Raw genomic sequence first — 57,671 nt, 5'->3', positions numbered from 1 at the left:
TCACGATGAATTCGGCAATGCGCTTAGCCCACCGTTCTTCCCCATAATCTTTGATGATACGGTACAAGTCGGCTTCACTGTAACCGTTTACGACGTCGTAAGCGCTGCGCCCCTGGCTGCGGTCCATGCGCATGTCGAGGGGCCCGTCCTGCATATAAGAAAATCCCCGGTCCGGTGTATCCAGTTGATAGCTCGATACGCCGAGATCAAACATGATGCCGTCGACGGCATCGATGTGAAGTTCGTCGAGGACTTCCGATATATACCTGAAATTGCGCTGCACGAGAATATGTCGGCACGGCGTATCAGAGAGGCGTTCCGTTGCCGCTGCAATGGCGTCCCGGTCCTGGTCGAGACCGATAATCGTCGCCTCACCCGTCAGCTGATCGGCTAAGGCCCTGGAATGGCCGCCGCCGCCGAGGGTACAGTCGACGTAAACGCCGCTGGTGTCGGTTATTAAATTGGCTATGGTTTCCTTACGAAGAACACTGACGTGGTGAAAATCCATAATTCCTCCTAAAAGTCCAGGTTCAGGAAATCGTCGAGGCTTTCGGCGATTTCTTCCATGGCCGGAACAGTCTTGGCAACATAGGCTTCGTATGCGTCTTTACTCCAAATTTCGACCTTGTCTCCTGTCCCCAGAACGGTCACATCCTTAACCAGTTTCGCATAGGCCCGCAAAGTAGCCGGAATAAGGATACGACCTTGCTTATCGAATTCGACTTCAGCAGCACTGCCAAAGACGAATCGCTGGAAGGCACGGACGTTTTCCTTCGATGCCTTCAGTTGTTTTAAACTTCCGGCAAACCGCATCCATGCTTCCATCGTGTAAACGGAAAGGCAGCCTTCCAAACCTCGGGTAACGATGAAGGTTGGACCGAGTTCATCCCGAAATTTGACAGGCAAAATGACGCGACCTTTAGCGTCGATTGTATGTTCGTATTCTCCCATAAACATTAGGCGCGTCACTCCTTTCACTCTCCACCACATTCTACCACATTTACACACTCTGTGACAATAATGTTGACAAGAAATGGGAAAAAAAATAAGCTGCCGCTTTGGCGACAGCCTACTTTTTTAAATATATTGGTTAGTAAACCGATTTACTTCATCGTTCCGGTAATAACAATCGGACCTGTATGCATTTTTTTGAAATCACAAAGGGCCACTAATTCAGCCCGGCTGTAGCGGCGCCGTTCCGGAACCAAGCCGCCGGCATAGGCCAGGTGGGATAAAATCGTCTCGGCATCGACGCCGTCGTCCCGCAGGGCGCGGACGGTAATGCCTTTTTGTCGTTTCGACAGGCGATTCCCATCGCCGTCGATGAGCATCGGCACGTGGGTATAGTGGGGCGCGTCGTAGCCTAAAATCTTCATGAGCCAAATCTGCTGCGCCGTCGATGACAGCAAGTCTTCACCGCGCAGGACATGGGTTATGGCCATGCTGCCATCATCGACGGAAACAGCCAACTGGTAGGCATACATGTCATCGGCCCGGCGGACGACGAAGTCACCGCAGCAGTCGGGCAGATAGTCTTCCTGCCGGCCGTAAACGGAGTCGGTAAAGTAAACGGTTTCGTCCGGTACATGGATGCGCCACGACGGTTTCTTGGTCATGCGGCGGCGTTCGGCTTCACTTAGGCCGTAACAATGGCCGTCGTACACGGTATGTTCGCCGGCATGAGGGGCCCCAATGGCCTGAAGCCGCGTCCGGCTGCAGTAGCAGGGATAAAGGAGTCCCTTTTCCCGCAGGACGTCCAAGGCCTCGTCATAACGGTCGTAACGTTCCTGCTGGACGTAAGGACCGTAAGGGCCTCCCACATCGGGGCCTTCGTCCCAGGCAAGGCCCAGCCAGGAAAGGTCTTCCATAAGTGCCTTAGTATACACAGCCTTGGAACGCTGCTCATCAATATCTTCAATCCGCAGGACCAAGGTGCCTCCGGCCTGACGCACTTGGAGCCAGGCCAAAAAGGCCGACCAAACGTTTCCCAGGTGGATATATCCTGTCGGGCTCGGAGCAAATCGCCCTCGCATGGAAGCCCCCCTTAGTCGGGAAGGGAAACGAGGTTCGTAAACAGGTCTTTTTCCTGGCGAATCGTCGCTTCACTGCCCATGACGCACAGGTTATCATCCTTCATGACCGCTTCGATGAGCGGAGAAAGGGCCTTAATATCGGCTGCCGTCGTCGCCAAGAGCTGATCGCGGCGAGCCTGGGCGACTTCGTCCGTCGTCCCCGTAAAGTAACGGGTCATGGCTTTTTCACCGCGAAGGGACGGCGTCAAAGGCACATCGATGCGGCTCAGCGTACCGATGACGTATTTCGTCATTTCCCGGTCCGATACGTCAAAGGTCTTTAAGTAGTCCGCCAAGCCGTCATAGGCTTCGACGCTGGAACGCAGATTCGGGTCCCGGTAAGAGCAAAATACCATGTCGCCGTTGTCATAGAAACGAGTGAAAGCACCGTAGGCCCCTCCCTGAACGCGAACCTTGGTCCATAAATAGCCGTACTGGAGAATCGTATCGAGGACCATCAGCGCCCCGGTATAGTCGTAGCCGTGGCCGCGGAAGTTGCCGCCTTTGGCGACGTACTGAACGGTGCCGCTGGTCATGATGCCTTCGTTCTTCGCCGTAAGGCCGAAGTCGCAAAGACCGGTCCGCTTTTCTCCCTGCGGCAGGGCTTCTGTCCAGCGAGCCGCACTGGCCTTAGCACCATTCCAATCGCTGTCACTGGCCGTCATTTCTAAGGTCAGGGCCGAGCGGCTGAAGATTTTTTTCATGAGGGCTGCCAATTTCCCGCCGATTTCATCGGCATCGGTCTTGATGCGTTTGGCAATGTCCGTGATAAATTCATAGTACGAGAATTCTCCGGCATCGCAGAACGCTTCGACCGGCGATACGTAGGACAAGACGCGGTGCATGACGATCGTATGGCCGCGGCGGAAGGTATCCATATCCCAGCCGGCCTTGATTTCATCGACCAGTTCGATCAATCGTTCCTGGTTGGTAAAGACCGTTTCCAAGGAGATTTCCCGCAAGAGGTCGATTAATTTGTCGAAGTTAAGGGCCAAGCCCTTGGCTTTAATCCGGAATACGGGCGTATAATCGCTGTTGTCCAAACGATTGGAATAGGCCGACACACTGTAGCCGATGCCGCCGGTGTAGAGATCGATAAGGGACGCCAGTTCGCCGTACGTATGGGACTTGGTGTCGATGTCACCGAGGATGTCGCTCAAAAGATAGGCGTAAGAAATTTCTTCCCGCGTCAGGCCGTGAAGGTCGAAGTAGGCATTGACATAGGTAATGCCGTTCGTGTTGTCCGGTACATGGCACAAGGTCACGTCGCCGAGCTGTTCCTCATGCATGACCACCGTATCGACTTTCTTTTCAAGATCATCACGGGATAAGGTTGGAATCGATTCCAGGGCTTCCGGCGAATCGGGCGTCGCCTGACGGAGTTTCAACGCTTCCGACTCGGCGACGATGGCATCGATTTCTTCTTTCGTAAGGGACGCTTTATAGGCTGCCAGTTTTTCGGCTAAGGCTTTATCGTGTTTTTCCGTCAGGCCCGGTTCCGGTACCAGCGATACCAATGCGTAGTAGGCATTATCGAGGATGTAACGCTGGATCAAGTCTTCAAAGTAACCAGTGTCAATGCCCTTACGGAGGACATCGAGGGATTTTTCATAAGACAAGGCGTCTAAGGGATCGAGGTCATAGAGCCAGGTATCCATGCAGCGGATGGCATAGATAAGGCCCTTAGGACGGCCGGCAAAATCGGCTTCACGGAGGGTGAATTCCGTCCGGTTCAAAGCCCCGGTCAAAAGCGTCTTGTCGAGACCGTCTTTGACCATGCGGCACAAAACGTCGGTGACGATAGGCATGATTTTATTCTGCTTATCCGGGTCAGAGCCGTTGACAGAGATGCTCCACAAGGGCTGGAGGATGCCATCCTGGAAGTCCCCGGAAATGTCCTTCCCAAGACCGGCGTCGACGAGAGCCTTCTTAAGAGGCGCAGCCGGCGACTGGAGAAGGACATAAGTCAGGACTTTAAAAGCCAGGGCCACCGTCGGGTCGAGGGCCTGGTCGATGACGTAGGTCAGGCTGTGCAGGGTCTTGTGTTCCGTCTTTTCCCCGGAGGCAATGCCATAGGGATAGGACTTTACGGCGCTGCCCGGGAAGACCTGACGGCCAATGGTCGAATCGACGTCCTGGAGGCGGAATTTGCTCAAGTATTCCCCATCAATGAAGGCCAGTGTCTGGTCGATGTCCATGTCGCCGTAGAGGAAGATATAGCTGTTGGCCGGATGGTAGTACGTGCCGTGGAATTTGACGAAGTCTTCCTGGGTCAGGTTGGGGATATCGTCAGGATCGCCGCCCGATTCAACGCCATAGGTCGTATCGGGGAAGAGGTTTTCCATGACGTGCCGTTCGAGCTGAGAGTCTGGAGACGAAAAGACGCCTTTCATTTCATTATAGACGACGCCGCGGTAAATGAGGTCGCTGTCGGCCGAATCGAGGTGGTAATGCCAGCCTTCCTGCATCAAGACCTGTTTGTCCTTCAGCATATTCGGGAAAAAGACGGCATCCAGGTAGACATCCATCAGATTTTTGAAGTCGGCCGCATTGCGGCTGGCGACGGGATACATGGTCTTATCGGGGAAGGTCATGGCGTTGAGGAAGGTGTTGAGCGAGCCTTTGACCAGTTCGACGAAGGGTTCCTTCAAAGGGAATTTCCGGGAGCCGCAAAGAACAGAGTGCTCGCAGATATGGGGCACACCGGTGCTGTCCGACGGCGTCGTACGGAAGGAGATGGAAAAGACCTTATTGTCGTCGTCATTTTCGATATAGAGCAGGCGAGCACCGGACTGGTCGTGGTGCAGTTCATAAGCCTGGCTGTGGAGTTCCGGAACGTACTGCGAACGCTCAACGGTAAAGCCGTGAATCTTCTGTTTTTCTTGTAACTTCATAAAAACGCTCCTTATCATCATAATGTTTTAAATAATATAACGTATATATAATCAGTATATATTTATAAGGCACTGCCACTAAGGCCATCACCGTGGATCATTCAGTCAGCGAGCAGTATCCGGCCCAATTCTTCTACGGTATCGGCAATATAGTCGGGGCCGTACTCTTTTCGTTCGGCAGCATTACCGTAGCCGTATCCGGCATAGATGACGGGAAGGCCCAGTTCATGGGCGCCGATGATGTCGAATTTACGGTCGCCTACCATGACGGCTTCCCCTTTTTCAACGGGGCCGATGCCCTTTAAAATCCGGGCCATGATGTCGGCCTTGGAATCAGTGCCGCCAACGGCAGGACCGGCAATGGCTTCTAAGTACGGAGCCAGTCCGAACTTTTCACAAATCGCTTCGGCGTGGACCTGGGGCTTCGACGTCGCCACAAAAGAACGGATGCCCTTCTCCTTTAATGTCTTTAATAAAGGGACGATGCCTTCAAAGGCACGGTTTTCAAACTTGCCGATCGTGCTGTATCGTTCCTGAAAGAAGGAATAAGCCTGACGGGCCTTTTCCGGCTCAAAACCGTAGTAGCCTTCAAAGGTGTCCAAGAGCGGCGGACCGACGATGACGTGGGGATCGAGGCGCCCTTCGGAAGAAATGCCCATCTTTTCTAAGGCATAGGCCACCGAATTAATGATACCTTCTTTGGAATCAGTCAAGGTTCCGTCGAGGTCAAATAAAACGTATTTATACATTGACAATACTCCTGAAATCTATACTTTTTGTGTACGCTATCTATTTTAGCGTGCTTTCTCGATATTTGCAAATACAAACCATTTTGTACTAAGTTCCTTTCGGTACAATATTGACCATTTTCGTACACTTATGCTATAATGCATTTATCAATAACAAAGAACAATTTTTATTTAAATTAAGAAATTATACGAAAAGGGAGTGTTAATTCATGGAAAATGCTATTCGCTCATCTTACGACCTCTATATTAACGGCAAATGGGTTCCCGCCAGCGACGGCGCAACCTTCAAAGCCTTCAATCCTTCTAACGGTGAACAATTATCGGTCTGCGCCGAAGCTACGAAAGAAGACGTCGACGCTGCCGTCCGCGCCGCCGAAGCTGCTTTCCCGGCTTGGAAAAAAGTATCCCCCATCGACCGTCAGAATATCCTCTTGAAAATCGCTGATGTTATCGACCAGAACGCCGATAAATTAGCTCTCATCGAATCCCTCGACAACGGCAAACCGATTCGTGAAACGAGAAACATCGACATTCCTTACAGTGCCGACCACTTCCGTTACTTCGCCGCCGTCCTCCGCGACGAAGAAGGCCGCGTTTCGAGCCTCGATGAAAACATGATGAGTATCGTCATCCATGAACCGATTGGTGTCGTCGGCCAGGTCATCCCTTGGAACTTCCCCTTCCTCATGGGTGCTTGGAAACTGGCTCCGGCCTTAGCTGCCGGCTGCACGATCGTCCTCAAACCGTCGAGCTCGACATCTCTCAGCCTCCTCGAATTGATGCACCTCTTAGAAGGCGTCCTGCCTGCCGGTGTCGTCAACATCATTACCGGTAAGGGATCTCGCTCCGGCCAGTACCTCCTCGACCATCCGGACATCCAGAAACTGGCCTTTACGGGTTCGACGGAAATCGGCCGCGACGTCTACAAAGCAGCTCAGGAAAAATTGATTCCGGCTACCCTTGAACTGGGCGGCAAATCGGCCAACATCTTCTTTGAAGACTGCAAATGGGACATGGCTATGGAAGGCGCCGAATTCGGCATCCTCTTCAACCAGGGCCAGGTCTGCAGCGCCGGTTCCCGTATCTTCGTACAGCGCAGCATTTACGACAAATTCGTAAACGAACTGGCTGAACGCTTCAACCGCGTCAAAGTCGGCCTGCCTTGGCTGAAAGAAACGCAGATGGGCGCTCAGGTTGACGAACGTCAGCTCGAAAAGATCTTAAGCTACATCGAAATCGGCAAAAAAGAAGGCGCTCGCCTGGTATGCGGCGGTGAAAAGATCACCACTGACGGCCTCGAAAAGGGCAACTTCATCCGTCCGACCATCTTCGCTGACGCCAAGAACGACATGCGCATCGCCCAGGAAGAAATCTTCGGGCCCGTCGTCGTCATCATCCCCTTCGATACGGAAGAAGAAGTCATCGATATGGCCAATGACAGCATCTACGGTCTCGGCGGCGCCGTATGGACCCGCGACATCAACCGTGCCCTGCGCGTAGCCAAAGGCGTACAGACGGGCCGTATGTGGGTCAACACCTACAATGCCCTGCCGGCCGGCGCTCCTTTCGGCGGCTACAAACTCTCCGGTATCGGCCGTGAAACGGATAGATCGACGATGTACCACTACATGCAGACCAAGAACATCCTCATCAACTTCTCGGAAAAACCGAACGGCTATTACGAATAATACTCCGCCCGCTCATTTCCTATCATAAATTGACAAAAACCTCCTTTCTTCATATAATACAGTATTGTGAAGAAAGGAGGTTTTTCCATGAAAAAGATGCTGTCCAAAAAAGAAAAGGCCCGTCGCCAAAGCATCCGCCTGTCGCCGGCCATCAAAAAAACGATCCGGACGCTCGACCCGGCCCGTATCCTGACCCTCGACTTAGAGACGACAGGACTTACGGCAGACGCCGAAATCATTCAGCTTTCCATCATGAACGGTTTCGGTCAGGTTCTCTTGAACCGCTATTTCAGGCCCATCCATACGGAGCGATGGGACGAAGCGATGGAAGTCAATCACATTACGCCGGAACAAGTGGCCCACGAAGATCCCTTCATCCTCTGGGCCGATGAAGTCAGCCGTCTTTTCATGGACGCAGACCTCATCGTCGGCTACGGTACCTTTAACGATATCGAGCGCCTCTATGAATCGGGCGTCGTCCTGCCCGACCGCGATATCTACCTCGATCTGGCCGAAGCCTTTTCCCTCATCCATTATAAGGAAACGAAGACCATTACCTATACCAAGCTTCGAAACTGTGCCGCCTATTACGGCTATGACAGCCGCCGCAGCTGGCACGACAGCCTGACCGATACGGACGCTACCTTGTTTTGTTTCCAGCACATGCTGGAAGATGACCGGGCCATCTTTAAAAAACGCCGTTACCCGCAGCTCTGCGGATAACGGCGTTTCGTCGTTTTGCAATTATACTCCTCGCAATTGAGGATCCCAAATGATTTTGTGGAGCTGAATCTGAAGGTGCCAGTCAGTCAGCTCGTGTTTCTTCATAAAGTCGACAATCTGCGCCGGCTCAATTTCTCCGAAGACGGCACCGACGTAGACGGCACACTTCGGCTGATAGCGTTCATAGACGGCCAGGGCCTGGTTGAGGTCGGCTTCATCGCCGACGACGAACTTCAGGACGTCCTGAGGACGGAGCTTTTCAAAATTCTCTTCCAGCATCCGGCCGGCCATGTCCGACGAGAGGCTCTTATAGTCGACGGTAAACCAGACATGGTCGTATTTGAAGTAAGGCTCGATGTCGACGCTGCCATTCGTTTCGATATTGACGCTGTGCCCTTTTAGGGCCGCCAACAGAGCATGGACGTCCTGACAGAGCGGTTCCCCACCGGTCAGGGTGACGTTGGGGTACGAGACCTGCCTTACAATGTCGTCGACGTCCATGTCCTTCCCTTCCGAAAAGGCATAGGTCGTATCGCAGTAAGAACAACGCAGGTTACAGCCACAGAGGCGGATGAAGGTGGCCAGCTGACCGGCCTTCTTCCCTTCCCCGTCGATGCTGTCGAAAATCTCATTGACGCAGAGACTATACTTCATAGACAGCCACGTTCCCTTCGCTTTCCTGGACCTCGGCCCGGACGCAATGCGGTACAGTGTCACAAATCCACTTGGCAATGTTTTCTGCCGTCGGATTGAAATCAAAGACGTCGTTTAAATTATGATGATCCATCTTGGAGTGGACCAGTTCTTTAATCTTTTTGAAGTCGACGACCATACCGTTGTGATCGAGTTCTTCAGCCTGACAGGTCACATGGATGATCCAGTTGTGGCCATGGAGATTTTCACATTTACTGGCGTAGTCGAGGACTAAATGGTGAGATGCGGAGACTTCCAGCCGCTTGGTTACAGTATACAAACAATTTCCTCCCTTATCGTGCATCAAAAGGCTTATAAGCCCAGCTTGTAGATGCGGTTGGCGTTATTAAAGAATACGTCATCCCAGTAAGCTTCAGGGATGAAACCTTTTACAAATGAAATGTAGTCGTTAACATTGGCCAAGGGCCAGTCCGTCCCATACATGACCCGGTCATAGGCGCCGAGATACTTGAGCCAATCCCGGAGCATGGAGATATAACCCCGCTTACTGCGCAGGAAGGCCATCATATCGGGCACCTTGCCTTCGAGGAGTCCCGACAGATCGACGGCGACGTTGTGGTTCTTTTCCAAGACGGCAATGGCATCCTGCAAAAAGGGATTGCCGAAGTGGCACATGACCAACTGGACGTTGGGATGGCGCACGGCCGCTTCGTCTAGGGTCAGGGGATGGCTGTATTTCAACAGGGCGTTGGCCGTTGCCGTCAGCCCGGTGTGGATGGCGACGGGCTTATCATACTTTTCGGCCAATTCATAAATCGGGTCATACCATTCGTCGTAAACGTAGATATGGCTGTAGCCCGGATAGAGCTTGATGCCGCAGCACTGACTTTTCTTTAAATTCTCTTCGACATTGGCGGCAATGCTGTCCATGTCATCTTTTCCGGTCAGGCTGTCGATGCCGATGCAGTAGCTCATATAATCGGGATAGTTATGTTTTTTAGCATCCAGGGTCCGATTACTCATGACGACGCCGTGGACGACGTTATTTTCGATAAAAGCTTGGTGCAGTGATTCTTCCGTATTGGTATAGCCGGCAGCCAGGGCGACCTGGTCGAAGCCGGGGAAATCGCAAAAATGGAAATGACTGTCAATCACTCGTAATTCTTTTACTTTCATTTATAGGTCCCTCATTCCAAAATCGCCGTTTCTAATGCAATCTGGATCATATCATCAAAAGACGTCTGCCGTTCTTCCGGCGTGCAGGCGTCTCCGGTCAATAAGTGGTCGCTGACGGTAAACAACCCCAGTGCCTTGGCGCCAAACTTGGCCGCTGCCGTATAGAGACCGGCCGTTTCCATTTCGACGGCCATGATGCCGTACTGGGTCAGTTTTTCGTTATCGATTTCTTCATCGTAAAAACGGTCGACAGAGACGACGTTGCCGACCCGGGCCGGGACGCCAAGAGCCGCTGCCTGACCATAAGCCTGGCACAAAAGGGTAAAGTCGGCTAAAGGCGCATAGTTAATCGAGCCGCCGAAAATATTGCGAATGATCGACGAATCGGTCGTCGCCCCTTGGGCCATGATGACGTCGCGAAGTTTGATATCACGGCGCATAGCACCGCAGGTACCGACGCGGATCAGCTTTTTCACACCGTAGTCCCGCATCAATTCCGTAGCATAAATGGAAATAGAAGGAATCCCCATGCCTGTCCCTTGGACCGACAGGCGGACGCCCTTATAGGTTCCGGTATAGCCGAGGATATTGCGGATTCGGGTATAGCAGAAGGTGTCATCTAAAAAATTTTCAGCAATATATTTCGCACGCAGCGGATCGCCTGGAAGCAAGATGCGATCGGCGATTTCACCGTCGCGGGCGGCAATATGAAGACTCATGTACAGTTCCCCCTTTACACATCATCTATTGAATTCCTTTCATAACATGCCTGAAAGGGCGGTTATGGAGTGAAAAACATGGAAGTCCATGCTTGATTTTATCAATCCTCAAGTCTATATGATACCACATTACTCTAGTTTTAGTCACATCATTTTCGCTATTTTTCATATTTTTTTCAGACAAAGCCTATTTGACAAGACCTAGGGAATTTCATATAATAAAGTAATTAAGGATGCCCCATTTTGACTGCCCTTATTGCGGTACTTGGCGGGCATCCTTTTGTCGTATTGCAGTTTGAAATTGCCTCTCGCTATGCTACAATGTATAAGAAGCATTAAAAGGAGCGGTCGTATGTACGAAAATCCCTTATCTCACATTTTAGAATATAATTTAGACTTGGGTAAGACGAAGCCCGATACGGTCCATCGCGACGAAAGGTATTGCCCCTTCTGTGACGTCGCTCATTTGAAGAATGTCATGGAAAAGCGGGGCCACATGATCTGGCTTGAAAATGCCTTTCCGGTCCTCAAGGACTCATGGCAGACACTCATCATCGAAACCGATGACTGTGACGGCGAGTTCTCCGACTATACCCCGGAATACGCCCAAAAGCTCATCGAATTCGGCCTTGAAAAGTGGCAGCAAGTCAAGGAAATGGGCAAATTCAAATCGGTCGTCTTTTACCGCAACCACGGCTATATGTCCGGCGGCACGATTCACCATCCCCATTCGCAAATCGTCGGCTTCAAAGACTATGACTATCACGAAGATATCAAACCCTTCCACTTCGTCGGTCCGACCATCTTTGAAGAAGACGGCCTTACGATCACCCTGTCCAAACGGCCCATCATCGGCTTTTACGAAGTAAATCTTATCTTAAAGGACCGGGCAAAACTCGAAAAATTCGTGCGCTGCATGCAGACGACAGCCCACTATTTCATGCACTCCTTCATCCGCTTTAACGACAGTTACAACATCTTTTTCTATGATTTTCCCGATGACGATGCCTTATACGTCAAAATCATCCCGCGCTTTCTTACCAACCCTCTCTTTGTCGGTTACATGATTCCACAAATCGCAAATGGAGGCCATTCGGCGCATTTTATCCAGGAATTGCAGACCAGGCTGCATGACCTATAGAAAGGACGGTCCTCATACATTTATGCGTTTATTTGCAATAGGTGACTTACATTTATCGGGCAATCCGCCAAAAAAGCCGATGGAAGTCTTCGGCCCCCGCTGGAAAAATCACTGGCAGCGCATTGCCGAAGACTGGAAAGAAAGAGTCACCGATGACGATACAGTCCTCATTGCCGGCGATACGTCGTGGGCCATGCGCCTCGACGAAGCCCAGGAGGACCTCGATCAAATCCGCGCCCTTCCGGGCAAAAAAATCATTATCCGCGGCAACCACGACTACTGGTGGGCCAGTGCCGGAAAACTGAACCGCATGGATGCCGAAAATAATATGCACTACCTCTACGGCTCGACAGCCATCCTCGACGATGGCACGATCATCTGCGGCACCCACGGCTGGATCTGCCCGGGCGACATCCATTACCAGGAAGAAAGGGATGCCAAACCGTACCGCCGTGAACTGCTTCGCGTCGAACGGACGCTCCAGGAAGCGGAAAAAATAGGCAGTGGCCATACCATTCTCATGCTCCACTATCCGCCGGTCTGCGACTTGACGAAACCCAGCGGTTTTACAGAACTCTTAGAAAAATACAAGGTGCCCCTCTGTATCTTCGGCCACCTTCACGGTATGCAGCCCGGAACGATGTTCCCCCGCCGTTATAACGGTACCCTGCTGCACCTGGTGTCGGCCGACTATCGGGACTGCAAGCTCCTTGAAATCAAATTTGACGGTGAGGAGGCACTGCCATGAGTCAAATAGCCCAAAAACATCTCTTAGCCGGCATCATCTTCGGCGACGCCGAAACGGGCGAATACATCTACCTTCCCGGTGGCGAAGTCGGTACCGACCGACCGCTCTGCGTCTTTGAACACGACGGTCAAAAAGAGGATGTCGACCTCGAACAAGCCGGCTACCTCGTCGATCACCTGACGCTGAAAAAATGCAGCCATCCCACCCTCGGGAACCGCTCTTTTTAACATAACAAAAAAGAACCTCTCTGCCCTCCTGCCGAACTCATTCGTTAGGATCTAACGAATGAGCTGCACAGAATCAGAGGGGTTCTTTTATTATGCGTTATCCGGCGTTTGATCGGCATCTTTTCGGAGGGTAAACCAGAAAGTGACGCCGCCGTTTTCGTTCTTCACGCCATAAGATTCACCGTGGAGCTTCACCAGGGCCGCCACCGTGCCCAAGCCTAAGCCGTGGCCGCCGAAGATGCGTTTCGGACTGCGGGCCCGCGACGAGTCGATCTTATAGAAGGGCTCCCAAATACGCTGCTGATACTCTTCATCAATGTGACTGCCTTCATTGTAGACGCAGATTCGGTACCGCTCACCGAGATCTTCGGCCCAAAGGCGGATATGTTGATTGGCATCGGTATAATCGATAGCATTGCTTAAGAAATTCGTTAAAATCGTATCGATTCGTTCCGGATCGCCATAGACGGTCATGGTCTCAGGCAAATCAATCTTGGCAAGGATTCCCTTGTCTTCCATGACTTTGGAGAACCGTTCCCGACTTTCCTCGGCCAGAGCACTGAAATCGAAGACGGTCTGTTCCAGATGGAAGGAACCCGTTTCCAAACGTGATAAGCTGAGCAGATCACGAACCAGTTTATCCATCTTCTGGGTCTCACTATGTATAACCGAGCAATACCGACGCTGTGTTTCTTCATCGATGTCGAGGGTATCGAGACCTTCTGCGTACCCTTGGATAATGGCCAAGGGCGTTTTCAGCTCATGGGACACGGCCGATAGGAAGGCCTTCCGCATGTGCTCGACCTCTTTGGCTACGTCCAATTGTTTTTTCAGCTCTTCATTCGATTGGCGAAGAGCCGTCAAGGCGACATTGAGCTGGTTGGACAGGATATTCAGGCTCTCACCGAGTTCGCCGATTTCATCGCTAAGGTTCCCTTTCCACTTATTGGAAAAATCAAGGTGAGCCATGGCGAAGGCCAGGTTCTTCAATTCGATGAGGGGTTTAGTCATGCGCTGAGTCAGGTACAACGTACTGACGCAGGCCACGATCAGCCAGACGATGCCGCAGACGATGATGAAATGCTGGACAATATAGATATTTTCCTGCATGGGCGCGACGGACTGGTTGATGATGACGTACGTACCATCCTGAATGCGGTCGACGAGGTTAAAATACTCAAAATCAGGCATATCCTTATAAAGATGAACGGCTCCCAACAGGCTTTCATCAGGTGCCTTGCCGTCGAGAAGTTCCATGAGTTCCTTGATGTGTACCGGCGGCTTGCCCTCCGGACGATCGGCAGGAACTTCATTTTCCTTGCCAAGGGCGATGATTTCCTGATCTTCGGGAACGGTTTCCGGCGGCAGATGGACTCGCCGTCCCGGCTGCGAGGAATAGACCAGCTTATTGTTGTCGACGATGAGGATATCGACGCCGTAGCGCTGACTCAGTGAGTCCAGCGAATGTTCGTCAGGGCCGTTTTTCTTTTGATAGGTAGCACTGATTTTCTGACTGGCTTCGATCATGGCTTCTTTTTTCATGGAGTAGTAGTAGCGGTCAAAGCCAAGGCCGACAGCCATCATCAGCCCGATGATAAAGAAGATAGAAAAACAGCCGACATAGACACCGGTCTTAACCTTTAAGGACAATAAGCCTTTCCGTCTCATTTGGAATCGTAGCGGTATCCATAGCCGCGGACAGTACGAATGTAGCGGCCTTTGTCGCCGAGTTTAATGCGCAGGCGGTTGATGTGCGTATCGACGGTGCGCAGATCACCGTAGTAATCGTAATTCCATACCTGATTGAGGATCTGGCGGCGGCTCAAAGCCTTGCCGGTATTGCTCATCAGATAGTTGAGAAGCTTGTATTCTGTCGGGCTGAGATCGACATTCTTCCCGTCGAGGACGACCTGGCGGGCATCGCGGTCGATGGCGACACCGGCTTCGGTTTCCTGCGTTTCCGAGTCGTTCTGAGAACGGCGCAAGAGAGCCTTGATCTTAGCTACTAAAATTTTCGGGCTGAAAGGCTTGGTAATGTATTCGTCAGCTCCGAGATCGTAGGCAAAGAGTTGGTCAATTTCTTCACCTTTTGCCGTCAGCATCATGATGGGAACCGTCGATTCGCGGCGGATTTCACGGCATACGGTCCAGCCGTCGTAACCGGGCATCATGACGTCGAGAAGGACCAAATCCGGATGTTCCTTGTCGTAGATATCCAGGGCTTCTTTGCCGTCAACAGCTTCTAAAATTTCGTAGCCTTCAGGCTTTAAAAAATCAATGACCAATTGGCGCATAAGTTGTTCGTCATCTGCAATAAGTATCTTTTCCATAGTTAATCCTTCCTTCTGATAGCGTCTGTATCTGGCAGCTGAGCGAGCCAGTCATCAATCGGCCGGCCAAAGAGGATGAGGTCCGGCACCAGATCCCGCAAGGGGACCAATACGAAAGCCCGTTGTGTTAGATAAGGATGGGGCAAGGTCAGCTCCGGCGTCCGGCAGACCTCGTCCGGGCTGTAAACGAGGTCGATATCGATGGTTCGGGCACCCCATTTTTCATGGCGCACCCGCCCCAGCTGCCGTTCAATGGCAAGACAGCGTTCGAGGAGCTTCTGGCCCGTAAGACTCGTCTCCACGGAAACGGCACCGTTGATAAAGGGCGGCTGATCTTCCTTCCCCCACGGCGGCGTTTCATAAAAAGGAGACACCGTCTTAACGGTTACTTCAGGCGTGGCATCGAGGAGGGCCACAGCCCGTTTCAGCGTCTCTTCCCGATTACCCAGATTGGCGCCGATGCTAAGGTAAAATTTAGCCATGTCGTCGCCTTTCAAGGACTACGGCCGCATCGTCAAAGAGACCGCCAATCGGAGCCTGGGGCTTATGGACGGTTACCGTCACGACCTCGACAGGAGGAAAGGCGCCGAGAATCTCTTCGGCAATGACCGTACCCAGCCGCTCGATAAGCTGATAGCGGCGGTTCTCGACGATGTCCTTAACCCGAGCATAGACGACACTGTAGTCGACGGTCTGGTGAAGGTCATCAGAGGCGCCGGCCTGTGACAGATCCGCTTCAAGGCATATATCGATATGAAACGGCTGACCAAGCTCCGCTTCCGATGCTAAGCAGCCGTGGTGCCCCCAAAAGTGAAGTCCTTTGAGCATGATTTTATCCATCTTGTTTTTCCTCCATGACGAGCTTCCAAGCTTCTTTATAGGCATCGGTTCCTTCTTTCAGGCACCCGGACGCTGCCGTCGTCATAATATTCGAATCGATGGCCAGCTGATCGCGCATAGTAAGGCATAAGTGAGTTGCTTTGACGACGATCAGAACGCCTTCCGGATCGAGGCCGCGGACGATGGACTGACACAATTCTTCCGTCATCCGTTCCTGGAGCTGGGGCCGGCGGGCCAAGATATCGACAGCTCGGACGAAGTGACCGAACCCGGCGATACGATTAGCTTTAGGGTAGTATACGATGTGAACGGTACCGAAAAAGGGTAGCAAATGATGTTCACAGAGCGAGTGAAAGCGGATATTGCGGACACTGACCAGTCCATTGGACCGGGTTACGATAGGACTGTTCCATTCGTCATCTGGATTTTCCTGAAGGCCTGAAAAAAATCGGGCAAAGGTCTCGGCCACGCGGTGCGGCGTCTTTTCCATTCCCAGCGCCGTCAAGTCGAGCCCTAGGGCTTCTAAAAATTGCCGCATGGCGGCGACAGCTTTTTCATTTTCTACCAATGTGGCGACTCCTCCTTTTCCGTATGATTATAAAAGAAAGTAATAGGACAGCATAAAGATGGCGCCCCCTAGAATGATGAACACCGGGCTGGCATACTGCTGCCACAGGCTTTGGACGCGGTGGAGATAGATGTCCTCAGGATCGTCCGGATTATAGCGCAGGGGCAGTTCATCGCCGGCTACGTAATTCCATTCGGCATTACCAAAGGCATAGCGAGCCTGATGGGTCTTTCCGTCTTGGGACGTAAAACGAACGACAGGATAATAAAGGGTCCCACTTTTCATCTTCTTTTCTTCAAATCCCAAGAGAATGCCTGTCCCTTCCTGTGTGCAGCGTCGGGTAAGGCTATAAAATTTAGAGCCGTGATACAGGCCGACAGCAATGAACAACGTGCCAAGGATGGCAGGGATAAAATAAAAGATTTGCAGCAGCATGGCAAAATTCCTTTCTATTCATGGCGGTGACTTAGAAAGCGGCTGAGGGTTAGACCCAGCAGCGCTCCGATAACACCGGTGATGATTTGAGGCCAACTCATGGCCGTCAACAGCAGATGGCGCATAGCCGGAGGGAATTCGATACCGGCAAAGAGTAAATAAAATAAGGCGTAGAGGGTACCTGCCTTAGCCAGGGCTCCGACCAACAGTGCCGGCAGGCCGTAGTGCTGCCATCGCCAGGCGAAGTAAACGTAGACGCCATTTCCAATGGCGACGGGAAAGACGAAGAGGACGAAGGGCAGCATACCTTCGAGCCAGGCAAAAACAGGCGTGCAGGCGGCGACGACAAAACCGGCCCGCCGATCAATGGTAAGGACGGCCGTAATCAGGCAGGCATTGACTAAAGACCCGATGAGGAACAGACTGATCTGAGGCGGTATAGGGATGATGAGCCTGAGCCCTTGTAAAATCAAGGTCGCTGCCAGTATCAGTCCCGTTCGGGTTACCTTTTGTGTGTCGTCGGTCATACAGCCTCCCTGTCCATTTTGCGAAAATTTGTTATAATAGAATATAGCTTTAGTATCTATATTGTATCTTCCGAGGTGTCAGATGTCAAAACGATTTATTCATTCTATCAATTATATGCGCGGACTTTGCATGCTCGGCGTCATCGCCATCCATGTCGGCTCAGTAGCCATCGTCAATCCGTCGCCAAATTTAGCGCTCGTCGCCATTTTAGAAATCTTATCCCGATTCTCCGTGCCGGCCTTTTTCTTTCTATCGGCCTTTGGCATGTTTTACAGTCAGGGACTCCACGAGCCCTTTGACTATAAAGACTATTTGCGGCGCCGGCTGCGGACAGTTTTTGTCCCCTACCTGGCCTGGTCGTTTTTCTACATGGCCTTCGTATCGGCTATCAGCCATAATCTCAATCTCTTTCATCCCTATGCCATCTTTCGCACCTTGTGGTATGGCCTGGCCATGTATCATATCTACTTCCTGGTCATCCTCTTATGGTTCTACCTCTTCATGCCTCTGTGGCGGCCTTTACTGCACCTCATGGACCGCAAACCGGTCCTTTCCTTTACAGCCCTGTTTCTCGTCAACATGATCTTTAATTTTTACTCGAGTTACAGTTGGAATCTCCATTCGGACAATCCCTTCCTCGAAGATGCCTCGAATCTGCGCCTGAACTACATGGTCCTGCACTATTTATTCATCTTCATGTTCGGCGCCTTTACGGCGGAACACTTTTCGTCGGTCACCGCCTGGCTCAAACGGCACGGCACGGTGATCAATCTCCTTCAAATCGCTTCAACGGCGGGCATGCTGGCCGCCTACTACGGCGTCATGCATTACCTCGGCTATGACCCCTTATCGGCAGTCTTCACCATTCACCAGCTCAGCCCTATCGGCATGGTTTATACCCTGTCGACGATGCTATTTCTCCTCTACTGGTGGGAATGCCGGCCTGTACCGCACGCCGTCCATCAGTTCTTCTCCCGGTTAGGAGACTATTCCTACCCCATCTATCTGGTCCATCCTGTTTTTCTCAGCCTCTGCACGGGCCTTGCGGCCCACCTGCATATTTACCTGCGAGCCATTCACATCATCGCCATTTACATCATTGTCGTCGCCTGTGCGTCGGCCTATTCCTGGGTCGTCGTCGAGCACAAGCTTCCGAAATGGCTCAGCATCTGCGTCAAAGGGAAATAACAAAAGAGGGACTGCTGCATGAAGAAAACCGCTCCATGCAGCAGTCCCTTTTTGATTGCGCTCCCTTGCCGACAGCACCGGAAACCCAGCTCTTCCGACTATACGCGGAAAGAACGTAAGGCAGATGAGGCACACTTCGGCAGCCCGTTCGCCGCCAAGGGCTTACTTTTTAGCATTCTGCTTTTCCATGACCTTTTCCAACACGTCCGTGGCCATACGGGCTCTGGCTTTGATAACAGCGTTACCGTCTTTGATCGCTTCGGGATAGAAACTGCTCTTATACTTATGCTTCTTAGTCTGAGTAATCATCTTCTTCAGCTGAATCGTCTGATCATCGATGTTGTATACATAGGTACAGTAATCCGTCGTATCGCCGGATTTTTCCACAGTATTGAAGGACAGAACCTGGCGGCCCATATCGTAGTAGAGTTTCGCCGAATTCATGTCAATCGATGTATACTGATTATACTGCCACATATTGTCGGCCGCAAAGACCGAGGCCGACAAGGCCAGGGAAAAACCGAGGGCCAAAAGCACTTTTTTCAATTTCACAGATAACACTCCTCACTCCTATGATTTATACTTTATTATACCATGGATTATCTGTAAAAGGTAAGAAGTTTCACCGATTATCCACTTTTTCGGGATATATGTCATGTTGGGACAGACGCTGCCAGGCAACGTCTTCCCAAGGCGTACCGGGACGGCCATAATTGCAGTAGGGATCAATGCTGATGCCGCCGCGGGGCAGGAATTTCCCCCAGACTTCGATATACTTCGGATCCATGGCATCGATGAGGTCGTCCATGATGATGTTGACGCAGTCTTCGTGGAAGTCTCCGTGGTTGCGGAAGCTGAACAGGTAGAGTTTCAAAGCCTTGCTTTCGACCATCCGTTCATCGGGGACGTAGGAAATGTAAATCGTCGCATAATCCGGCTGACCGGTCATGGGACAGAGGCTGGTGAATTCCGGGCAGTTAAACTTGACGAAGTAGTCCCGGTCGGGATGTTTGTTGATGAAGGTTTCCAAAAGGTCCGGATTGTAGTCTGTCGGATAGGTCGTGTGCTGATTGCCAAGAAAGGTAATGCCCTGAAGGTCTTCATGATCTCGACTCATATTATAACCCCTTTTCTAAGACGTAGTGATGACGAAGCGCCTGAATGAGCAGGACGCCGCAAATAGCCGGCGGCAGCTGACCGACAGCCAAACTGCTGACCAGTACCGTATAAGGCAGGTTCAATAAGTACGACAGCCACAGGCTGACCAAAAGAGCCGGCACCCACCAGATAGGAAGGGCTGCCAGCCAGAGATGGCCCTGACGCTGCCGAATCTGAACGATGAGCCAGGTCGTTATCATGCCGACGGCACAACCGCCGACCATATCGATAAGGCCCAGTCCGCCAAAGAGAAAGTTGGCGATAAAATTAGCAATGCCCAAAGGCACGACTAAAAAAGGATAGAGAAACGCCAGTCCGTAGAGAGCCGTTGCGATCCGGATTTGGTAAGGACCGAAGGAAATGCCCTGGGTTACATACAAGACGGCGATATAAATGGCGATGACCAAAGCAGAAAAGGTCATCCGCCGGGTATTGAGAACAAAGTTATACATTGTATATTACACCTTTCTAACAAATAAAAAAAGACGGGGCTGTCGAAACAATCCCGTCTGCACTGCACCAATGATGGTAATGCGTCCTAGTTTTGTTTAACGACAGGATGGATTGCGAACTGTCGTATAGAGTTGTCGTAAAGACCGGTTACCAAATAACGCGGCCCAACACGTGATCGATAGGAACAGGACCGATAAAACGGCTGTCACTGCTGTGGTTTCGGTTATCACCCATGCAGAATACGTAGCCTTCCGGGACTTTAACTTCTTCCCGACTGCTGTATTCCATAGGACCGTTGATATAGGGTTCATCCAAAGGTTCCCCATTGCGCCAAACCTTTCCGTCGTGGAAAGCCAGCGTATCACCGGGTCGGCCGATAACTCGTTTGACCCAAACATTTTTCGTCTGTAAATCGTGGTCAAAGAACGCCAAGTAGTTGTTCATCGGTTCAGCGACATCATCTTTCCAAGTGCGCGGATACTGGACGCGGCTGTCAATGATGACGATATCACCATAATTAGGGACCTCTCCCATGACGTGACTCCACTTAGAAACAATGAGGTACTCCCCATTTTTAAGGGTCGGCATCATAGACTCGCCGGAAACGCGGGTCGGCTGGAAGAAGAAAATATGGATGACCATAGCAATGGCCAAGGCGATGACAATAGAATAAAGCCATTCACAAACTTCATGCAAAAACGTATTCACCCTGAAACCTCCTCACTTGCGTACTCGTATATTGTAGCAAACCGACGTTATAAAAGCAAGTATTCTAAAGGGTCCCCTTCGCTAAAAACCTCAATGCCTTCGGCTTTTAAGAGGGCGGCCGTCACGCCGTCGCCCTCAGTAAGGGTCCGGGAAAAGGTCCCGTCGTAAATGAGGCCGCAGCCGCAGGACGGGCTCTTGGCCTTTAAAATTGCCTTCGTGCAGTGAAAGAGGCGGGCCAGATAGAGAGCCGCCGCTGCCCCTCGTTCATAGGCCTCGGTCACATCGAGACCGGCTTCCGTTACCACCCGTTCTCCGCGTCGTTCAGCAGGAGGTCTCGGCGTCGCAAGGCCACCTGCCTGTTCCGGACAGATGGGAATGAAATGAAGGTCGTCACGGCCCAATAAAGGCCTTATCACATCGTAGGTCTTGGTCTTTCCATCATAGCGGCAATACTGTCCTAAGAGACAACTGCTGATCAATATATTCATCTAAGCTCCTATCCTTTCCAATCGAATCCCGGGAAAACAACCGTCATAAAGGATTCATGACGAGCCTTTTGAATGGCTGTTTCGATACGACCAATTCCAGCTGCCTTGAATTGTACATCCTGATAATACAAGGAAGTCATTGAAAAAGGTTCTGTCCCATATTATAATACAGGTTACAACAGCAATTTTAATTTATCCATTACCTTTAAAGGAGTGTTCTCGGAATGGTACAAAAAAAGATGCGCAATACGGCAGAGTTTCTCATCGAATGCCTGGAAGAAGAAGGCGTCCATTATATTTTCGGTATTCCCGGTGAAGAAAACTTAGCCATCATCAATGCCTTGGAGCATTCAAAGATTGAATTCATCACCGTCCGTCATGAACAGGGCGCGGCCTTCATGGCCGATGTCTACGGCAGACTGACCGGCAAGGCCGGCGTCTGCATGGCAACCCTCGGGCCCGGAGCTACCAATCTCATCACCGGCGTCGCCGATGCCGACTGCGACGGAGCCCCTGTCGTCGCCATCTCCGGCCAGGTCGGAACGGACAAGATGCACATCACGGCTCATCAGTACCTCGATCTTCGGGCCATGTTCGAACCCATCACCCGCCGGTCCTATACCGTCGTCCGCCCCGATACGATGGCCGAAATCACCCGCTTGGCCTTTAAATATGCCGAACGTGAAAAACCGGGTGCCACCTTCATCGACCTTCCGGTCAACATCAGTGAAATGCCCGTCGAAGACGATGAAAAACCACTGCAGCACAAGACGATCCAGCCGGAAACGGCTTTAGAATCGCAGATCAAAATGGCGGCTTCTATGATTTCCTACGCCAAGAATCCGGTCATCCTGGCCGGCAGCGGCGTCATCCGCAGTCATGCCGCCAAACAGCTGACGGCCTTTGCCGAAAAACTCAAGCTGCCGGTCATCAACACCATGATGGCCAAAGGGGCCATTCCCTTTGACAACAAATATTCCATGTGGACCGTCGGCATTCCCATGGATGACTATCAAACGAAAATCCTCGAAAAGGCCAGCCTGGTCATCGCCGTCGGCTACGACATCATCGAATACGCCCCGGCCAAATGGCATCTGACCAACGCCGACATCATCCACATCGACACCATGCCGGCTGATATCAATAAAAAATACCAGCCCCAGGTCGAAGTCGTCGGCAATATCCCTGATTCCTTGGAACGCATCATGGAAAAGGCCGCTCGCCTTCCGGAACCGCGTGCATTCCTCGACATCCGTCAAAAAATGGTCGCCGAACACGAAAGCTATGCCGAAGACATGTCCTTCCCGGTCAAGCCGCAAAAAGCCCTCATCGACTGCCGCAAGATCATGGATAAAGACGACATCGTCATCTCCGACGTCGGTGCCAACAAAGTCTGGATCGCCCGCCATTACAACTGTTATGAACCGAATACCTGCCTCATTTCCAACGGTTTTGCCACCATGGGTATCGCCGTTCCCGGCGCCATTTCAGCAAAACTCGTCCACCCCGACAAAAAAGTGCTGGCCATCACCGGCGATGCCGGCTTCTTGATGAACGTCCAAGAATTTGAAACGGCTTACCGCTTGGGAACGAACTTCGTAACCCTCATCTTCAATGACAGCAGCTACGGCCTCATCAAATGGAAACAGGACATGCAGTACGGCCATCACGAATGCGTCGACTTCACCAATCCGGACTTCGTAAAACTGGCCGAAAGCTTCCACGCCATCGGTTACCGCATCGAAAAGACCGAAGACCTCCTGCCGACTTTGAGAAAAGCCTTCCAGCAGGATAAACCGGTCATCATCGACTGCCCCATCGACTACGAAGAAAACATGAAGCTCACAGCCCATCTCGAACACTTGATGAAAACCTTATAAATCGAAAAGAGCCTTGCATGATGCAATTTTTTCACTCATGCAAGGCATTTTTATTCCCTAAGTCATCCTTATTTTTTCGGCATCTTATTGGCGTCTTTCAGCATGTCGGTCACAGTACTGATGATATCGTCGTCACCGGATTTAGCGACATTGCCTAAGATGACGGCAATTTCCATCGTATCGCCGTGCTGCCAGGCAAGACCGTGGATTGTTTCCGTAAAGGCGTTGCTGTTAATAACCAGCGATTTTTCAACGGTCCATTCATAAAAGACTCGGCCCTTATACTTTTTAGCCGTAACCGGTGCCGCCAGGCGAAAACCATTGGGCAGACGGCTGGCCATATTTTGGTTGAGCCGGTCCATCAAGGTCTTCGGATCAGGACGGCCGCCGATATCGCGCAAGTAAGCATTTTCCCGGTTTTCCCCGTAAACAGCGGCCCGGACATCCCAGAGACTTGCCGTATAATGCATCAAGTATGCATACTGAAAATCGGCATCATCCTTCTTTACGACCTGATAGGTTTCCGCCTGGATGGGAAAAATCTTTTCAAACAAGGCCGTCACGTCATTGCCGGCATCGGCTGCCGTCAGCATGGGCTGAGTTCCCTTCTGCATGTATATATCGCTTGGCACGGTAATGACGCCCCAATTGGGAAACTTCGTCAAGGTGCCCTTGTCTTTCGCCATCGACGCCGTCCCGATAGACAGGACCGCTGCTGCAATCAGACATATTCCTTTCAGTTTCATTATGTCACTCCCCATTCCTCTGAAAAATATAGTTTTATTGTATCCTATGGCGCTTTTTCTGTCAAAAATACCCGTTCTGATGGATGACAGCCCCGGACCTGTCCCTATTTAATCAAACAGTTTGCTGTCAAAAAAGAATAAAATGTGATATGATATGGTTATGTAAATTACCTTTATCGATACGATTCAGGCATATTCTTACCTACATCAAGGAGGTTATGAAAGATGGAATTTGATATCAAAAAAAACTCAGCAGCTGAAGTTTCTGAAAAATGCACGGAAGATAATACGGCCATTAAACTTGGCAGCGGCAAATCGCCGGTCTATGCTACCCCGGCCTTAGTAGCTCTCATGGAAAATGCAGCCATCAACGCTTGCGATCCCCAGCTCCCGGAAGGGTATAACACTGTCGGCATCGCTATGAACGTCAAACACGTCGCCGCCACGCCGATTGGCCTGACCGTTACGGCCAAAGCGACACTGATCGAACAGGACCGCAAAAAACTGACCTTTAAGATCGAAGCCCATGACGACGCCGGCCTCGTCGGCGAAGCTACCCACGAACGCTTCATCATCGAATCGGCTCCCTTCTTAGCCAAAGCAGAAGCAAAAAAAGCCGCTGCCAAATAAAACGCATACACACAAAAAAAAGAGGTTCGTCAGCAAAAAGCCGGCGGACCTCTTTTGTATCATAATTCGTTTGTCAATCTGGTGTTCCTTAAGCCATGATGACGGCCAAGACGTCACCGGTTTTGACATTGTCCCCTACTTTGACGCGCATTTCATGAAGCTTGCCGTCAGCCGTTGCCGTAATGTCGTTCTGCATCTTCATGGCTTCCAATACGAGGAGGACGTCGCCGCGTTTGACATCCGTTCCTTCTTCGACTTTGAGGGCAGAAATCTTGCCCGGCATCGGGGCTTTTACGGTGATGGCACCTTCGGGGATGGGGCCGCCTACGGCCGGGGCCGGAGACTGTACCGGTGCTGCCGGAGTCGGTGCCGGTGCCACAGGAGCTGCCGGGGCTGCCGGAGCCGATTGTACAGGTGCTGCCGGGGCTGCCGGAGCTGAGCCGCCTACTTCTTCTACTTCAACTTCGTATGCCTTGCCATTGACTGTAATCTTAAACTTTTTCATATCGATATCCTCCTGGATTCAAAGACTTTTTCCTTAACGTTTCATACCACCCAGGCGGGCTGCCATAGCCCAATTTTCCCGATGGCGTTTATATCCGCGATGCGAAAGCCGGATCGAGCGAATCCCTGCCGGCGAATATCCGTAAGCCGCAACGGCTGCCATGATGACGGCGACGACGTCGTCAGAGAGTTCGTCGGAATCAGAGATTTCTCGACTTTCAGGCACCGTAGCCAGCGGACGGGCTTCGACAACAGCCGGCTGACGCTGGCCAACGGGAACGATGGAATTGGCAGTGTCTTTAGTCTCAGAGACAGGCTGTGTCTTTGTTTCCTTCTTTTCAGCGGATTTTAAATCATAGACGGCTTCAGAAAGATCTTTGACACTCTGCTGAAAAGCAGTCATGTCTTCCATCTTTCTTTCTAAAGCCCGGAAGCGTGTATCGTAGTATCGGCTCAGCACCAAGATTAGGATGATTAAGACACCGATCGCCGCAAACAGGATTTCTAACATACGGCCACCCCCTTATAACGGCATGTTGCCGTGTTTCTTGGCCGGCCGTTCTTCACGCTTGCTATAGAGCATGGCCAAGGCACTGATGATGCGCGGCCGCGTTTCCTTAGGTTCAATGATGCAGTCGATCTGGCCGTGTTCAGCAGCCTTATAAGGCGACAAGAATTCGTCGATATATTCTTGCTTTCTCTGCTCTTTGTCCGGATCGTTTTTAAAGATGATGTTGACAGCACCGTCAGGCCCCATGACGGCGATTTCGGCCGACGGCCAAGCCATGACCATGTCAGCACCGAGCTGACGGCAGCACATGGCAATATAGGCACCACCATAAGCTTTGCGGGTAACGACAGTAATCTTGGGCACCGTCGCTTCACAGTAGGCGTAAAGCATTTTAGCACCGTGGCGGATGATGCCGCCGTATTCCTGGTTGGTACCCGGCAAAAATCCCGGTACGTCGACGAAGGTGACGACAGGGATGTTGAAGCTGTCGCAGAAGCGGATAAAGCGGGCAGCCTTGTCCGACGCATTGATATCGAGGCAGCCGGCCAGGAACTTCGGCTGGTTGGCGATGATGCCGACAGTCTGACCGTCGAAGCGAGCAAAGCAGGTAATGATATTCAAAGCATAATTTTCAAGGACCTGGAAAATGTATCCGTCGTCGACACAGGAACGGATGATGTCCAGCATATCATAGGGTACATTGTTGTCGTCAGGAATGACCGAATTAAGGCTTTCGTCTTCCCTATTCGGATCGTCATTGGAATCGACAACCGGTGCTTCTTCCATGTTATTGCTGGGAAGGAAGTCGAGGAGAGCCTTGATCTTTTCAAAGCAGTCGTCTTCGCTTTCACAGGCAAAGTGAGCAACGCCGGAAATGGAGTTGTGCGTCATGGCACCGCCCAGTTCTTCTGCCGTGACTTCTTCGGCCGTAACCGATTTGATAACCGCCGGGCCGGTGAGGAACATATTGGACGTATTCTTGACCATGAAGACGAAGTCCATCAAGGCCGGGCTGTAGACGGCACCGCCGGCACAAGGGCCCATGATGACGGCCAACTGGGGAATGACGCCGGACGCCGATGTGTTGTTCATAAAAATGCGGCCAAAGCCCGACAAAGCGTCAATGCCTTCTTGAATGCGGGCACCGCCGGAATCGTTGATACCGATGACAGGGGCTCCCATCTTGAGGGCCATTTCCTGCATCTGGGCGATCTTGTGAGCGTGCATTTCGCCGAGAGAGCCGCCTTCAACGGTAAAATCTTCGGCATAGGCAAAGACCAACCGGCCCCGCACCGTACCATAACCGGTAACGACGCCGTCACCGGGAATTTCCTTTTCCTGCATGCCGAAATGGGTACCGCGATGATGGATAAACTGCCCCATTTCCGTAAAGCTGCCTTCATCAAACAGCTTGGCCAGCCGTTCGCGGGCCGTCAACTTTCCCTTTTTATGCTGCGAATCGATTCGCTTCTGACCGCCGCCGAGCTCGACTTTTGCGAGCTTTTCCCGGAGCTGGTCAATCTTTTCCTGACCTGTAGCCATTCATATACCTCCCGTACATAAATTTATAGCATTTAATTATACCATGGAATAGCCGATTATTACAAATCTTCCTCCTTTCAACGGCTCAAGTTAGCCATTTTCTTATCGGAAACGTGAATCAAAATACCTTTTTGATGACATCAGACGCATTGTTTTTCCCGGCCCGCCCGTCACTGGGAGTCGCCGCATGAACGATGATGTAGCGGTCATCGCCATAGTAAATCGTCTTGTAGTGCCCCCCGTCATGCTGAATTTGAAAGCCCAGCTCTTCAAAGCCTCGCTGCACTTTTGAGGTCATTCCTTTATAATTATTGAGCATCTGTTTCACCTCAGCAGCCCTTTTTTCACTACTCCGCTGATAGTCATTGGACTCAATGATGTCTTTCACCACATCGTATCGACGCGTACCAGTTGCCAAAAGGTTGTTTAAACTGGCCTCCAAGGTTTTTAACAGCAGATCCTTTATTTCGCCGGCATAGAAGTCATCTTCATCCCCCATGAGCAGGACAGGAACCCTCGACTGAGAATCAAGTTTTGAACGCAGGACCTGGTTTTCATAGGCCAGTTGTACGTTTTCGCAGCGCAGGCGTTCATTGTCCTCCCGCAACTTGCGATTCTCCTCGTCAAAACTCTCTAACAGCTGATCGGCTTCCAGTTTAGCTTCAGCATAGGCCTGATCACGCATGGATTTTTCATTTTCTTTATACCGGCCTTGTAAGGCAAGGAGTTTATACAGAGCCTCATGGCGTTCCTTGTCGGCTGCCGCATAGGCCTCCTTGGACTTCAGATATTGATTCTCATAAATGGCACCGGTGACACCGGCCCAGACATAGAGTGGCGACACCCGTTTGGCATTGCTGTACTGGATGACCCTTTCAATAATCTTTTCCGTCATCTGAGTGTCATAGTCCGGATTGCGGCGATAGATATATCGTTTATGGCCAACGGCAGGATTGGGGAAATAAATATCGATACCGCCATTACCTAATTTCTCATCACCGCTGCGTTCCTGAAGGGCGGCTTCCGTCCCATAATCGCCTTGGACCAAGACGTGGGCTGCTCCCTTTAGTCGTCCCGCCAAGGCCTTTACATCAATGGGATCTTCATTGTCCGACGTCTTAGAAACGAAGACGACGGGCAGACGGGTCCGACGCTTCCCGGTCATGATATCGACAGCTATATCGAGATTATCCTCATCGATGATAAGCGGCGTCCGTCGTACCTCTAAGCCGTTATCGGCTTTTAAATAACCGCCCTCAATGAGCATGGAAATGAAGTGGGGCGTCGAAAATTCCGGGTCGACCTTCAGCGCTTCTTCCAGATAACTCCGATCTAAGCGAATGGACATCTTCATATCCTTAAAATTCATGATATAGTCAGAATCCCAAATGACGCCTTCTTTGTCGCGCTTTTCGTAACGGACAGCAACGATATTCTCTTTAGGGTATTCTTTTATGTCGAGAAGCAGCGACTCCGTTCCATAAGACGTATTGTACTGACCATCCCATACCAGATTAGGAATAATATTCTCCGGGTAGTTGCTTTTTTGATTCCACTCGACGACTAAGCGAATAAACGCCTCTTTAGTCATCTTCTTATTTATTTGTAAGATAGTTGAAAATAAGAGCACGGCGACACCTGCTTTCCAAAATATAACGAATCCGAAACAAATTCTGCTGCCATCAGCAGAAATGAGAGCTTTATTTTATTATAACAAGGTTCGGTAAAAACCAAAAGAGATTGTCCATGTCGATGAACAATCTCTTCTATATCCAAAAATCTTTCTCACACCGTCACCAATGTCATATTTCTTTTATCTGAACATCACTGACATTTTTCCCCTGACTGTGGAGCCACATCTCGACACCCTTGCCGTATACTTCAGCTTCAATCCGATAGGTCCCGCTATCTTCGCTCAGGATTTTAGCCGTCGGCAGGCGATCCAATACGGCATCGATATCGCTGCCCGTATAAGTAAAAGTCACGCGCTGCAAGGGGCCCCCATACATGAACTGAACGCGCTTACGGAACTCCCCTTCCTGGAATCGCCGGTTGTAAGGAATGCGGAAAATGTCCTTTTCTACCGTCAAGTTTTTGATCCGATCCAAGCGGTAAATAGTCGGAGTCATATCCCGGGCGCCCTCATAGATTTTCTGGATGTTACTGTCGTCGATGAAGGCAATGAGATAAAAATAGTACTCCGAAAAAAGCAGAGCCAACGGCTTTAATCGCCGTTCGACAACTTTCCGATCCTTTATCCGGCCATAGGTAACAGTAACGTAGCGATGCTGTTGGATGGCCTCGCCAAGCTGCCACATCGTGTCGAGAAAACTCGTCCGGTGCCGCGGTTCGACGTAATGAAAGGTCTCATTATTGACCAGTTTTGTAATCAAGGCCTGATTCGATTCGGGCACACAGCAGGCGATGACCTTGTGAAGCATATCCGCCATCTCGGTTTTGACGAAAGCCCGGCTGTCGAGCAAAATCTTGCATAAAGCCAGGACTTCGCTATTGGATAACTTCGGCACCTGCTTCCGTTCCAACCGATACCCTTTTTCGATATAATCGTATATCAAGTCACCGGGCATGCTGTCGCCAAGAGCCATGCAGTTGCGGCAAAAAGCCCGTATATCTTCAATATCCCGTTGAATGCTGCGTTCATTGACGCCATATTTCTGGGCCGCTACGGATTTCTTAATGAGCCGGCCTTCCATTAATTGCGAATATAGTGATAATACTCGTGAAACTTTATCTTCTTTCATACCCTCATCTCTTTCGTCATGACAGAAAATAACTCGTTACATCATCGGATAAGATATTTCCCACCTTAATATCGTTCAGCTTCTCTGATACGTATACGATGCCGTCGGGAGCGATGAGCAAATAATTATGACTCCTACCATCAGGTTCGATGAATTACATCCTGCAATTCATCGACAGACAACCTCTTCGTATCTTGCCAACAAAACCTCAGCACTATTTTTCCCTATAATTTATATAAAATGAGAGGCATCAACGCTTGCCTCCATCTGTAGAAAAGCGACATCTTTTGAGAATTAAACCGCTGAATTTTACTCCCCAAAAACACGAATTGAATTTCCATACACGATTACTCCTTACCCTCTATATTTTTACTTATCTTTATCTTATCATTTGACAAAGACAGGTCCTGTCATGATGAAAAAATAATCGACAAAAAAAAAGTCATGAATCTTAGATTTCCCAAGATTCATGACTTTTTTTATGCAAAACAATACAATTATAATGAGCTAAAAATGAGCTAAAAACGGTATCACAGCGACTGACACCATTTTTAAATAAAATACCGAATGACTTCATATGGAGTAAAAAATTACACTTGGACGATTTTGACGTTCTTTACATATTTTCCCTGACTGCGCAGCCACATCTCAATCCCCGTCCCATAGACTTCAGCTTCGATTTGATAGACGCCCTTGTCTTCGTTTAAGATTTTCGCCGTCGGCAGGCGATCCAAAATGGCATCGATATCGCCGCCGGTATAGGTAAAGGTCACGCGATGCAGGCGGCCGCCGTACATGAACTGGACGCGCTTACGAAATTCGCCTTCCTGAAAGCGCTGATTATAGGGGATACGGAAAGTTTCCTGCTCTACAGACAAGGTCTTGATCCGATCCAATCGATAAATAGTCGGCGTTATATCGCGGGCGCTTTCATAAATTTTTTGGATGTCACTGTCGTCAATGAAGGCAATGAGATAAAAATAGTACTCCGAAAAGAGCAGTGCCAAAGGCTGAAGCCGCCGCTTGACGACTTTTCGGTCTTTCAGACGGCCATAGGTGATATCGACATAGTAATGCTTCTGGATAGCCTCGCCAAGCTTCCACATCGTATCAAGAAAACTCGTCCGATGCCGCGGCTCGACATAATGGAAGGCTTCGTTATTGACCAACTTACTGATCAAGGCCTGATTCGATTCGGGCACACAACAAGCGATTATCTTGCGCAGCATCGTTTCCATCTCGGTCTTGACGAAAGCCCGACTATCGAGCAGAATCTTGCATAAAGCTAGGACTTCACTATTGGACAGTTTCGGAATCTGACCGCCTTCCAGGCGATACCCTTTCTCCATATGGTCATAGACTACATCGCAAATGACACCGTCATGAACCGCCGCGTCATCCCGGCAAAATGAACGGATATCCTCAATATCCCGCTGAATGCTGCGCTCATTGACACCATAGTGCTGCGCCGTTACCGCCTTTTGTACCGTCCGACCGGCCAGTAACTGCGAATAGAGGGCTAATACCCTCGAAACCTTATCTTTCTTCACAGAATCACATCCCTTCCAGGATACGGCCTATCGATCGTTAATCCAGCATGCCGCCCATCGGCCAACGAGGTTCATCCGGACGATCTTCATGATCAGGATTCTCCTTCGGTGCTGCGGCCTGTACCACCGGCGCCGGTTGACGGCGAAGTTCCTCGTCTACAGCCTTCAACAACTCTCTCCGATTCATCCTGCCGGCCTCGGTTCCGACGTAGGTATACAAGGTGTCCATGGACAAAAATCCCTGACTTTGCAGTTGGACCAACATGGCATCTTCGAAAGATGTTCGCCTTTCCTTTTTCCGCAAAGCCTCTTTCAGGCATCGGAAAATCAATCGTATAAAAGTTCCGCCTCCCAGGACATCCTGACTGGCATTAGAACCTCTCAGAGCGGCCTGACTGGCATTCGAAATATCAAAATAATCCCCCCGTTCCAGCGACTCAATGAGCTCCTCCCAACTTTGTGGCAGTTGCAGTTTTCTGTCATCCCACCAAATGAAGCGACCGAGTTCTAATACACCCTCATAGCGAGAGTCAGTGTCTATACTGAGTTTCAAAGGGCAAATGTCGACACCTTTTTCAGTAACGTTTTTGTCCTCCTGCCAGCACAGAACTAAATACTGCCCTTCTTGCAGTGACTGATTTTGCAAAAAAGCACTCACATTGACATCTTCCCCGGTCATCCATAGCTCATTATGCCACCAGAAAGCCCCAGAAGTAAGCCAAAGATCATCACCGCGCAGCTCATAATCCAAGCCGCAGAGAATGCCCTCGCTATAGGCCTTGAAGTACAGTTTCAAGAACTGCCGGGGATAACTCCCCAACAGCTCCAGCATTTCTTTTGTCAATACAGCCCCGGAGGCAAATTCCAACTGTTTGTGAAATAGCATCAATCTCACCGCTTCCCATCAAAGAACGTTACCAGTTCCTCTTTTTCAAAGCTGCAGTATTGTTTTTTCTTCAAGTAGAATTTCCAGGTTACCTTGCCTTCCTCCTGATTTTTTATTTGCTTATCAATTAAATAGGCCCAGAATCCGTAGCCGCTCCGAGCCGGAACCAGGAAAATCGCATATCCACTAGCTTTGCTTGTTAACTCTCCGGTAATAATATTAGCTACTTTATCCTTTTTGCCAACGCCATACAAGTCGGCATAGGTATGACGTTCAATATCCATTCGAATATCGTTACTGCTCATCTCTTTACCGGCTTCATCGCCAAACTCAAAGTTAATCCGGTTCTGTTTTCTCTGATGCTGGTCAAATACGACGAACTCCGTCCGGCTGGCCGTCGTCGGCAGCCATTCAACGTGAGCGACCACTGTATCGTTTTCGGATTTACTGCGTTCCAATAAGGGGATGTCGTTTTCACCGGGGTGGTCGATATCCTTCATGGAGCGGTATACACTGTGGAAGAGCTGGGAAGCCTGGGTCCGAATGACCGGTTCAAAGCGACCTTCTTCCTTATCACGAATATAGCGGATGCTGCCTTCGATGCAGTCCAGTTTCAGCTGACTTTCCGGGTTCTTATCTTTTTGACTCCCCTTTTTATTGCCATTGGATCGGAGATAGCGGCCGGGGATAAATTCCTTCAGCAAATCGTGGAATAAATTGATTCTGCAGGACTGGCCGGATAACTTATAGAAGCAGTCGTACTGTTCCTTGACCAGATCATCTACCGGCAGGATTCGCTTCCAAAGTGCATAAATATCGGCATAGAGGATGCATTCGATTTCCTTAATCGTAATTTTAATCCCTTCAAGGGGATTGAGGGTCTTTTTTAATTCGTCCGCCGCATCCTCCCAGATGTACAGATAATACTGTGCTTCATCCCCGATGCCCAGTGCCCTATCTTTGTCATCACTAAAATTGATGGAAACTACGTCTCGCTGAGTCTGATAAAAGGCTTTCTTATATGCATCGGCCATCTTCCACAAGTAGTAGAAGTTGCGCTTCATCTGGCGCTTTTCATTTTGGAATAAACCATCTTTTTCAAAGCAGGTAGGAATGATTTCTTCAGCATCCTTATAGGCTGCTTCGAATTTGCTATAAATCTTTTCGCAGCCAGTTATCACCGAATCGGACCGGTCCAATATGTCGAGAATTTCATTTTCTCCGGCAATCAACTTTAGCATCGATATATCGTCCTTACATGCCACTTTGAAAGCCAGCTTTATCTTAAGCATTTGAAGGATGCGGAAGGTAATATTATTGCCGCCAAAATTGGAGTCACCATTTTCCGAACTCATCGTAATATCAAGCTGGCGATGACCTTCTTGATTTTTAGAAATCTGATACGTGCAGCGAGCCAAATCGGTCGTACCGCCGCCGCAGTCGATAATCAAGATGTTCTGGGGTGGAAAAGCCTTTGCCTGTACCAAATCCTTACGGGAGCGTTCCATTTCTTTCGCAATATGTTGGTAGACGACGGCAATGCCTTCATCCAGACTTTCTGATTCTGACAAAACATGGTAGGTACGGTCACTCAATTCATCGTTATACATTTTTTCAACGGCATCCAAGAAAGACTTCTTTAACTTTACCGGAGCCGTAAAATGCAGGGTTTGGAATCGTCTCTGGAAAAATCGTTCTGCCGTATTGATGACGTAGTCCAAGTAATGTTTGATGAGTTCTTTATGGGTGATTTTATACTTATTCCCGTCTTCATCAGAAATATCTTCGACGCCATCGAGGTTATTGATCCATCGTTTTATTTCATAAAAAACGGAGGCTACCGTATCATAGTCATGATCAATGACTTTTTGCAGCGCATCGTAACCAAAAGAGTACGTAATATCGGCTTTCCCATTATCCTTCCGTTCAATCTTATCGACATAGATGACCGTAGGCAGCATTTTTCGATAGGCAACGGTATCACCGGTATGGTCTTCAAAGTCTACGACTTCCACCTTATTCTGATCTTCATCGGATATCCCGTAAGAGCCGACGGTCGTATTGCTCGTCCCAAAATCGATGCACAAGGTCCGCTTCGTTGCTTCCAGAGTCTTTAATTCTACCGTGCAGGGAACTTCATACAGATATCCGGCATAATCCGAAAGATTTTGGTTTTCTGCAAAAAATGCTTCCGCTGTTTTCGGGAATAAAATAATTTTATACTGATTATTCTGCTCCAGTAAGCTATACCGAATACGGTCACTGTCGAATAACAGGTGGACTATCTTCTTGGGATCCTCACCGAGATAGCCGATAGCGGCGATATTTTTTTCATCATGAGTCAATAAGGCAGCGCATCCGCGATAGGCATCAAAATTTTTCGGAAAATGGAAACAAAACTCGTCATGCAGTCTGACCGGCATCTCTTCGGTTATGACGCCGGGAGTCACATCGATTCCCTTATTTTGCTTGACATACCCCTTACGCTTCACTTGATTATATAGGTCTAAGAATGCACTATAAGATATATTCATCGGCTTTGCCACTACCTTTCTTTTATTGTCTTCAGAATACTTTTCATGAGTACGGCGTTCCCCTGATGAAGGAATCGCGACCTCGTTTTTTTTATCGACGTAAATAGAATCTTTTTTCCCTGTTTCAAGTCTTTTACTCTCGGTTGTACTGCTAGGAGTTGACGACGGTTGTTTCTCCTTTAAAGATTCTACACTTTTTTTGTCCGGATAGGTAAACAAGTGTTCAAATATCAATGAAATCCCATAGAGTTCTACATCATTTACCAGCGCTTGATCATACCAAATATTCTTTTCCTTCAAGCATTCTACCAAAAGAGTTCTAATGCCTGAAGCGGGATTAGCCCTCCTTACATACTGCAAAAAAGAATCTTCTGATTTAATATTATTAATTTTATTCACCTGATGGTCGCCTAGTCCCAGTGGATTTTGACTGACAATTATCTTGATGTCCGCCAAATTTATCCCCTGTACTTCTCTCGGCAAGGCTTTTTTTAAAAAATCTTCTGCCGGCATATATGTATCTGAAACTCTGATTTTTTTCACTATGCTCATCACGTATCATCTCCTAATAAATCACCATGATTTTCACGCTCTTTGTCCAAATCCTGTTGTAAATCATCGCGTATAAATTTTAAACTCCCAATCTCCTCATCACGCGTTGCGATGGTAGCCTTAGCCTCTTCTAATGAGTTCTTTAGTTCCTTTATTTTATCATTCAGTTCGTGGATGGTACTGCTCCATTGACTTTTTTCATTGAAGAACTGATTAACTTGATTGTTCAATTCTTTATTTTCTTCGGCTAAGGTTCCTCTGCTTCTTTCCTCTTCAAATTCGGCTTTTTCCGCCTGATACGCCTCTATGCGTTCATCCAATCTATGTTCCCGTACCCTAAGTTCTGAATCTTTCTTATTGTACGCTGCTTCCTGCTCCTCTTCCCACGCTGCCAGTTCAGCTTTCCGATCCGACAGGCGCTGTTCTTCCTCTTCCAATCCTTCTTTCAGGCTATGCAATTGAGCCGTCATAGAGGAAAGAGAAGTATCCTTTTCTGACAGTGCCTGATGAAAACTTTCCTGCTGTTCGTTGAGGGTGCGTTCAAAGAGGTCTCGTTCGGCTGCATAGTTTGCCTGCTGCGCCGTAAGAGCTCGTTCAAAACTCTCCTGCTGCTCCTTAAGAACCCGTTCAAAGTTATCTCGCTGGGCTTTATAGTTTTCCTCCAGCATTTCAATGAATTGCTCTTTTTCTTTCAATTGCTGTTGAAAAATCGACTGCTTCTCTTGCAGGCTGTCCACTTGATAACTTAACGCTTGATTATCTCGAGTATATTCCTCAATAATCTCCTGCAATTGTTCCAAAATGGCCTCACAATCTCGAACAATTTTTTTCCCGGATTTATAGATTTCCTGTGCTTTATTATTTCCCATATTCGTCTTCCTCCATCAGTATATAGCTATAGAGCCGATGTGCATGGTCGGCTCATGACCGATGATGCCAAAATGACGCTGCCAAAAGACTTTTGTCTCCAACAGCCAATCTAAAAACAGCAGCTCCAAGAGCCTTACTTTTTTTTCATTGATTTCCGACTTCGCTGCAGGAATATACACCAAGAACTCATCGCCTTCCTGATAATAGACGCGGGCTTCGGGGAAAAAACGCTGCAAGGTGAGTCGATAGACACTTCGGCCGCTCATCGTTCCCTCTTCATGCTGGAGCACAGCCTGTAAGAGTATCGCTTTTTCATCAGCGGTCAGGCACTTATAGCCCTGCTGCACCTCTTGTCCATAGCGACCCCGGCGAATATCCTCCCCTACGGTCTCCCGTTTTAAAGCCCCGGCCGTCACGCCTTGCAGGCGGTCTAAGTGAGCCAAGTAATGAAGAAGCCAATTTTGGATATCTTTACAGACAGCCTCGTTCAGCCCCTCCCGGGGCTGGCATAAAGGCCGTAATATCTCAGAAAAACGCAGCAGGGGATTGACCTGTACAACCTGTCCTCGGGTACTAAAAACCTCTACATAGGGAGATACAGGGTTCGTATCGACGATATATCGCTTTTGCTTGTCATAATCCTGCCAAATCTGACTCATTGTAAAACACCTTTCCAAGAAAAATCTGGGAAGCGCCGCCGGAGATCGGCCAGTACGTATACAGCATAGTCCGGCAAGAAATCCCTTTGCCAGTCTAAAGCCCGGGGATCCAAGAAAAATTGTATATAGCAGGGAACGAGCCGCTTTAATCGTTCTTGCTGATATAAAATATCTTCGCGATTGCCGCCATACATATCTTCTTCCCGATATAGACGAACCATCTGTCCTTTTTCGGGGGCTTTCAAAGAAGGACGGCCACAGCAAAATCCTGAGGATTGATAGCGGTGAAGAGCTCGTTCTACATCGGCCTTAGAAATCAGACGCTGAACGGTCATCCCACCTTCATACTCATTAGAAAAAGAATATTTTGGCACCTCATCTGTCGGTTCAATGCGGATGCCCTTTATATCCATATGCGCCTTATCCAAGGTTCGCAGAATAATCTTATTCTCTGATTTTTCGATTACTTCGCTGACCGCCGGCTCCTCTTCACTCGATGCTAACTGGAGAAAGGTTCCCCATTGAACCCCGTTACTTTCCGTAAACCGGGTTTCCGCACTGCCCGTATTGGCATCAGGAATCCACTCGCCTTCAATGGAATCACCGTCATAAGGCAGTTGCTTCACATTCCACACCAATTCTTGATTTTCAATGATTTTATCTTGAAGCCCATTCTGCTGCCAGCAGAAATCCCATCGGCTGTAGTCATCGAAAAAGGCTTCCGCCGTCAAATCAAGGGACTTCAGGCGTATCGTCAACTGCCGGCGTCCCCAAGGGGAAAAGATAACCGGAGCCTGAATTCCATATAGTGCCGCCAGTTGATAGAGCCGGGATTCCCGACGGCGGCAAGACGGTTCCAGGACCAATTGATATTGAAACTGATAGGTATCCCCGTCTTTATCGGTCACAATGCCCTCATAGGCCGCTCCCTGTTCGATGACATCCTGCAGTCCTTCATAGGTCCCCTTCCAAAAGAACTGGCGGTGCCCACAGTCCCTGACATCCGTTTCTTCCCAATCGGAACAGAAAAACCCCAGACCGGATGTTTCAACGGGATAGAAATGGTTTTCCTCCCATACCCCCAACTCTGTTTTGGGAACGAGGGCCGTCGTAATCTTCCAGTTACGGCTCCATTTCACCCGATCCGGCACCGTTTTTTCTATCGTTTCTCGGATTCCTTTAAGTTGATCTCGCTCATACTGACTCAATTTATCAAGAGACTGATGTATTGTTTTTTTCATCGCTTCATCAAAATCGGCAGCCTCAATGCGTTCCATTAGCTGCTTATTGATAGCCTCAAAACTCTCCATGGTCAAATCACTATCCTTACGACATCTGTATTTTTGAACCTGATAACTTTACATTGCCGGAGCTGCTCTTAAGACTTACGTCACCACTCCCTTGAACTCGGACATTTCCCCGACTGATAATCAGACTTTCTTTATTGTTTTGCAAAGAAAGGGTTCCATCATTATCAAGGGTTATATCGCCTTCCGATTTAATCTGCACACCGTCGGTGACGTGTACTTCCGATTGTTTGCCTTTAGCGTGCATCCCCTGCTCATCTAATTCAACAATCGTCTGGGAGCCGACGGCTAAATTGATTTTTTCACCGTCCATCGTAATGCGGTTTTTGCCGACAATTAACTCGATTTTCTCGTCATCCATGACAATTTGATTTTCTCCGGATAATAAGGTCAGGGAATCTTTCTTCCATATGATTCGGCGCTGAAAATCATTGCCGATAAACTTGTCACTGACATTGCCCGCTTCTTTTCCCAAAGGATGATTGCGATGGGCCGAATGGGCATAACATTGTCCATGTAAAAAAGTAACTTCCACCTGATTTCCCGGATCCGGCAAAAAGACGATACCGTCAGCCTTTCCGGTATAGGCACTGCTGTATGGAATCCACATCTGCGGTGAATCTTGGTCTTCATATTCCGGTTCATTCTGCTTGAAGCGGACTTGAATCCGCCCGAGGCGTTCCGGATCTTCAACATTGGTAACGATTCCGTAGAGCCGCAGCGGTGTTTCAAAGGTAAAATCAGGCTTTTCGATATCCGCTGTGTCTTGATACGCTTTCAGTTCATAGGTAAACAAATCTCGGTTGCCCTTATACTGTGCCGTAAGGGCCGTAATGACGTATTTCTCTTTCAGCGACGGGAAGGCCACGGTACATCCCAGTTCAAGATAGCGCGGCAGCGTCACTTGCAGCTGTTTTTGTTTTTGCAGTCCGACTCCCGTCTTCCAACATAAAATATCTTCTTCTTTAATCGGTACCGGATCTTTATGCCAGGCCCAATCCATTTTCAGCACCACGCCCTGCGGCCTGTCCTGCACCCATAAGGGACTCTGCAAGGCCGCTGCGCAGCGCCGGATGAAGGAAAAATTACTTTCCCGATTTTGAATGACCGTCTGAACAGCAGGTATTTTTTTCAGTGATTCAGCCACCTGCAGCTTCACATCGCCGGATTTCATATCCTTGGCTAAAGCCAATCGCTCGCCATCCAATATGTCACCCATTTTTTTGCCGCTGTCCTGAAAGATACGGCATCGTTCCTGCTGATCCAAAAAATGAGAAGAAGATACGGCACAGAGGCAGAGGACCGACCGATGGAACGTCTGTTGTATGTCAACGGTTTCAACGATTCCGCTGAACACGATCGGTCCGGTTTTATGCAAATCGAAAGACTGGACAATCGTAATGGGCTTTCCGACCTGCTGTAAGTAAAAACTCTCTTTACCGTCCGTCAGGTGAGCTGTCAGCGTCAAGCGGCTGTGCTGTCCCATCTCTTTTCTTACTGTACAAGTTTCAACGACCAGTCCGTCTTTGATTCCTTCAATCTGCATCTGTGCCGCCTCCTTTCTACCTAGAATGTTTCAATCGATTGTAACGAATTTTTTCTCTGCTTCAACACTAACTTGAAGTTTCCCGCATTCGATTCTCCCCAATCCTCCTCATAGCTAAGGATAAACATTTGCGGAAAGATATATGTCCTCAGTACAGTATCAGTTCCTTCTTGTGCATCCGTAAGTTCAACTTGTCGATAAATTCCATCAGCAGTAAAATCACGGCTCCAACGAGATACCTGGATTACAGCCTCTTTGCTGTCATCATCAACACTTCCGGAAATAGTCACCGTCGCTCCCACACTGTTCGATTTCTGAAAAACATGTTCTTCCTCTGTATCAAAAAGAACCTTAATACGAATATCCTGATCTAAAGAAATATCATTTTTACCACCTGTAATTTTTACTTTGCACGGCATGATTATCCACTCCTTTATTTATTCTGATCTGACGAATCATCGCTGATGATATCGATATTGTCTAATACTTCAGAGTCACCATTGAAGGTAATCTTCAATTGATTTGAATTGGGTTCACTCCAACCGACATCTTCGCCCTTTTTCAATACCAGATTGATTTTGGGATTTTCGGCAAACTGATCGGCTGCTAACTTCCATTTTGCTGCCATGTCCCGGATTAACTTAGCGTCAATCTCATCCCGCTTCTTTTTGAAGATGGGCACGGCTAAGGCATAAATGAAGTCTTCCATCAATACGCGATAAACGGGCTTGTATTTTTGATTTTCCATCTTCGCTAAAGTACGAGCCGTCAGGACATAGGTATTCTTCGTTTTTTCAGCCGTTTCATCGCCGCAGAAGGAGAAGCCGAACATGGAATCGGTAATGGCATTCAGTACCGACTGGCTCCAAGCCGTCACATTTTCCCGATTGAACTTAGTCGTCAAATGATCCTGCACAACTTTGTCTTCTAAGTCGAGGCGAACAAAATTCATATTATCTCGGTTAGTAATGATAAAATCCCCTAAACCGCGGTTCTTTAAGCATTGAAGCTGCTGACTGGCAACTAACAGGCCGGCTGCCGGATAGGCCGCATCGATATAAATGGCCGGTACGGTCAGTTTACTGCCTTCTGTATCTCCGGTTACCGAGATGTACCGTTCACGCATAAGCGTAAAGTTGGGATAGGCATAGACGGCATGGGGATAATTGATGCCTCTTGATTCAAACATGCGAGCCGTATCCTGAATATAGGAAGCTGTAATCTGTGAAAAAGTGTTTTCCGGCCCCTGATTCAAATTGAAGGTCGTCATGATATGGGCTTCATTCAAATCCTTCAGCAGTACCGCAGCGACATCTAAAGTCAAGTCATCGCCTGATTTAGTTTTCTTTTGTTCATCCGGCTGAATATTGATGGACTGGCTGAAGTCAAAGTCATCTTCCTTCGTCACCGGTGCTGATTCCGCCTTATCCTTTACAGACGGGAGAATACCAAACCAGCACTTATCATTGCCTAAATCACGGCCGATATAATTGATGTATTTTTTAAATTTAGCATTCAGGCGGCCGTCGACGAAATCAGCAGGCTTACAATTGGTTACGATCAAACCGCTTTCCAAGGTATCCGTTTCACTGCCTGTCGCCGTCGCATGATCAAAAAAGACCATGACACCCATGAGTTTTTCAATGATCTTCGACAGTTCTTTGATGAATTCATTCTTCGCGTCTGAATAAACGTCTTCATATTGCTTCTTCTGCGTTTCCAGTACACTGATAGCCTGCTGCACTTCATCAGCCTTTAAATGTTGCAAGGGGTTGTTTACGGCAGTCGGCGAGTACGCAGCCAACACTAAGTCCTTGATAAAGGGATTTTCATCCTGCCCCGGATGATATTCTCGATAGTCTGCTTCAATCATCTGATAAATATCTTCGCCCACATTATGCTGTGATGATGCTAAAGGTAAAACTTCAGTAGTGTCCGATGAGGATGCCGGCAGAAACTGCATCCCCCCTTGCGTATCAAAAGTCCAATGGCCGCTGGTCAACTTTGGAACTGCCTCTTCTTGAAGCTGTCCGTCCGTACTCGTGCCGGCCTGCAAAACATCTAATTTTTTCGTCACGTCATCAATAGCCAACGGCAGTAAGGCAATCACGGACTGACTGTACTTTTCAGTGATTTCTTTTCGATAGGAGTACATTTTATCCCAATATTCCCTGGGATTTTCGCCATTATCCCGGGCTTCATGAAATTTCTCAGTCACATATTGAAAATTTTTCCGCAGTCGGGCTGCCTCTTTTACTTCTCGATCAGGCGACAGCATATTCAAAAGATCTTTGTCATCGAATTCATAATTCGACTGACCGCTTTGCCCCTTTTGTTTATACATGTTGGCCAGCATCTGATAATACGTATTGTCGATGACATTTTTAGGAACACCTCCATATTGACGGGCCTTCACTTCATCCGTTGTATAAACGAATTTTCCATTGATGCACGTTTCATAAATGGTAGGCGCAAATTTATTCAAAAACTCCTTAAAACTGGTCACCTGCAGCTGCTCTTTGACTTCTAATGCAAAGTCCGCCGTCTCTACTTTTTCTTCTTCCGTCGTATCCAGCATCGTATTTAATGACGGTGCCTTGTCATTGAATTGTTCGAATAAAATTGCCTGCGATGTCGATTTAATGATATCAGCCATACTATCAATCCTCCATTGTCTCAAAAAGCAAATTCGTAAACTGCGCTTTTTCCAGCTTTTCCTTCAATTCCTGCGTTATAATGATATCGCGGTTAATGACCTCCTCTATGCAAAATATTCGGTAATTTCCCACCTTGGCGGGATTGATGACGATTTTTTCAGCCCGCTTCAAGGGTGCATCTGAATCGCGGAACTGACTTGCTTCATAATTAAGGCATCGGATGCGCGGTGGCAGAGCCAGCCAGTATCGTTTGCGGACTCCGATGATCTCGTCATTCAAGTAAATCGGTTTGTAGAATAAATTATCGACACCGCTGTCAGAAAAAAATCGGTATAAAGCGTCTGAAACCAGCGGAATCTGTTCATAGTATAAAAAATCCGGAAAGTCCAGGCCGCCCTCGTCCAAAGGAACTTCGAGCTTCTCGTGATTCAAAAATTGAAACTCCGAGCGGGCACAGCCTCGTTCAAGCTGCTGATACAATTTATGGACAGGCCGGGCATATTCCTCGGCTGCCGTATCTCCATAGAGGCGATAAAAAGAATATCCATCAGCCATATCGTTCCCTCCATTCTTTCAATCGCCGGCGAACCATCGTGACCGGAGACATATAGTGCTCGAATTGGCAGTCCCGGAACCAAGCCAACAATTCTGCCTGTCGCTTTTCCAACCTCAACAGGTCTTCATTGCTGTGATCCTGCTCCGAAGGTTCACAATATATCCTTTTGATAAAATCCGGCTGGAAGGGCAGCCCTTCTGCCTGATCCATATCGATACATAAGAAGTGACCGATATTGTCACAAAATTCAATGCACTGCCGCTGCTTTTCCCGATATGCCGGACGGTCCGAGACCGGCAGCGGTAGGTCAAATACATAGGGCGACTGATTCTTTTCGATGGGCTTTAAAATCAGGAATCCGTCATCAGCCTTGAGATCCCGCAGGATCCGATAGCGATACAATCGGATGCCCTTAGGGGTTCGACGGACAATGATGCATTTTTCCGTCTTGGGTAGGGTAAAGGTATAGCGATAGGCTTCTTTCGATACGTAATAAGGATAACTGCTGCTCGGCTTTTCCGTAAAATCCCCGAGTTTTCGGCGAATTCGCCGTGAAATCCGATGCATACCCTTATTAAACTTGGCGGCCAAAGCCTTCTGCTTCGTTTCATCCTGACTGTACCAGCAAGGATGCTGCCTCAACCAGATTTTAAAGTCCGCCATGTCTTGTCGAAGCAAGTCCGCATAAGACTGAATGTCCGCCGCTGACTGACCCGTCTGCTTTTGAATCCGCTGGCGAATGAGTTCCAGTTCTTCTGCCGGCAGGGTATATTGATGGCCGCCGAGATGCCACTGCAGTCGGGCCCTTCCCATGGCATCATAGGCACTGATCGGCCGTTCGGCCTTCGTTTCATCTCCATAGCCCTGGCCCTTTGATATCAGGAAGATGCAGTTTTCAGCATTGTTGATATCATAGTGGAGAAAGTCTGCCAAGCGTACGATTTCCGGTTCCTGTTTAAAAACCTGGCCTCCGGAAATAATATGGTGAGCGGCATAAGACCAGTAAGTCGTTCCATATTCCTCCTTCAACGCGGTATAATGGGCGTCGATGTCATCGCGCTGAAACCGGGCTTCTTCATAGTTAACCCCTAGCTGGAAGGAATCGTTCAATACCGTCACCTCGTCGTCAGAGCGGGACAGATGATCCTGATAATAAGGGCAGGCTTCCCGTTTATCGGCGGCGCAGTCGCCGGAGCAAAGCATATTTTCTAAGACAGCCACTGCCTGTTTCTCCCGTGCACGGTCTTCGAGAATGCTTTCCACCAAAGATGCCGCAGCAGCCGTCATAACGGCCGCAGTCTGTACGACTTGACTCGGTGCCGATTTCGGAATTCCGTCTGCCCCTCCGGGGGTATCTTCGGGCGGGGTTTCCTTCGATGCCTCCGGTCGTTTATTCTTATCCGAAGTGCCTTTAACCTCTTCCCAAGAAAAATCATTCTTTTCAGCTGTGTTCACCGACGAAACGCCGGTACCGGTGACGACCTTACTTGCCGATTTGAAAACAGAAATCGTACCGCCGACGGAACACTGAGTTTTCGATACCGTCGTCAATAAGGCTTTGCCTTCCACAGAGCAGGTTTGAGAAGGCAGCATCCACGCCGAAATCTGACAAATACAAGGCTGAGGAACGCCATTTGCCGCGGCCGTTTTAATCTGGCAAATTCCCGTCGGTTGAGGGCGGGCATCGACGGTCAGCAGCGTTCCTCCCACCAAAAGGCGGGCTTTACCGCTGCAGCTACAGAGAAAAGGTGTTACATTGGCAACACACCGAAAAAGGGTGGTCTTTTCAGGTAAAAACTCCATTCCTTCACCTCCTCAACCGGACAACGGTCGCTATTCCAAAGAAATCTCGACAGGGCCTGCCAAGTAGGTCCCGGCAGCCGCTTCTTCCAAGGATTTGGCAACGACGTAGGCCACGGTATTGGCATTCACCGGCCCGATATAGACATTGGCTTCCTTGTCGGGATGTTCCAAAATGACGTGGATCTGCTTGGCAATCGTCGCCGAAACGTTGCCGCCCATGGCCTCCGGCATTTTCGTGTATAACAAGTCAAAGTCATTGCTGGCATCAATGAAATAATGCCACGTATTGAATGGCGTATTTCGATTGATGATCGGATGGAAGCGCCGCTTCTTATTTCGGCCCACATAGAATTGGAAGGGCGTACGTTCTTCATCCTGCAAGAGGGTAACGACTTGAACGGTCCCGCTGTTCCGGCAAGATAACAGGCCGTAAGCGACACCGGTCTTGCCCGTCGGACGTACCAGTTCTTCCGGTTTTAATTCCGGATGTTCTTTCCAGATAGCTTCTTGTCGTTCCACCGCTTCCTCCGTGCCTAGGGCCGGGTAAATCGTAAATTCCGGAATCTTCCCGTATTTATCGGCGCCCAGCCACTGCATGACAAGAGAGGTCTCTGACGCGCTCATTGACGAGGCTCTCTTTGCTTTTTTCTGCGCAGCACTCCGTTCTTGTGCCTTAAAATAATAATCAATCATTCTCTCTTTAAGATAGGCTGTCAGCGTCTCAGGGGTTTCCCAAGGGATGATATATATTAAAATTTCTATCAGTCTTTCGGGGTTTTCTTTGACCTCTTTAGTAAGCAGGCTATTAGAAGTCATCTTCTGTAACTGAACGGAAAGCTGCTTCCGAAAATTGTCAGGACTTTTTTCAACGAATTCCGCCCCCATTATTTCCTCAAATATATCCTCAATTTCTTGCTCAAGAACATCTTCATCCATTTTCTTAATCATGTCCCAAAGCATTTCATCAGATATTTCAGGGGAAGTCTCGTCGGGAGCGACCTCATCCTCAGGAATCGCTTTCCTTTCCAGCCCCAGTACCTGACCGAACAACCGCTTAACTCGTTCCGATTTTGAAGAATTGCCGCCTAAGAAGATGGCAATGGCCGGAACCTCATCCAAGGACTCGATACCGTTTTCACCGCTATACTGTTCGAAGGATTCCTTCATAGCCATGAAGAAATTTTTGATGCCTTTCAAGATACGGTCCTGAATGATTTGTTCTAAATCTAAAGGCTGCCCATCTTGACCATCAAGGCGCAGAATAAAATCGGCATTCATCTGTCCATCTTCACTAAAGGCATGGAAGGAAACAGTGCCCTCTTCCTGCATCTTTTGAGCTTTTTCACCGCGGGGATTTTCCCATAAGGGGCGCAGAGCTTCCATCAAATTATGCATATTAGCATGAGCTTCCTGCGAATCTTTGATAAAGGCCTCGCTCCCTTGGAAGTCTGATTTATCGGCAGACCAAGTAAAGGGAATGCGCGATTCGAGCAGTTTTTTCTTATTATGAACGAAGACTTCAAAGGCCAAGAGGCTTAAGATATTTTCACCGCCTAGCGTCCGATCGCCATTTTCTCCAAAATGAACTAATTTGTAGTCATAGCGCTCGCTGTCGGCTTCTTGATAAAAGCCGTAATCAAAGTCCGTCGTCCCGCCGCCAAAGTCAAAGACGGCATAGTAAATCTTTTCATCACCGCTGGGATCAAAACCGTATTCCTGAAGCACCGTAATGGCATAGGCCGCCGGTTCAGAAGCACCGACTTCTACGGAGAAGCGCTTCATGGCTTCAGAATTCGACAAAATAGCCGTCGGCAAAGACTTCTTCAACCCCACTTCAAAACTGTGCAGCATTTTTTCACGAATCTCTTTTTCATACGTGACCGGGAAGGACATGATATAGTGCATAAACAGATGCTTTTCAGAAATCATGTTGTTGATATATAGGCCTAAATAGTAGGCATAATAAGCCAATGGATCGGCCTCTTCGTCTCCATCCAAATCTTGATAGGGAGGTAAATCCTTGTCGAATCTTTTTTTGTCCCGCAAAACCAAGGGCTTTCCGTTGCCGCACCACTGTTTTAAGTTAGTCAAGAAAGAATAATAGAGTCCTTCAGAATTATTATTCATATTTTGAAAAGCAGTATGGGACACGGTCATATCATTCCAGCTCGTATACGGCCGGCCATCTCTAGCATTATAAGCCTTTATAAAGGACTGCAGATCTATAAACTGAATAACCGTCGGATTTTCATAGTTATTCAAGTCGACGCCCCCACGATAACTGCCGTTGCCCACTTGTAAGGGCAATCGCTGTAACTGTTCATTTTCATAGACGACGACGGTGCTCTTAGTTCCAAAATCAATGGCTACAATGCCCTGGTTGATATCTTCTTCCGGATTACGGGCAACCCAGCGCTCCGGCAGCGTCACCTTGACGCCGTCTTTATGAAAATCATCCCAATCCCACAAATCCCAATGCCCGCGCTTAGGATCGGTCAACAATTTTTCATCGTATTTATCGAGCATGGCCCTCTGGTAGTCACACTGAAGCAATTGATTTTTTAACTCCCCTGCAGCGATTGTTGCAACTTTGATGCGCTCCTGCTCCCCATAGCGCATAATAATATTTTTCAAATCAGCCGCCTCAGGATGACCATTTAATATGTTCAAACATTTAGCTTCATCCAAGGCTAATTCTTTACCATATCCAACCGATTTAACCATCTTATACTTGCCTAAAACTTTTAGCGTATTGTAAAGAATTTCATCTTCCTGCGTAGAGAACAAGTCCTGTGGAGAAAATTGATTTTCCAAAAACAAGCAGACTGTATGGGCCGGCAAAAGAGACAGACTATCGCGCCCATTTAACCGGCATAAGGGAAGAAAAGTATATCGGACTGGATTGACTTCATTCCCAAAAATTCCTATAGCCCGGACACTAATCACGATTTTTCGAATTTGATCATGAACAGAAGAATAAAGATGTTGATCATCCATATATCTGACTTCCTCATAAATAGCTCCTGTTTTATCACAAAAAGAACCGTCTGGTAATTTACCCAATCCCGTTTTCTGTCCCTTAAAGATACGTTCCGCTTCTTCAAGAGAAATCATTTCTCCATCATGACCATCAAATCGGTATCTAAAGCCTTTTTGGGGGTCAAGTTGTTGATCAATGGCTTTGAAATCAGTCTTATCAATTCGCGGAATAAGGCCCACGACAGACGGAACATAGACACTCTTGCCCAAAGAAATCCACGTGTTTTCACTTTCCATCTTTTCCTTAAAAATCTGAATGATTTTTTTAGATTCTTCGCTCAGTCTCTTATTGGCAAGGGCAACCATTTTTTTAAAATCCGGTTCCGCCCCTTGTTTCTTAACTAATTTTTCATTGCTGTCTACCAACAACTCCGTCAATAATTTTGTCATCGTCGTCCTCCTACTCCCGGCTACTGATTCCGATATCTCGTTGCTCTATGATACTCGGTCGGATAACTTTCTCGCTATCTTTCAAACGATAGCCTTCCAATAAAACAAGGCTCACCGGCCCAAGTTGTGAAGGACTCGCAGCACTGCGCCTCATTACCTTACTGTCAAAGTCGGTTCCCACGACGGTATGCAGCCGTTCATAGTCTGTTTGGACGAAGAAAAACTCAAAGAGATCCTTTAAGATAAAAAATTCATCGGTCTTATCTCGTCCGTTTTGAATCGCATTGGCCAACACATCATAGAGGCTGTTCACATGAACCATACCGGCCGCATAAAAGGATAAGGCCGTACCACCTGTTCCAAAGACACCTTCCAACGTTTTTCTTAAACTTTCCGAAAGGGAGCTGTATTTCTGATATTGAGCCTCTAATTCACGATAAGGAGCACTCACCCGCTCCGCTTCCTGCCATTTTTTCACAACCTGTCGATAATCCTGTTCACAATTGATCAATTGTTGCTGCACATTCTGCAGAACTTGGTTCTGTTTTTCACAGTCTTCCTGCAATTCGTCAAGTTTACGCTTTAAGGTTCTCACTTCTGATTGTCTATCCTGACACAGAGCTTCCAGACGTCGGCATTCTCCTTCCAGATTCCGGCAGTTTGACTGTCCTTGCAGATAAGCTTCTTCTAACTCCTGATAGTCATTCTTCAGTTTTTGGTGGATTTCCATCGTTTTCTCATACTCTGCTTTTAATTCTTCGTACGCCTCTTTTGAAACCGCCGGTTCTCCATCGACGAGCAGCGCTTTCAGTTCAACCGAATGGTCGCGAAGGTAAGTTTCGATACGTTCATCCATCATTTCGTTAAAAAAGGACAAATAAAGCTCCATATATTTCTGTTTCTTCATCGATTCATCACCTGTATCTGTTTTCCGTTCTCTTTCTTACTATCATACCAAATTGTAAAGACAGATTATGTCATTGCGAAAAATTTACACAAAAAAAAGACAGCACGAATGAATCGAACTGTCCATAGCATGGCGCATATATCGACGGTAAAGACAGAGTACCCCTTTCACATCTTCCGTTTCTCAACATTGTAGAAAAAGTCATCCCTGTCACCACCCAGTAATATTTTCACCACATACCGAATATATTTGCTGGTTTTATTATAACAATTTTTCAAACAACTTGTCATCTACAATATGCGTTTCTGTAAAACATATTTGAAAGGGAATATTATTACAAGCTATAACCAAAAGCAATGACACACCCGGACCTGGCAAATGTATTGATGGCAGAGACTCCGTGAAGTGGCCTGTATAAGTATCACCGATCCCACCACTAAGCCGTTTTTATTCTCACAAAGTCATCTTTCCGTAAATTCCATTTCATGATGCAACAATTTCAAAATGCAAGGTTTTCAAAAAAAACAAAAAACGATTCATGCATGTGGAATATCGCTGCAAACTGTGCCGGATACATAAAGTGAAACTGTATCCATATATTCATTACAAAAAATATAGTCTCGCCTTACCTTTCATGTGTTCCCATACCGCGGCGGTTTTCTACGACTTTATTTATCGTAAACGTCCTGATATGCCACGCCTTCTCCACAAGCTTCTTCAAAAAAAGGTTATCACTCCCTGCCTTGAAAGTCGTTATTTTTCGTTTTTCGTCGGCTGATGTTCCCCTTCCCCGGTATCGTTTGCCGTTTCGCCTTGTACGGTCTGCCAGACTTGAGCGATGAATTTGCTCGTCGCCGGCGATATTTCTTGGATGTCGGGAACGGCAATGCCTAAGGAGATATGCTGGCCCGGTTCGAAAGGCCGCAGGACGACGCGACCATTCCAGCGTTTGGTCGTCAGGCGATTATTCAGACTGATGCCCAGGCCTTCTTCGACCATGCAGTAGGCCGTATAGGGATCACTCGTCGTAAAGCGGATGTCCGGTTCGAGGAAGTTCGCCGCTAAAAAGCGGTCGATATCGGTATCACGATTCGGAAGGGGGATGACGAAGGGGGCGTCATCGAGGTGGGCTAAGGTAATGGATTCTTCCTCCGTCCAGGGATGATCCGGCGGCAGCCAGACGACGAGTTCGTCTTCATATAAGGGAATCCAGTCATAGGTCACGCCGCTGCCAAATTTTGCTGACAGGCAGCAATCGATGGTCTTTTCATCGAGCCACTGAGCCAGTTCCTTATTGGTCCCCTCCATGAGATGGACCGATACGTTGGGGTAGAGTTCCTGAAACTTACTGAGGATTTTCGGCATCCAGGCGGCAGCAATGCTGTAGTAGCAGCCGACGTTGAGGACGCCGGCCAAGACGCCTTGAATGGCAGCGCCGAGGTCGACAGCCTTTTGGGAAGCCCGAACGACATCTTGAAAGACGGGCATCATCTGACGGCCGTTAGCGGATGGCTGAACGCCTTGATTGTTCCGCACTAAGAGGGGAAAGCCGATTTCTTCTTCCAAAGATCGAATCATACGGGTTATGCCCGACTGCGTATAGCCGAGTTCTTTAGCAGCAGCGGTTAAACTACCGTGTTGAATGGCCAGGAGCAAGGCCTGGCATTTGATACTGTCCATTTTGTTCACCCATTTCGTCATGACGAATATGATAAATTACAACTTGTGTCATACCTTATTGTACCGTATAATGAGGCCATCCGTAAAGAACAATTATCCACAGGAGGATTATTATGAATACCTTATTGCCCTTTGCTTCCGACTATATGGAAGGCGCCTATCCGGCCATTTTAGAAAGACTGACTGCCATCAATACGATTCCCCAGGACGGCTACGGGACCGACGGCATCAGTGAAGAAGCCCGCAAAAAAATTCTCGAGGCCTGCCACTGCCCGGACGGCGAAGTCCACTTTTTAAGCGGCGGCACTCAGACTAATGCCGTCGTCATCGATGCCATCCTGCGCCGCTATGAAGGCGTCATCGCCGCCTCGACAGGCCACGTCAGCATTCACGAAGCCGGCGCCATCGAATATACGGGACACAAAGTCATCGAACTCCCCCAACACCAGGGAAAACTTTCCGCATCCGATGTAGCCCGCTTCATGGAAAATTTCGAAGCCGACGCCTCCAAGGATCACTTGGTACAGCCCGGCATGGTCTATATTTCCCAGCCCACGGAATACGGCACGCTGTACACGAAAAAAGAACTGGCAGAGCTTTCTGAAGTCTGCAAAAAATATGACCTCGCCCTCTACGCCGACGGCGCCCGCCTGGCCTATGCCCTGGCCACACCGGAAAACGACGTCACCTTAGCCGATTTAGCGACGTACTGCACGGCTTTTTATATTGGCGGAACGAAATGCGGTGCCCTCATCGGCGAAGCCGTCGTCCTTCCCAAAAAGGGCCTCATCCCTCATTTCTTCACCATCATCAAACAACACGGCGCCCTCTTGGCAAAAGGCTGGCTCATAGGCACCCAGTTCGATGTCTTATTTAGCGACAATTGCTATGAAAAAATCGGAAAGACAGCCATTGAACACGCTGACGCCATCCGCAAGGCCTTGAAAGACACCGGCTTCAACCTCTACTTCCCGACGGCAACCAATCAGATTTTCGTCATCATGGATAATCAGAAATTAGCCGCCCTCAATAAAAAAGTCGCCTACAGTATGTGGGAAGCCTATGATGCCGATCACACTGTCATCCGCCTGGCAACCAGTTGGGCCACTACGAAAGAAGATACAGACAGCCTCATCGAATGCCTGAAAGAACTTTAAAATCCGGGTAACACACAAACAAGCCGAGCTCCGTATATGCTGTGGAGCTCGGCTTGTCTCGTTATGATTTTAAATGAATACCAAATCCAAGACCCTTCCGACTTGATCCGAATAGCGTAAATTTGTCTTGCAGTAGATGGCAAAATGCTCACAATTATTCGATGGCAGCGAATAGCCTCCCAGGGTCTGACTTTCAGCACAAGCATATGCCCGCTGTACCGTTTCTTCCGGAGTATAAATATGATAATTTTGCCATTCGAGTCCTTGCCATACGGCATCGACAATAGAGGCATTTTTTTCCTTGGCACGAATCAGCAGCTTAAATTCTTCAATATCAGCGGGAAAATGACGCACAAAAAAATCCTTGTCCCCATCTAAGAAATCTTCCATCGTCGTTTCATGGATACGTGTTTTCCTAAGGATTATTCCCGAAGCCGGAGCAAAATGAACGACTTTTCCGTTGCCGGTATAGACCCCATAATGGCAATAAGAAGGAACGAAATACCTCTTCCGATGAACATAAATAACGGATCCCAGGGCAGGCAATCCTCTCATAATCCATCATCCCTTCCTTTGATATTTCTTTATATTTCGAAGGCAGCCGATATAGGAAACTGCCGGAATGGTAACCCGATACGCTGGGCCGGCAATATCAACAATCGTCCAGCCAGCCGTCAGTGCCCAACCGATAGGACCCGCAAGAACAGCCGCTGCCCGTCCCAAGGTCAGGCTGGCAGCAGAAGACTTAAAAGCGCTGGTAACCAGAGGCTTAGCAAAAGCTGCTGCCGCAAAGGAAAGGCCTTGATTTAAAGTTTGCCGCGCCACTGCATTGGCAACAATAAGAGACATCTGGTACGATGCCAAAGTACTGTCTCGCAATAAATTAAAAAACAAATTGGATCCTACCGCCTTTAAGATAGTATGATTATTTTTACCGTTATATCCCCAAGTTTCAAGGAACGCCATTTGTGTATCTTCCGATAATGATTTCCAAGTTTCCCCCATAAGATGAGCGCACATTTTGTCTTCTATCTCTTCAGCTGAATCTAACGAATTATAAGAGACTCCTAACTTTTTACAGGCGTCTTGAGCAACGGTGTGATAATCTTCCCGGAACCAGAAGGTATTGCTGCCAAAATCAAGAACTTCTTGAGCTAGAAGATCGACGTATTGGCGGTAATCAGCGCCATATTTCTTGTATTCCTCACTGCCTCTAATCGATTCAGTCAAGGACCCCTCCTCTATCAAAATTTTAAATAAGAGCTCCAATTCCTCATTCGAACACCGCACAAGAAATGCTAAGTCTTTATCCATAACCCGACGCCTCCCATCAATCCACGACACATCACATCATTCTACCAATAGAATACCATCTGACAAAGACAGATGTTGTCACTTCTAAAAATCTTATTCTATTAACACGATACTATCGTACTTTTATAGTAGAAATATCGTCTTAAACATAATGAAAGGAGCGCTTCTGCTAACCACATGAACAAAACTAAAATTCCAGATTAAAATTCGCTGGCTCATGAAGCCATACGTTACATAGAATATAATTTTCGCCATCTAATTTAAAAGTAAATTCCGTAAAATATCCTTATTTCATTATATTTTTATATATATTTTATGTCAATGATGGTGAAGCAGTCTTTATTTTGCACAGATTTCCGAACCGACGCTTTTTGTATTGAAAATACCCAATTACTTCTTTCCAAGAAACAGCCTCGAAGAGGCCTTGTTCTCACGTCTTCTGCTATCCTCCTGCCATTCACAATACCTGTTAAAGAATACATCGTCCCAACAAAAAAAGAGCCCCGGGCAAAATACGTTTCTACTCGCAGTTTACCGGAGCTCTTTAATCGATGTTCAATTAAGCGATATGATATTTCTTTTCTAAGCGGTCTAAGAGATCCAGATAGCCTTTTACGAAGGCCGGGTCTTCTTCTTTTTCAAAGTCTTTGACCGTCTTGTCGATTTTTTCTTTGATATTTTCAGGCAGGCTGCGGTCAGCTAAGGGATAGACGACGTTGTTTTCTTTTTCAACATGCATCTGCAGACGGTTGGCATAGGCCATGGCTTCTGCCAAAATCTGAAGTTTGTGTTCCGTTTTCGGTTCTTCGTCGTAGAGTTTCAAGGCTTCTTCGAGGGCACGCACGTGAGCGCGGACGAGGTCGTGTTCGACGAGCATGCCGTGTTTGATGATGATCGATGCGACTTCTTCCAGGTTATCGACCATTTCGGGGAAGAGGACTTCTTCTTCCCGACGATGGTGGTGGTTGTCGGCATAGTTGCGGATAAAGTCGATGATATCAGCAAATTCTTTCTGATCGACTTCGCCGCCTTCTAAGATAGCGCAGCAAGCGGCCTGAATGATTTTAAGCATACGGGAAATATTGGCGTGCTGTTCGACCATGACTTCCGTGCAGTACATCATAATGCATTCCCTCTCTTTCTTGTTAAGCAGATTTCTTTACGATTTCATACTGGCCTTCAGCCGGACTTTCTAAGGCATAGTCCGTAGCCGACAAGAGTCCGTCGACCAAGGCCTGACGCAGGGCATAGTAGCGGTCGCCGTGACCCTGCCAAAATTCACTATGAAGATCCATCGTCCGGTCCCAGGCAATGCGGGCGTCGTCGCTTTCACGGACGCGGTTGACCTGATCGCAGGGCATGCCGTCGAGGAGAAGATCATCGAGGCGATGGAAGGCTTCCGGTGCCGTTGCGGCCTGAAGGCCCTGTTTGGCGCCAAAGTTGTGAGCAGCCTCTTTCAAGGCGTCGAATTTTTCGCCATCGTCACCGGCTGCATCGAGGACCAATGCGGCATAACGGCCTTCGGCATCGTGGATACGAGACTGAAGCCAGCCGTGGATATTGGCTTCGTCGATGACTTCATCGAGTTTGCGGCGGTCGGTGCTGACGTACTGGTCAGCCTTATCGCTCCAGCCCTTGGCCGTAACGTAGGCGACGAGTTCGTCGATCAAATTTTCCTGAAACTGGATTTTATTGTATAACCAAAAGTGAATCGGTCCTAAGAATGCGCTCATCGTCTATTCCTCCTCTTATTCAGCGGTCAAAGCGGCGTTAACAGCACCGGCAACGGCTTCCGGATCGAGGCCGTGCACGAAGCAGGCATTAGCCAGGCTTTCCTGCTGAGAAGACGGGCAGCCTAAGCAGTGCATGCCCTGAGCCACGAGAGTATCAACAACCTGCGGGTACTGACGAATGATATCGCCCATAATCATATCTGTCGTAATTTTTGCCATAGTAATTACCTCCTAATATATCTCAATCTATCTCTATGTCAGAGAAGCATTTCTCAACTTCTGAACGTAGTATACCATGAAGGCCAAGAGATAATCCGTTGTTATTCCAACGCGTAGAAAAATTTTCCAAATAAATCGGTTACAGGTGATTTCTAATCAACAACTTCGCCCGTTTCAGCGGGATTTGTTGCTTTTTACGTGACATCATAGTAAAGTTAGAGACAAGAAATGACTCGAAAGGAGTTTCGCTATGAATCCCCTCTTTATGAAAATTGATTCCTTGAAAAATACACTTCACAAACTGCGTCCCTTGAGCAAGGTAGAATTGCAGCGGCTGAGAGAAGAATTTATCATTGAAACGACGTATAATTCCAACGCCATCGAAGGCAATACACTGACTCTCCGCGAAACGGCCTTGATTTTGCAGGAAGGCATTACCATCGCTGAAAAACCGCTGCGTGAACATCTCGACGTCATCGGTTTCAAAGACGCCTTTCACTATATTATCGAACTGGCCTCCCAGAACACGCCTCTTACCGAAGAAATGATTAAAACAATTCATTCCCTGGTTTTAATGAACGACAGAGAAAATCGCGGCAAGTACCGAAACGTCCCGGTCCGCATCGTAGGGGCACTCCATACGCCGCCCCAGCCGTATCGAATAGAACCGGCCATCCATCAACTGCTCCGACAATATGCCCTCTGGAAAGAAGAAAAGTATATACTGGAGGCCATAGCCCTGCTCCATCTCGAATTCGAGTCCATTCATCCTTTTATCGATGGCAACGGACGAACGGGCCGGCTGCTGCTCAATCTTGAACTCATAAAAGCCGGTCTCCTCCCCGTCGATATCAAGTTCACGGACCGCCGCAAGTACTACGACTGCTTCGACGCCTACCATGCAGAACACCACAATCCTGAACAGATGGCGTCCCTCATCGCAGCTTACGAACAAGAAGAATTAGAACGATACATCGCCATCGTCACCCCCTAAAGGTCGCTTATTCCCTCTTTTTCTACAACGCACGACAACCATATTTGAAATTCTGTCTTTATTTTGCAAGCAGTCTCTCCCTTCCATTCTTTATATTATGATATAATAGGTATACATTACTCGAATATCTATTATATTGAAAGGAGTGTGACGTAATGCGATACTTGTCAAAACTGATGATGGCCTTGTTCTTTGCCGTCAGCCTCTTTTTCGTCCCTCTTACGGGCCAGGCACTCTATTTCCCGCCCACCCTTTATGATAACGACCAAATCGTTCTCGTATATGGCCATATGGGGCATGGAACCTATGTCGACAAGACGTCCGTCGTCGTCGAATACTACAATCCTCCCTACTATAAGTTGGCGGCCAATATTCTGACCTATAATGCCGAAAAAGGATATCTCGCCGGCACAAGAACCCAGCATTACAGCTACAACATCGAGACCGGCGCCATCTACAGCGGTGACTACGGCCCCTTGTACGACCGTTCCACCAATCCCATGGCAAAACAACGGCCCGTAGACGTAGCCAAAACCGTCTGGGAAGCCGCTTATCACATGCCTTGGAAATGGTAAAAATCCCCCACTAGAATCAAAACGTAGGGTCGGAACCACCTTGTCTCCCCTTTGTACTGGCCATTACAAAAAAGCAGCGACGCCAAGCCATCATCGCCGCGATAAAACCGAACGCCTTACATAAGAACGATAGAAAAAGCTTCTCCCTCCATGTAAAAACACCATGGAGAGAGAAGCTTTTCTGTTACACAAGATAAAAAACCGATGCTAAAAACTTACACACTAGAATTTCCAAGAAATACCGCCGTTGAATTCCCAGTTGTTGCTGTAGGAGCCGCTGAATTTGCGTTCAAATTCAAACCATACGCTGCTGGCCGGGCTCAATTCTGCCGTTAGGCCGGCACCTAAGTCGTACCAGGTGTCCTTACCGTCGCGGTTGTAATCGATTCGTTCCAAGCCATTGGCTGAGGTCAGCATGATGCCGCCGTCACCGGAGAATTCATGGAGGATGTCGCCTTTTACGTACCAGCTCGTCTTATCATTCATCTTCTGTCCCAACCGGAAGCCCAGGCGGCCGATGAAGCTATTGACGCTGTCTAAGTCGTGGTTGATGCCGTCGCTGCTGGTGTAGGACTTGCTGTTCATGTGCGTATACTGCAGCTGGGCCTGGGGTTCAAAGTACCAGCCGTCTTCCAGATCGTAGGTTTTGCCCGTTTCGACGCTGGCCTGTTGGTACCAGGT

58 protein-coding genes (1 of these 58 running past the window's edge) are annotated in these 57,671 nt (G+C 48.6%); 11 read left to right on the top strand and 47 right to left on the bottom strand.

Going from position 1 to position 57,671, the window contains the following annotated elements:
• The 5 genes from rsmH to UCI88_RS10940 all read right to left on the bottom strand — a co-directional run.
• Positions 1 to 508, bottom strand: partial view of a 16S rRNA (cytosine(1402)-N(4))-methyltransferase RsmH gene (gene rsmH / locus UCI88_RS10960; protein ID WP_256180083.1) — the 5' portion only. 425 nt of this gene lie to the left of the window's left edge; the window shows 508 of its 933 coding nt (coding positions 1-508); the start codon lies at positions 506 to 508; its stop codon lies beyond the left edge, outside the window.
• A gap of 8 nt (positions 509 to 516) precedes the next feature.
• A complete protein-coding gene (gene mraZ, locus UCI88_RS10955; protein ID WP_044504228.1) occupies positions 517 to 957 on the bottom strand; it encodes a division/cell wall cluster transcriptional repressor MraZ in 441 nt (146 codons plus the stop codon).
• Positions 958 to 1,103: 146 nt separating this feature from the next.
• Positions 1,104 to 2,033, bottom strand: a complete 930-nt coding sequence (gene gluQRS, locus UCI88_RS10950; protein ID WP_256180082.1) for a tRNA glutamyl-Q(34) synthetase GluQRS — start codon at positions 2,031 to 2,033, stop codon at positions 1,104 to 1,106.
• 11 nt (positions 2,034 to 2,044) lie between these two features.
• A complete protein-coding gene (locus UCI88_RS10945) occupies positions 2,045 to 4,966 on the bottom strand; it encodes an insulinase family protein (RefSeq protein WP_256180081.1) in 2,922 nt (973 codons plus the stop codon).
• A 101-nt stretch (positions 4,967 to 5,067) separates the two neighbouring features.
• The gene (locus UCI88_RS10940) at positions 5,068 to 5,715 is read right to left on the bottom strand and encodes an HAD hydrolase-like protein (protein ID WP_065360739.1); all 648 of its coding nucleotides are present in this window, start codon (positions 5,713 to 5,715) and stop codon (positions 5,068 to 5,070) included.
• A 209-nt stretch (positions 5,716 to 5,924) separates the two neighbouring features.
• On the opposite strand from UCI88_RS10940, the gene UCI88_RS10935 reads away from it, so the two are divergent.
• Both UCI88_RS10935 and UCI88_RS10930 read left to right on the top strand, forming a co-directional pair.
• A complete protein-coding gene (locus UCI88_RS10935) occupies positions 5,925 to 7,403 on the top strand; it encodes an aldehyde dehydrogenase family protein (protein ID WP_256180080.1) in 1,479 nt (492 codons plus the stop codon).
• Positions 7,404 to 7,490: 87 nt separating this feature from the next.
• On the top strand, positions 7,491 to 8,126 hold the full coding sequence (locus UCI88_RS10930) for a 3'-5' exonuclease (RefSeq protein WP_065360741.1): 636 nt from the start codon (positions 7,491 to 7,493) through the stop codon (positions 8,124 to 8,126).
• Between the two features lie 21 nt (positions 8,127 to 8,147).
• Here the strand turns inward: UCI88_RS10930 and UCI88_RS10925 are convergent, their stop codons facing one another.
• The 4 genes from UCI88_RS10925 to deoD are packed head-to-tail and all read right to left on the bottom strand — an operon-like array spanning position 8,148 to position 10,675.
• Positions 8,148 to 8,780 (bottom strand): radical SAM protein, encoded by a 633-nt coding sequence (locus UCI88_RS10925; protein WP_256180079.1) that lies wholly within the window; start codon positions 8,778 to 8,780, stop codon positions 8,148 to 8,150.
• Positions 8,770 to 9,099, bottom strand: a complete 330-nt coding sequence (gene queD / locus UCI88_RS10920; RefSeq protein WP_256180078.1) for a 6-carboxytetrahydropterin synthase QueD — start codon at positions 9,097 to 9,099, stop codon at positions 8,770 to 8,772. Before queD ends, UCI88_RS10925 begins: the two co-directional genes overlap by 11 nt.
• Before the next feature lie 32 nt (positions 9,100 to 9,131).
• Positions 9,132 to 9,956 (bottom strand): amidohydrolase family protein, encoded by an 825-nt coding sequence (locus UCI88_RS10915; protein ID WP_302357077.1) that lies wholly within the window; start codon positions 9,954 to 9,956, stop codon positions 9,132 to 9,134.
• 11 nt (positions 9,957 to 9,967) lie between these two features.
• Complete coding sequence (deoD, locus tag UCI88_RS10910) at positions 9,968 to 10,675, bottom strand: purine-nucleoside phosphorylase (protein ID WP_256180076.1); 708 nt, start codon at positions 10,673 to 10,675, stop codon at positions 9,968 to 9,970.
• Positions 10,676 to 11,027: 352 nt separating this feature from the next.
• Between deoD and UCI88_RS10905 the strand changes: the two genes are divergently transcribed.
• The 3 genes from UCI88_RS10905 to UCI88_RS10895 are packed head-to-tail and all read left to right on the top strand — an operon-like array spanning position 11,028 to position 12,791.
• Complete coding sequence (locus UCI88_RS10905) at positions 11,028 to 11,816, top strand: DUF4931 domain-containing protein (protein ID WP_044504244.1); 789 nt, start codon at positions 11,028 to 11,030, stop codon at positions 11,814 to 11,816.
• A 22-nt stretch (positions 11,817 to 11,838) separates the two neighbouring features.
• On the top strand, positions 11,839 to 12,564 hold the full coding sequence (locus UCI88_RS10900; RefSeq protein ID WP_225069764.1) for a metallophosphoesterase: 726 nt from the start codon (positions 11,839 to 11,841) through the stop codon (positions 12,562 to 12,564).
• Positions 12,561 to 12,791, top strand: a complete 231-nt coding sequence (locus UCI88_RS10895; RefSeq protein WP_044504245.1) for a hypothetical protein — start codon at positions 12,561 to 12,563, stop codon at positions 12,789 to 12,791. Before UCI88_RS10900 ends, UCI88_RS10895 begins: the two co-directional genes overlap by 4 nt.
• A gap of 90 nt (positions 12,792 to 12,881) precedes the next feature.
• Here UCI88_RS10895 and UCI88_RS10890 read toward each other — a convergent pair whose 3' ends face one another.
• The 7 genes from UCI88_RS10890 to UCI88_RS10860 are packed head-to-tail and all read right to left on the bottom strand — an operon-like array spanning position 12,882 to position 17,491.
• Positions 12,882 to 14,459, bottom strand: coding sequence for a HAMP domain-containing sensor histidine kinase (locus UCI88_RS10890; protein ID WP_330024220.1), 1,578 nt, complete (start codon positions 14,457 to 14,459; stop codon positions 12,882 to 12,884).
• Complete coding sequence (locus tag UCI88_RS10885) at positions 14,456 to 15,121, bottom strand: response regulator transcription factor (protein WP_044504248.1); 666 nt, start codon at positions 15,119 to 15,121, stop codon at positions 14,456 to 14,458. The genes UCI88_RS10890 and UCI88_RS10885 overlap by 4 nt, the downstream gene beginning before the upstream one ends.
• A gap of 2 nt (positions 15,122 to 15,123) precedes the next feature.
• Positions 15,124 to 15,603, bottom strand: coding sequence for a 2-amino-4-hydroxy-6-hydroxymethyldihydropteridine diphosphokinase (gene folK / locus UCI88_RS10880; RefSeq protein ID WP_225069766.1), 480 nt, complete (start codon positions 15,601 to 15,603; stop codon positions 15,124 to 15,126).
• A complete protein-coding gene (gene folB, locus UCI88_RS10875; RefSeq protein WP_256180074.1) occupies positions 15,596 to 15,961 on the bottom strand; it encodes a dihydroneopterin aldolase in 366 nt (121 codons plus the stop codon). The genes folK and folB overlap by 8 nt, the downstream gene beginning before the upstream one ends.
• On the bottom strand, positions 15,954 to 16,529 hold the full coding sequence (gene folE, locus UCI88_RS10870; protein WP_081651718.1) for a GTP cyclohydrolase I: 576 nt from the start codon (positions 16,527 to 16,529) through the stop codon (positions 15,954 to 15,956). Before folE ends, folB begins: the two co-directional genes overlap by 8 nt.
• Positions 16,530 to 16,556: 27 nt before the next feature.
• A complete protein-coding gene (locus UCI88_RS10865; RefSeq protein ID WP_256180073.1) occupies positions 16,557 to 16,964 on the bottom strand; it encodes a DUF3592 domain-containing protein in 408 nt (135 codons plus the stop codon).
• A 14-nt stretch (positions 16,965 to 16,978) separates the two neighbouring features.
• Positions 16,979 to 17,491 carry a hypothetical protein gene (locus UCI88_RS10860; protein WP_256180072.1) on the bottom strand — a complete coding sequence of 171 codons (513 nt, stop codon included), beginning with the start codon at positions 17,489 to 17,491 and terminating at the stop codon, positions 16,979 to 16,981.
• A gap of 82 nt (positions 17,492 to 17,573) precedes the next feature.
• Between UCI88_RS10860 and UCI88_RS10855 the strand changes: the two genes are divergently transcribed.
• Complete coding sequence (locus UCI88_RS10855; protein ID WP_256180071.1) at positions 17,574 to 18,680, top strand: acyltransferase; 1,107 nt, start codon at positions 17,574 to 17,576, stop codon at positions 18,678 to 18,680.
• A gap of 162 nt (positions 18,681 to 18,842) precedes the next feature.
• On the opposite strand, the gene UCI88_RS10850 is transcribed toward UCI88_RS10855, so the two are convergent.
• The 5 genes from UCI88_RS10850 to UCI88_RS10830 form a co-directional block, all read right to left on the bottom strand.
• A complete protein-coding gene (locus UCI88_RS10850; protein ID WP_044504255.1) occupies positions 18,843 to 19,232 on the bottom strand; it encodes a hypothetical protein in 390 nt (129 codons plus the stop codon).
• Positions 19,233 to 19,302: 70 nt separating this feature from the next.
• On the bottom strand, positions 19,303 to 19,797 hold the full coding sequence (gene queF / locus UCI88_RS10845) for a preQ(1) synthase (RefSeq protein WP_044504257.1): 495 nt from the start codon (positions 19,795 to 19,797) through the stop codon (positions 19,303 to 19,305).
• 1 nt (position 19,798) lies between these two features.
• Positions 19,799 to 20,290, bottom strand: coding sequence for a QueT transporter family protein (locus tag UCI88_RS10840; protein WP_065360752.1), 492 nt, complete (start codon positions 20,288 to 20,290; stop codon positions 19,799 to 19,801).
• A 148-nt stretch (positions 20,291 to 20,438) separates the two neighbouring features.
• Positions 20,439 to 20,999: a signal peptidase I gene (gene lepB / locus UCI88_RS10835; protein WP_044504261.1), complete on the bottom strand. Its 561-nt coding sequence runs from the start codon at positions 20,997 to 20,999 to the stop codon at positions 20,439 to 20,441.
• Positions 21,000 to 21,046: 47 nt separating this feature from the next.
• On the bottom strand, positions 21,047 to 21,487 hold the full coding sequence (locus UCI88_RS10830; protein ID WP_256180070.1) for a 2-thiouracil desulfurase family protein: 441 nt from the start codon (positions 21,485 to 21,487) through the stop codon (positions 21,047 to 21,049).
• Between the two features lie 224 nt (positions 21,488 to 21,711).
• Here UCI88_RS10830 and UCI88_RS10825 point away from each other — a divergent pair, with 224 nt between their 5' ends.
• The gene (locus tag UCI88_RS10825; protein ID WP_256180069.1) at positions 21,712 to 23,367 is read left to right on the top strand and encodes an acetolactate synthase large subunit; all 1,656 of its coding nucleotides are present in this window, start codon (positions 21,712 to 21,714) and stop codon (positions 23,365 to 23,367) included.
• 68 nt (positions 23,368 to 23,435) lie between these two features.
• Here UCI88_RS10825 and UCI88_RS10820 read toward each other — a convergent pair whose 3' ends face one another.
• A complete protein-coding gene (locus UCI88_RS10820; RefSeq protein WP_256180068.1) occupies positions 23,436 to 24,113 on the bottom strand; it encodes a hypothetical protein in 678 nt (225 codons plus the stop codon).
• A gap of 225 nt (positions 24,114 to 24,338) precedes the next feature.
• Here UCI88_RS10820 and UCI88_RS10815 point away from each other — a divergent pair, with 225 nt between their 5' ends.
• Entirely contained in the window at positions 24,339 to 24,743 is a 405-nt protein-coding gene (locus tag UCI88_RS10815) for a thioesterase family protein (protein WP_044504268.1), read from the top strand.
• An 88-nt stretch (positions 24,744 to 24,831) separates the two neighbouring features.
• On the opposite strand, the gene UCI88_RS10810 is transcribed toward UCI88_RS10815, so the two are convergent.
• The 19 genes from UCI88_RS10810 to UCI88_RS10720 form a co-directional block, all read right to left on the bottom strand.
• A complete protein-coding gene (locus UCI88_RS10810) occupies positions 24,832 to 25,248 on the bottom strand; it encodes a biotin/lipoyl-containing protein (RefSeq protein WP_225069773.1) in 417 nt (138 codons plus the stop codon).
• 33 nt (positions 25,249 to 25,281) lie between these two features.
• On the bottom strand, positions 25,282 to 25,758 hold the full coding sequence (locus tag UCI88_RS10805) for a hypothetical protein (RefSeq protein WP_044504271.1): 477 nt from the start codon (positions 25,756 to 25,758) through the stop codon (positions 25,282 to 25,284).
• A gap of 12 nt (positions 25,759 to 25,770) precedes the next feature.
• A complete protein-coding gene (mmdA, locus tag UCI88_RS10800) occupies positions 25,771 to 27,300 on the bottom strand; it encodes a methylmalonyl-CoA decarboxylase subunit alpha (RefSeq protein ID WP_256180067.1) in 1,530 nt (509 codons plus the stop codon).
• Positions 27,301 to 27,418: 118 nt separating this feature from the next.
• Complete coding sequence (locus UCI88_RS10795) at positions 27,419 to 28,930, bottom strand: hypothetical protein (protein WP_256180066.1); 1,512 nt, start codon at positions 28,928 to 28,930, stop codon at positions 27,419 to 27,421.
• 172 nt (positions 28,931 to 29,102) lie between these two features.
• Positions 29,103 to 30,062, bottom strand: coding sequence for a helix-turn-helix transcriptional regulator (locus tag UCI88_RS10790; RefSeq protein ID WP_256180065.1), 960 nt, complete (start codon positions 30,060 to 30,062; stop codon positions 29,103 to 29,105).
• 590 nt (positions 30,063 to 30,652) lie between these two features.
• Positions 30,653 to 31,612: a helix-turn-helix transcriptional regulator gene (locus tag UCI88_RS10785; RefSeq protein ID WP_256180064.1), complete on the bottom strand. Its 960-nt coding sequence runs from the start codon at positions 31,610 to 31,612 to the stop codon at positions 30,653 to 30,655.
• 37 nt (positions 31,613 to 31,649) lie between these two features.
• Positions 31,650 to 32,507, bottom strand: a complete 858-nt coding sequence (locus tag UCI88_RS10780) for a hypothetical protein (protein WP_302357084.1) — start codon at positions 32,505 to 32,507, stop codon at positions 31,650 to 31,652.
• Positions 32,504 to 34,843, bottom strand: a complete 2,340-nt coding sequence (locus UCI88_RS10775) for an Hsp70 family protein (protein ID WP_256180062.1) — start codon at positions 34,841 to 34,843, stop codon at positions 32,504 to 32,506. Before UCI88_RS10775 ends, UCI88_RS10780 begins: the two co-directional genes overlap by 4 nt.
• 740 nt (positions 34,844 to 35,583) lie before the next feature.
• Positions 35,584 to 36,453 carry a coiled-coil domain-containing protein gene (locus UCI88_RS10770; protein WP_256180061.1) on the bottom strand — a complete coding sequence of 290 codons (870 nt, stop codon included), beginning with the start codon at positions 36,451 to 36,453 and terminating at the stop codon, positions 35,584 to 35,586.
• Positions 36,454 to 36,468: 15 nt separating this feature from the next.
• On the bottom strand, positions 36,469 to 37,113 hold the full coding sequence (locus UCI88_RS10765; protein ID WP_256180060.1) for a hypothetical protein: 645 nt from the start codon (positions 37,111 to 37,113) through the stop codon (positions 36,469 to 36,471).
• Positions 37,110 to 38,354 carry a hypothetical protein gene (locus UCI88_RS10760; RefSeq protein WP_330024217.1) on the bottom strand — a complete coding sequence of 415 codons (1,245 nt, stop codon included), beginning with the start codon at positions 38,352 to 38,354 and terminating at the stop codon, positions 37,110 to 37,112. The genes UCI88_RS10765 and UCI88_RS10760 overlap by 4 nt, the downstream gene beginning before the upstream one ends.
• A gap of 85 nt (positions 38,355 to 38,439) precedes the next feature.
• Positions 38,440 to 39,966 carry a phage baseplate assembly protein V gene (locus UCI88_RS10755; RefSeq protein ID WP_256180058.1) on the bottom strand — a complete coding sequence of 509 codons (1,527 nt, stop codon included), beginning with the start codon at positions 39,964 to 39,966 and terminating at the stop codon, positions 38,440 to 38,442.
• Positions 39,967 to 39,986: 20 nt separating this feature from the next.
• Positions 39,987 to 40,385, bottom strand: a complete 399-nt coding sequence (locus tag UCI88_RS10750) for a hypothetical protein (RefSeq protein ID WP_256180057.1) — start codon at positions 40,383 to 40,385, stop codon at positions 39,987 to 39,989.
• A 14-nt stretch (positions 40,386 to 40,399) separates the two neighbouring features.
• Entirely contained in the window at positions 40,400 to 42,622 is a 2,223-nt protein-coding gene (locus tag UCI88_RS10745) for a hypothetical protein (RefSeq protein ID WP_256180056.1), read from the bottom strand.
• A gap of 4 nt (positions 42,623 to 42,626) precedes the next feature.
• On the bottom strand, positions 42,627 to 43,178 hold the full coding sequence (locus UCI88_RS10740) for an imm11 family protein (protein ID WP_256180055.1): 552 nt from the start codon (positions 43,176 to 43,178) through the stop codon (positions 42,627 to 42,629).
• Positions 43,171 to 44,982, bottom strand: coding sequence for a PAAR-like protein (locus tag UCI88_RS10735; protein ID WP_256180054.1), 1,812 nt, complete (start codon positions 44,980 to 44,982; stop codon positions 43,171 to 43,173). The genes UCI88_RS10740 and UCI88_RS10735 overlap by 8 nt, the downstream gene beginning before the upstream one ends.
• 30 nt (positions 44,983 to 45,012) lie before the next feature.
• A complete protein-coding gene (locus UCI88_RS10730; RefSeq protein ID WP_256180053.1) occupies positions 45,013 to 48,411 on the bottom strand; it encodes an Hsp70 family protein in 3,399 nt (1,132 codons plus the stop codon).
• A 10-nt stretch (positions 48,412 to 48,421) separates the two neighbouring features.
• Positions 48,422 to 49,318 (bottom strand): hypothetical protein, encoded by an 897-nt coding sequence (locus UCI88_RS10725; RefSeq protein ID WP_256180052.1) that lies wholly within the window; start codon positions 49,316 to 49,318, stop codon positions 48,422 to 48,424.
• Between the two features lie 753 nt (positions 49,319 to 50,071).
• On the bottom strand, positions 50,072 to 50,998 hold the full coding sequence (locus UCI88_RS10720) for a LysR family transcriptional regulator (RefSeq protein WP_256180051.1): 927 nt from the start codon (positions 50,996 to 50,998) through the stop codon (positions 50,072 to 50,074).
• A gap of 113 nt (positions 50,999 to 51,111) precedes the next feature.
• Here UCI88_RS10720 and UCI88_RS10715 point away from each other — a divergent pair, with 113 nt between their 5' ends.
• Complete coding sequence (locus UCI88_RS10715) at positions 51,112 to 52,155, top strand: threonine aldolase family protein (RefSeq protein ID WP_256180050.1); 1,044 nt, start codon at positions 51,112 to 51,114, stop codon at positions 52,153 to 52,155.
• 69 nt (positions 52,156 to 52,224) lie between these two features.
• On the opposite strand, the gene UCI88_RS10710 is transcribed toward UCI88_RS10715, so the two are convergent.
• The 5 genes from UCI88_RS10710 to UCI88_RS10690 all read right to left on the bottom strand — a co-directional run bounded on the left by UCI88_RS10710 (position 52,225) and on the right by UCI88_RS10690 (position 55,421).
• Positions 52,225 to 52,710 carry a lecithin retinol acyltransferase family protein gene (locus UCI88_RS10710; RefSeq protein ID WP_256180049.1) on the bottom strand — a complete coding sequence of 162 codons (486 nt, stop codon included), beginning with the start codon at positions 52,708 to 52,710 and terminating at the stop codon, positions 52,225 to 52,227.
• A gap of 6 nt (positions 52,711 to 52,716) precedes the next feature.
• Entirely contained in the window at positions 52,717 to 53,469 is a 753-nt protein-coding gene (locus tag UCI88_RS10705; protein ID WP_256180048.1) for a YaaW family protein, read from the bottom strand.
• A 559-nt stretch (positions 53,470 to 54,028) separates the two neighbouring features.
• Positions 54,029 to 54,592, bottom strand: coding sequence for a hemerythrin domain-containing protein (locus tag UCI88_RS10700; RefSeq protein WP_230198088.1), 564 nt, complete (start codon positions 54,590 to 54,592; stop codon positions 54,029 to 54,031).
• 22 nt (positions 54,593 to 54,614) lie between these two features.
• Positions 54,615 to 55,202, bottom strand: coding sequence for a hypothetical protein (locus UCI88_RS10695; RefSeq protein ID WP_044504294.1), 588 nt, complete (start codon positions 55,200 to 55,202; stop codon positions 54,615 to 54,617).
• Positions 55,203 to 55,217: 15 nt separating this feature from the next.
• Positions 55,218 to 55,421 carry a DUF1858 domain-containing protein gene (locus UCI88_RS10690; RefSeq protein ID WP_256179818.1) on the bottom strand — a complete coding sequence of 68 codons (204 nt, stop codon included), beginning with the start codon at positions 55,419 to 55,421 and terminating at the stop codon, positions 55,218 to 55,220.
• A 265-nt stretch (positions 55,422 to 55,686) separates the two neighbouring features.
• Here UCI88_RS10690 and UCI88_RS10685 point away from each other — a divergent pair, with 265 nt between their 5' ends.
• Positions 55,687 to 56,415 carry a Fic family protein gene (locus UCI88_RS10685; protein WP_302357549.1) on the top strand — a complete coding sequence of 243 codons (729 nt, stop codon included), beginning with the start codon at positions 55,687 to 55,689 and terminating at the stop codon, positions 56,413 to 56,415.
• Between the two features lie 155 nt (positions 56,416 to 56,570).
• A complete protein-coding gene (locus tag UCI88_RS10680) occupies positions 56,571 to 56,990 on the top strand; it encodes a hypothetical protein (protein WP_256179820.1) in 420 nt (139 codons plus the stop codon).
• 222 nt (positions 56,991 to 57,212) lie between these two features.
• On the opposite strand, the gene UCI88_RS10675 is transcribed toward UCI88_RS10680, so the two are convergent.
• The coding region (locus UCI88_RS10675) for an autotransporter outer membrane beta-barrel domain-containing protein (RefSeq protein ID WP_330024213.1) at positions 57,213 to 57,671 on the bottom strand (459 nt) is incomplete at its 5' end.

This window comes from Megasphaera massiliensis, from assembly GCF_036305205.1.
In the GTDB taxonomy this organism is placed as follows: domain Bacteria; phylum Bacillota; class Negativicutes; order Veillonellales; family Megasphaeraceae; genus Megasphaera; species Megasphaera massiliensis.
Note: the sequence above shows the minus strand (reverse complement) of the source record. Positions and strands in the feature narration are given on the sequence as shown.

Excerpts from the sequence above, each read along its gene's own strand:
- UCI88_RS10680 (WP_256179820.1), top strand. The coding sequence starts at position 56,571 with ATGCGATACTTGTCAAAACTGATGATGGCCTTGTTCTTTGCCGTCAGC.
- UCI88_RS10865 (WP_256180073.1), bottom strand. The coding sequence starts at position 16,964 with ATGCTGCTGCAAATCTTTTATTTTATCCCTGCCATCCTTGGCACGTTG.
- UCI88_RS10830 (WP_256180070.1), bottom strand. The coding sequence starts at position 21,487 with ATGAATATATTGATCAGCAGTTGTCTCTTAGGACAGTATTGCCGCTAT.
- UCI88_RS10745 (WP_256180056.1), bottom strand. The coding sequence starts at position 42,622 with ATGGCTGATATCATTAAATCGACATCGCAGGCAATTTTATTCGAACAA.
- UCI88_RS10895 (WP_044504245.1), top strand. The coding sequence starts at position 12,561 with ATGAGTCAAATAGCCCAAAAACATCTCTTAGCCGGCATCATCTTCGGC.
- UCI88_RS10740 (WP_256180055.1), bottom strand. The coding sequence starts at position 43,178 with ATGGCTGATGGATATTCTTTTTATCGCCTCTATGGAGATACGGCAGCC.
- UCI88_RS10705 (WP_256180048.1), bottom strand. The coding sequence starts at position 53,469 with ATGGATAAAGACTTAGCATTTCTTGTGCGGTGTTCGAATGAGGAATTG.
- UCI88_RS10770 (WP_256180061.1), bottom strand. The coding sequence starts at position 36,453 with ATGGGAAATAATAAAGCACAGGAAATCTATAAATCCGGGAAAAAAATT.
- UCI88_RS10810 (WP_225069773.1), bottom strand. The coding sequence starts at position 25,248 with ATGAAAAAGTTTAAGATTACAGTCAATGGCAAGGCATACGAAGTTGAA.
- UCI88_RS10685 (WP_302357549.1), top strand. The coding sequence starts at position 55,687 with ATGAAAATTGATTCCTTGAAAAATACACTTCACAAACTGCGTCCCTTG.
- UCI88_RS10735 (WP_256180054.1), bottom strand. The coding sequence starts at position 44,982 with ATGGAGTTTTTACCTGAAAAGACCACCCTTTTTCGGTGTGTTGCCAAT.
- UCI88_RS10815 (WP_044504268.1), top strand. The coding sequence starts at position 24,339 with ATGGAATTTGATATCAAAAAAAACTCAGCAGCTGAAGTTTCTGAAAAA.
- UCI88_RS10730 (WP_256180053.1), bottom strand. The coding sequence starts at position 48,411 with ATGACAAAATTATTGACGGAGTTGTTGGTAGACAGCAATGAAAAATTA.
- UCI88_RS10765 (WP_256180060.1), bottom strand. The coding sequence starts at position 37,113 with ATGAGTCAGATTTGGCAGGATTATGACAAGCAAAAGCGATATATCGTC.
- UCI88_RS10725 (WP_256180052.1), bottom strand. The coding sequence starts at position 49,318 with ATGAAGAAACAGAAATATATGGAGCTTTATTTGTCCTTTTTTAACGAA.
- queF (WP_044504257.1), bottom strand. The coding sequence starts at position 19,797 with ATGAGTCGAGATCATGAAGACCTTCAGGGCATTACCTTTCTTGGCAAT.
- UCI88_RS10805 (WP_044504271.1), bottom strand. The coding sequence starts at position 25,758 with ATGTTAGAAATCCTGTTTGCGGCGATCGGTGTCTTAATCATCCTAATC.
- UCI88_RS10890 (WP_330024220.1), bottom strand. The coding sequence starts at position 14,459 with ATGAGACGGAAAGGCTTATTGTCCTTAAAGGTTAAGACCGGTGTCTAT.
- UCI88_RS10710 (WP_256180049.1), bottom strand. The coding sequence starts at position 52,710 with ATGAGAGGATTGCCTGCCCTGGGATCCGTTATTTATGTTCATCGGAAG.
- UCI88_RS10855 (WP_256180071.1), top strand. The coding sequence starts at position 17,574 with ATGTCAAAACGATTTATTCATTCTATCAATTATATGCGCGGACTTTGC.
- UCI88_RS10900 (WP_225069764.1), top strand. The coding sequence starts at position 11,839 with ATGCGTTTATTTGCAATAGGTGACTTACATTTATCGGGCAATCCGCCA.
- folB (WP_256180074.1), bottom strand. The coding sequence starts at position 15,961 with ATGGATAAAATCATGCTCAAAGGACTTCACTTTTGGGGGCACCACGGC.
- UCI88_RS10825 (WP_256180069.1), top strand. The coding sequence starts at position 21,712 with ATGGTACAAAAAAAGATGCGCAATACGGCAGAGTTTCTCATCGAATGC.
- UCI88_RS10925 (WP_256180079.1), bottom strand. The coding sequence starts at position 8,780 with ATGAAGTATAGTCTCTGCGTCAATGAGATTTTCGACAGCATCGACGGG.
- UCI88_RS10820 (WP_256180068.1), bottom strand. The coding sequence starts at position 24,113 with ATGAAACTGAAAGGAATATGTCTGATTGCAGCAGCGGTCCTGTCTATC.
- deoD (WP_256180076.1), bottom strand. The coding sequence starts at position 10,675 with ATGAGTCTTCATATTGCCGCCCGCGACGGTGAAATCGCCGATCGCATC.
- gluQRS (WP_256180082.1), bottom strand. The coding sequence starts at position 2,033 with ATGCGAGGGCGATTTGCTCCGAGCCCGACAGGATATATCCACCTGGGA.
- UCI88_RS10690 (WP_256179818.1), bottom strand. The coding sequence starts at position 55,421 with ATGGCAAAAATTACGACAGATATGATTATGGGCGATATCATTCGTCAG.
- UCI88_RS10790 (WP_256180065.1), bottom strand. The coding sequence starts at position 30,062 with ATGAAAGAAGATAAAGTTTCACGAGTATTATCACTATATTCGCAATTA.
- UCI88_RS10840 (WP_065360752.1), bottom strand. The coding sequence starts at position 20,290 with ATGTATAACTTTGTTCTCAATACCCGGCGGATGACCTTTTCTGCTTTG.
- UCI88_RS10935 (WP_256180080.1), top strand. The coding sequence starts at position 5,925 with ATGGAAAATGCTATTCGCTCATCTTACGACCTCTATATTAACGGCAAA.
- UCI88_RS10930 (WP_065360741.1), top strand. The coding sequence starts at position 7,491 with ATGAAAAAGATGCTGTCCAAAAAAGAAAAGGCCCGTCGCCAAAGCATC.
- UCI88_RS10885 (WP_044504248.1), bottom strand. The coding sequence starts at position 15,121 with ATGGAAAAGATACTTATTGCAGATGACGAACAACTTATGCGCCAATTG.
- UCI88_RS10720 (WP_256180051.1), bottom strand. The coding sequence starts at position 50,998 with ATGGACAGTATCAAATGCCAGGCCTTGCTCCTGGCCATTCAACACGGT.
- UCI88_RS10940 (WP_065360739.1), bottom strand. The coding sequence starts at position 5,715 with ATGTATAAATACGTTTTATTTGACCTCGACGGAACCTTGACTGATTCC.
- UCI88_RS10700 (WP_230198088.1), bottom strand. The coding sequence starts at position 54,592 with ATGATGTACTGCACGGAAGTCATGGTCGAACAGCACGCCAATATTTCC.
- UCI88_RS10760 (WP_330024217.1), bottom strand. The coding sequence starts at position 38,354 with ATGAAAAAAACAATACATCAGTCTCTTGATAAATTGAGTCAGTATGAG.
- mmdA (WP_256180067.1), bottom strand. The coding sequence starts at position 27,300 with ATGGCTACAGGTCAGGAAAAGATTGACCAGCTCCGGGAAAAGCTCGCA.
- mraZ (WP_044504228.1), bottom strand. The coding sequence starts at position 957 with ATGTTTATGGGAGAATACGAACATACAATCGACGCTAAAGGTCGCGTC.
- UCI88_RS10755 (WP_256180058.1), bottom strand. The coding sequence starts at position 39,966 with ATGCAGATTGAAGGAATCAAAGACGGACTGGTCGTTGAAACTTGTACA.
- UCI88_RS10750 (WP_256180057.1), bottom strand. The coding sequence starts at position 40,385 with ATGCCGTGCAAAGTAAAAATTACAGGTGGTAAAAATGATATTTCTTTA.
- folK (WP_225069766.1), bottom strand. The coding sequence starts at position 15,603 with ATGGCTAAATTTTACCTTAGCATCGGCGCCAATCTGGGTAATCGGGAA.
- UCI88_RS10715 (WP_256180050.1), top strand. The coding sequence starts at position 51,112 with ATGAATACCTTATTGCCCTTTGCTTCCGACTATATGGAAGGCGCCTAT.
- UCI88_RS10905 (WP_044504244.1), top strand. The coding sequence starts at position 11,028 with ATGTACGAAAATCCCTTATCTCACATTTTAGAATATAATTTAGACTTG.
- UCI88_RS10860 (WP_256180072.1), bottom strand. The coding sequence starts at position 17,491 with ATGACCGACGACACACAAAAGGTAACCCGAACGGGACTGATACTGGCA.
- UCI88_RS10695 (WP_044504294.1), bottom strand. The coding sequence starts at position 55,202 with ATGAGCGCATTCTTAGGACCGATTCACTTTTGGTTATACAATAAAATC.
- UCI88_RS10945 (WP_256180081.1), bottom strand. The coding sequence starts at position 4,966 with ATGAAGTTACAAGAAAAACAGAAGATTCACGGCTTTACCGTTGAGCGT.
- UCI88_RS10915 (WP_302357077.1), bottom strand. The coding sequence starts at position 9,956 with ATGAAAGTAAAAGAATTACGAGTGATTGACAGTCATTTCCATTTTTGC.